General features: G+C 41.5%; 60 protein-coding genes and 2 pseudogenes (2 of these 62 cut by a window edge). 29 read left to right on the top strand and 33 right to left on the bottom strand.

Annotation, left to right across the window (positions count from 1 at the left end; all coding sequences use genetic code 11):
• Nucleotides 1-226 carry the 3' end of an alcohol dehydrogenase catalytic domain-containing protein gene (locus tag KN1_RS05055; protein WP_221289721.1) on the top strand. The gene continues 770 nt to the left of window position 1, outside the view, so the window shows 226 of its 996 coding nt (coding positions 771-996); the start codon falls outside the window, past its left edge; the stop codon is at nt 224-226.
• A gap of 93 nt (nt 227-319) precedes the next feature.
• Nucleotides 320-502 (top strand): hypothetical protein, encoded by a 183-nt coding sequence (locus tag KN1_RS05050; RefSeq protein ID WP_221289717.1) that lies wholly within the window; start codon nt 320-322, stop codon nt 500-502.
• A 719-nt stretch (nt 503-1,221) separates the two neighbouring features.
• Here the strand turns inward: KN1_RS05050 and KN1_RS05045 are convergent.
• Both KN1_RS05045 and KN1_RS05040 read right to left on the bottom strand, forming a co-directional pair.
• Nucleotides 1,222-2,469, bottom strand: a complete 1,248-nt coding sequence (locus KN1_RS05045; protein WP_221289715.1) for a DUF5305 domain-containing protein — start codon at nt 2,467-2,469, stop codon at nt 1,222-1,224.
• Nucleotides 2,470-2,677: 208 nt separating this feature from the next.
• A complete protein-coding gene (locus tag KN1_RS05040) occupies nt 2,678-3,004 on the bottom strand; it encodes a hypothetical protein (protein WP_221289714.1) in 327 nt (108 codons plus the stop codon).
• Nucleotides 3,005-3,246: 242 nt separating this feature from the next.
• On the opposite strand from KN1_RS05040, the gene KN1_RS05035 reads away from it, so the two are divergent.
• The 5 genes and pseudogenes from KN1_RS05035 to KN1_RS05015 all read left to right on the top strand — a co-directional run bounded on the left by KN1_RS05035 (nt 3,247) and on the right by KN1_RS05015 (nt 7,119).
• Nucleotides 3,247-3,810 (top strand): hypothetical protein, encoded by a 564-nt coding sequence (locus tag KN1_RS05035; RefSeq protein WP_221289713.1) that lies wholly within the window; start codon nt 3,247-3,249, stop codon nt 3,808-3,810.
• A gap of 129 nt (nt 3,811-3,939) precedes the next feature.
• Nucleotides 3,940-4,977, top strand: a complete 1,038-nt coding sequence (locus KN1_RS05030; RefSeq protein WP_221289712.1) for a signal peptidase I — start codon at nt 3,940-3,942, stop codon at nt 4,975-4,977.
• A gap of 234 nt (nt 4,978-5,211) precedes the next feature.
• Nucleotides 5,212-6,192: pseudogene (locus tag KN1_RS05025) on the top strand (IS1 family transposase).
• Between the two features lie 49 nt (nt 6,193-6,241).
• Nucleotides 6,242-6,547, top strand: a complete 306-nt coding sequence (locus KN1_RS05020; protein ID WP_221289711.1) for a winged helix-turn-helix domain-containing protein — start codon at nt 6,242-6,244, stop codon at nt 6,545-6,547.
• A complete protein-coding gene (locus KN1_RS05015; protein WP_221289710.1) occupies nt 6,544-7,119 on the top strand; it encodes a hypothetical protein in 576 nt (191 codons plus the stop codon). Before KN1_RS05020 ends, KN1_RS05015 begins: the two co-directional genes overlap by 4 nt.
• Before the next feature lie 947 nt (nt 7,120-8,066).
• Here KN1_RS05015 and KN1_RS05010 read toward each other — a convergent pair.
• From KN1_RS05010 to KN1_RS05000, 3 genes are all read right to left on the bottom strand, one after another.
• Nucleotides 8,067-9,437 carry a hypothetical protein gene (locus tag KN1_RS05010; protein ID WP_221289709.1) on the bottom strand — a complete coding sequence of 457 codons (1,371 nt, stop codon included), beginning with the start codon at nt 9,435-9,437 and terminating at the stop codon, nt 8,067-8,069.
• A 209-nt stretch (nt 9,438-9,646) separates the two neighbouring features.
• Nucleotides 9,647-10,609, bottom strand: coding sequence for a hypothetical protein (locus tag KN1_RS05005; protein ID WP_221289708.1), 963 nt, complete (start codon nt 10,607-10,609; stop codon nt 9,647-9,649).
• 229 nt (nt 10,610-10,838) lie between these two features.
• On the bottom strand, nt 10,839-11,483 hold the full coding sequence (locus tag KN1_RS05000) for a thiaminase II/PqqC family protein (protein WP_221289707.1): 645 nt from the start codon (nt 11,481-11,483) through the stop codon (nt 10,839-10,841).
• A 370-nt stretch (nt 11,484-11,853) separates the two neighbouring features.
• Here KN1_RS05000 and KN1_RS04995 point away from each other — a divergent pair, with 370 nt between their 5' ends.
• Together KN1_RS04995 and KN1_RS04990 are read left to right on the top strand one after the other, a co-directional pair.
• Nucleotides 11,854-12,261: a HEPN domain-containing protein gene (locus KN1_RS04995; protein ID WP_221289706.1), complete on the top strand. Its 408-nt coding sequence runs from the start codon at nt 11,854-11,856 to the stop codon at nt 12,259-12,261.
• Nucleotides 12,224-12,598, top strand: coding sequence for a nucleotidyltransferase domain-containing protein (locus KN1_RS04990; RefSeq protein ID WP_221289705.1), 375 nt, complete (start codon nt 12,224-12,226; stop codon nt 12,596-12,598). The genes KN1_RS04995 and KN1_RS04990 overlap by 38 nt, the downstream gene beginning before the upstream one ends.
• A 254-nt stretch (nt 12,599-12,852) precedes the next feature.
• Here KN1_RS04990 and KN1_RS14920 read toward each other — a convergent pair whose 3' ends face one another.
• Nucleotides 12,853-12,975, bottom strand: coding sequence for a hypothetical protein (locus KN1_RS14920; RefSeq protein ID WP_258712566.1), 123 nt, complete (start codon nt 12,973-12,975; stop codon nt 12,853-12,855).
• Nucleotides 12,976-13,123: 148 nt separating this feature from the next.
• Between KN1_RS14920 and KN1_RS04985 the strand changes: the two genes are divergently transcribed.
• Together KN1_RS04985 and KN1_RS04980 are read left to right on the top strand one after the other, a co-directional pair.
• Nucleotides 13,124-13,507, top strand: a complete 384-nt coding sequence (locus tag KN1_RS04985) for a PaREP1 family protein (RefSeq protein ID WP_221289704.1) — start codon at nt 13,124-13,126, stop codon at nt 13,505-13,507.
• Entirely contained in the window at nt 13,464-13,826 is a 363-nt protein-coding gene (locus tag KN1_RS04980; RefSeq protein ID WP_221289703.1) for a PaREP1 family protein, read from the top strand. The genes KN1_RS04985 and KN1_RS04980 overlap by 44 nt, the downstream gene beginning before the upstream one ends.
• Before the next feature lie 576 nt (nt 13,827-14,402).
• Here the strand turns inward: KN1_RS04980 and KN1_RS04975 are convergent.
• The 4 genes from KN1_RS04975 to KN1_RS04960 form a co-directional block, all read right to left on the bottom strand.
• Nucleotides 14,403-14,771: a type II toxin-antitoxin system VapC family toxin gene (locus KN1_RS04975; RefSeq protein ID WP_221289702.1), complete on the bottom strand. Its 369-nt coding sequence runs from the start codon at nt 14,769-14,771 to the stop codon at nt 14,403-14,405.
• Between the two features lie 22 nt (nt 14,772-14,793).
• Complete coding sequence (gene vapB, locus KN1_RS04970) at nt 14,794-15,009, bottom strand: type II toxin-antitoxin system VapB family antitoxin (RefSeq protein WP_221289701.1); 216 nt, start codon at nt 15,007-15,009, stop codon at nt 14,794-14,796.
• A 537-nt stretch (nt 15,010-15,546) separates the two neighbouring features.
• The gene (locus KN1_RS04965; protein ID WP_221289700.1) at nt 15,547-15,888 is read right to left on the bottom strand and encodes a DUF2173 family protein; all 342 of its coding nucleotides are present in this window, start codon (nt 15,886-15,888) and stop codon (nt 15,547-15,549) included.
• A 475-nt stretch (nt 15,889-16,363) separates the two neighbouring features.
• The gene (locus KN1_RS04960; protein ID WP_221289699.1) at nt 16,364-17,428 is read right to left on the bottom strand and encodes a glycosyltransferase family 4 protein; all 1,065 of its coding nucleotides are present in this window, start codon (nt 17,426-17,428) and stop codon (nt 16,364-16,366) included.
• A 221-nt stretch (nt 17,429-17,649) separates the two neighbouring features.
• Here KN1_RS04960 and KN1_RS04955 point away from each other — a divergent pair, with 221 nt between their 5' ends.
• On the top strand, nt 17,650-18,399 hold the full coding sequence (locus tag KN1_RS04955; RefSeq protein ID WP_221289698.1) for an FkbM family methyltransferase: 750 nt from the start codon (nt 17,650-17,652) through the stop codon (nt 18,397-18,399).
• Between the two features lie 17 nt (nt 18,400-18,416).
• Here KN1_RS04955 and KN1_RS04950 read toward each other — a convergent pair whose 3' ends face one another.
• From KN1_RS04950 to KN1_RS04940, 3 genes are read right to left on the bottom strand one after another with little or no spacing between them, the layout of a single operon-like run.
• Nucleotides 18,417-19,376 (bottom strand): dTDP-glucose 4,6-dehydratase, encoded by a 960-nt coding sequence (locus tag KN1_RS04950; RefSeq protein ID WP_221289697.1) that lies wholly within the window; start codon nt 19,374-19,376, stop codon nt 18,417-18,419.
• Nucleotides 19,373-20,407, bottom strand: coding sequence for a glucose-1-phosphate thymidylyltransferase (locus KN1_RS04945; protein ID WP_221289696.1), 1,035 nt, complete (start codon nt 20,405-20,407; stop codon nt 19,373-19,375). Before KN1_RS04945 ends, KN1_RS04950 begins: the two co-directional genes overlap by 4 nt.
• Before the next feature lie 3 nt (nt 20,408-20,410).
• Nucleotides 20,411-21,235: an SDR family oxidoreductase gene (locus KN1_RS04940; protein WP_221289695.1), complete on the bottom strand. Its 825-nt coding sequence runs from the start codon at nt 21,233-21,235 to the stop codon at nt 20,411-20,413.
• Between the two features lie 396 nt (nt 21,236-21,631).
• On the opposite strand from KN1_RS04940, the gene rfbC reads away from it, so the two are divergent.
• Entirely contained in the window at nt 21,632-22,162 is a 531-nt protein-coding gene (gene rfbC / locus KN1_RS04935; RefSeq protein WP_221289694.1) for a dTDP-4-dehydrorhamnose 3,5-epimerase, read from the top strand.
• A gap of 176 nt (nt 22,163-22,338) precedes the next feature.
• Here the strand turns inward: rfbC and KN1_RS04930 are convergent, their stop codons facing one another.
• On the bottom strand, nt 22,339-24,111 hold the full coding sequence (locus KN1_RS04930; protein WP_221289693.1) for a chloride channel protein: 1,773 nt from the start codon (nt 24,109-24,111) through the stop codon (nt 22,339-22,341).
• Between the two features lie 518 nt (nt 24,112-24,629).
• Here KN1_RS04930 and wrbA point away from each other — a divergent pair.
• The gene (gene wrbA / locus KN1_RS04925; RefSeq protein WP_221289692.1) at nt 24,630-25,223 is read left to right on the top strand and encodes an NAD(P)H:quinone oxidoreductase; all 594 of its coding nucleotides are present in this window, start codon (nt 24,630-24,632) and stop codon (nt 25,221-25,223) included.
• Between the two features lie 180 nt (nt 25,224-25,403).
• Here wrbA and KN1_RS04920 read toward each other — a convergent pair whose 3' ends face one another.
• Genes KN1_RS04920 through KN1_RS04910 form a run of 3 tightly spaced genes read right to left on the bottom strand, consistent with a single transcriptional unit; the run spans nt 25,404 to nt 26,907 of the window.
• Nucleotides 25,404-26,159 (bottom strand): P-loop NTPase, encoded by a 756-nt coding sequence (locus KN1_RS04920; protein ID WP_221289691.1) that lies wholly within the window; start codon nt 26,157-26,159, stop codon nt 25,404-25,406.
• Nucleotides 26,134-26,571: a hydrogenase/urease maturation nickel metallochaperone HypA gene (locus KN1_RS04915; protein WP_221289690.1), complete on the bottom strand. Its 438-nt coding sequence runs from the start codon at nt 26,569-26,571 to the stop codon at nt 26,134-26,136. The genes KN1_RS04920 and KN1_RS04915 overlap by 26 nt, the downstream gene beginning before the upstream one ends.
• Nucleotides 26,572-26,613: 42 nt before the next feature.
• Nucleotides 26,614-26,907, bottom strand: a complete 294-nt coding sequence (locus KN1_RS04910) for a hypothetical protein (RefSeq protein ID WP_221289689.1) — start codon at nt 26,905-26,907, stop codon at nt 26,614-26,616.
• A gap of 1,122 nt (nt 26,908-28,029) precedes the next feature.
• On the opposite strand from KN1_RS04910, the gene KN1_RS04905 reads away from it, so the two are divergent.
• Entirely contained in the window at nt 28,030-29,097 is a 1,068-nt protein-coding gene (locus tag KN1_RS04905; protein WP_221289688.1) for a hypothetical protein, read from the top strand.
• A 293-nt stretch (nt 29,098-29,390) separates the two neighbouring features.
• Here KN1_RS04905 and KN1_RS04900 read toward each other — a convergent pair whose 3' ends face one another.
• Nucleotides 29,391-29,657: a hypothetical protein gene (locus tag KN1_RS04900; protein ID WP_221289687.1), complete on the bottom strand. Its 267-nt coding sequence runs from the start codon at nt 29,655-29,657 to the stop codon at nt 29,391-29,393.
• 545 nt (nt 29,658-30,202) lie between these two features.
• Here KN1_RS04900 and KN1_RS04895 point away from each other — a divergent pair.
• From KN1_RS04895 to KN1_RS04880, 4 genes are all read left to right on the top strand, one after another.
• The gene (locus KN1_RS04895) at nt 30,203-30,841 is read left to right on the top strand and encodes a molybdopterin-dependent oxidoreductase (RefSeq protein WP_221289686.1); all 639 of its coding nucleotides are present in this window, start codon (nt 30,203-30,205) and stop codon (nt 30,839-30,841) included.
• Entirely contained in the window at nt 30,825-31,298 is a 474-nt protein-coding gene (locus tag KN1_RS04890) for a hypothetical protein (RefSeq protein WP_225905785.1), read from the top strand. The genes KN1_RS04895 and KN1_RS04890 overlap by 17 nt, the downstream gene beginning before the upstream one ends.
• A gap of 340 nt (nt 31,299-31,638) precedes the next feature.
• The gene (locus tag KN1_RS04885; RefSeq protein ID WP_221289685.1) at nt 31,639-32,184 is read left to right on the top strand and encodes a hypothetical protein; all 546 of its coding nucleotides are present in this window, start codon (nt 31,639-31,641) and stop codon (nt 32,182-32,184) included.
• A gap of 361 nt (nt 32,185-32,545) precedes the next feature.
• Entirely contained in the window at nt 32,546-33,697 is a 1,152-nt protein-coding gene (locus KN1_RS04880) for an MFS transporter (RefSeq protein ID WP_221289684.1), read from the top strand.
• Nucleotides 33,698-33,745: 48 nt separating this feature from the next.
• On the opposite strand, the gene KN1_RS04875 is transcribed toward KN1_RS04880, so the two are convergent.
• Complete coding sequence (locus tag KN1_RS04875) at nt 33,746-34,684, bottom strand: TRM11 family SAM-dependent methyltransferase (protein ID WP_221289683.1); 939 nt, start codon at nt 34,682-34,684, stop codon at nt 33,746-33,748.
• Nucleotides 34,685-35,102: 418 nt separating this feature from the next.
• Nucleotides 35,103-38,033, bottom strand: coding sequence for a thermopsin (locus tag KN1_RS04870; RefSeq protein ID WP_221289682.1), 2,931 nt, complete (start codon nt 38,031-38,033; stop codon nt 35,103-35,105).
• 533 nt (nt 38,034-38,566) lie between these two features.
• Here KN1_RS04870 and KN1_RS04865 point away from each other — a divergent pair.
• Complete coding sequence (locus KN1_RS04865; RefSeq protein ID WP_221289681.1) at nt 38,567-39,649, top strand: hypothetical protein; 1,083 nt, start codon at nt 38,567-38,569, stop codon at nt 39,647-39,649.
• 333 nt (nt 39,650-39,982) lie between these two features.
• Here KN1_RS04865 and KN1_RS04860 read toward each other — a convergent pair whose 3' ends face one another.
• The 3 genes from KN1_RS04860 to KN1_RS14670 form a co-directional block, all read right to left on the bottom strand.
• Nucleotides 39,983-40,900, bottom strand: a complete 918-nt coding sequence (locus KN1_RS04860; protein WP_221289680.1) for a hypothetical protein — start codon at nt 40,898-40,900, stop codon at nt 39,983-39,985.
• 171 nt (nt 40,901-41,071) lie between these two features.
• Nucleotides 41,072-42,388 (bottom strand): hypothetical protein, encoded by a 1,317-nt coding sequence (locus tag KN1_RS04855; RefSeq protein ID WP_221289679.1) that lies wholly within the window; start codon nt 42,386-42,388, stop codon nt 41,072-41,074.
• 6 nt (nt 42,389-42,394) lie between these two features.
• Nucleotides 42,395-42,931, bottom strand: a complete 537-nt coding sequence (locus tag KN1_RS14670; RefSeq protein ID WP_225905784.1) for a hypothetical protein — start codon at nt 42,929-42,931, stop codon at nt 42,395-42,397.
• A gap of 62 nt (nt 42,932-42,993) precedes the next feature.
• On the opposite strand from KN1_RS14670, the pseudogene KN1_RS04845 reads away from it, so the two are divergent.
• The 4 genes and pseudogenes from KN1_RS04845 to KN1_RS04830 all read left to right on the top strand — a co-directional run.
• Nucleotides 42,994-43,443, top strand: a pseudogene (locus KN1_RS04845) (DNA/RNA nuclease SfsA); the annotation flags it as partial.
• A 59-nt stretch (nt 43,444-43,502) separates the two neighbouring features.
• Nucleotides 43,503-44,144, top strand: coding sequence for an IS607 family transposase (locus tag KN1_RS04840; RefSeq protein ID WP_221289677.1), 642 nt, complete (start codon nt 43,503-43,505; stop codon nt 44,142-44,144).
• Nucleotides 44,116-45,354 (top strand): RNA-guided endonuclease InsQ/TnpB family protein, encoded by a 1,239-nt coding sequence (locus KN1_RS04835; RefSeq protein ID WP_221289676.1) that lies wholly within the window; start codon nt 44,116-44,118, stop codon nt 45,352-45,354. The genes KN1_RS04840 and KN1_RS04835 overlap by 29 nt, the downstream gene beginning before the upstream one ends.
• Before the next feature lie 22 nt (nt 45,355-45,376).
• Entirely contained in the window at nt 45,377-45,568 is a 192-nt protein-coding gene (locus KN1_RS04830; protein ID WP_221290557.1) for a DNA/RNA nuclease SfsA, read from the top strand.
• 330 nt (nt 45,569-45,898) lie between these two features.
• Here the strand turns inward: KN1_RS04830 and KN1_RS04825 are convergent, their stop codons facing one another.
• From KN1_RS04825 to KN1_RS04800, 6 genes are all read right to left on the bottom strand, one after another.
• Nucleotides 45,899-46,978, bottom strand: coding sequence for an MFS transporter (locus KN1_RS04825; RefSeq protein WP_221289675.1), 1,080 nt, complete (start codon nt 46,976-46,978; stop codon nt 45,899-45,901).
• Nucleotides 46,979-47,087: 109 nt separating this feature from the next.
• The gene (locus tag KN1_RS04820; protein WP_221289674.1) at nt 47,088-48,926 is read right to left on the bottom strand and encodes an AMP-binding protein; all 1,839 of its coding nucleotides are present in this window, start codon (nt 48,924-48,926) and stop codon (nt 47,088-47,090) included.
• Nucleotides 48,923-49,351 carry a Zn-ribbon domain-containing OB-fold protein gene (locus tag KN1_RS04815; protein WP_221289673.1) on the bottom strand — a complete coding sequence of 143 codons (429 nt, stop codon included), beginning with the start codon at nt 49,349-49,351 and terminating at the stop codon, nt 48,923-48,925. Before KN1_RS04815 ends, KN1_RS04820 begins: the two co-directional genes overlap by 4 nt.
• Nucleotides 49,348-49,845, bottom strand: coding sequence for a Zn-ribbon domain-containing OB-fold protein (locus KN1_RS04810; protein ID WP_221289672.1), 498 nt, complete (start codon nt 49,843-49,845; stop codon nt 49,348-49,350). Before KN1_RS04810 ends, KN1_RS04815 begins: the two co-directional genes overlap by 4 nt.
• A 10-nt stretch (nt 49,846-49,855) precedes the next feature.
• Nucleotides 49,856-51,031 carry a thiolase domain-containing protein gene (locus tag KN1_RS04805; protein ID WP_221289671.1) on the bottom strand — a complete coding sequence of 392 codons (1,176 nt, stop codon included), beginning with the start codon at nt 51,029-51,031 and terminating at the stop codon, nt 49,856-49,858.
• Nucleotides 51,031-52,146, bottom strand: coding sequence for a thiolase domain-containing protein (locus tag KN1_RS04800; RefSeq protein WP_221289670.1), 1,116 nt, complete (start codon nt 52,144-52,146; stop codon nt 51,031-51,033). The genes KN1_RS04805 and KN1_RS04800 overlap by 1 nt, the downstream gene beginning before the upstream one ends.
• 188 nt (nt 52,147-52,334) lie before the next feature.
• On the opposite strand from KN1_RS04800, the gene KN1_RS04795 reads away from it, so the two are divergent.
• The 3 genes from KN1_RS04795 (at nt 52,335) to KN1_RS04785 (ending at nt 53,750) form a co-directional block, all read left to right on the top strand.
• Nucleotides 52,335-52,478 carry a hypothetical protein gene (locus KN1_RS04795; protein WP_221289669.1) on the top strand — a complete coding sequence of 48 codons (144 nt, stop codon included), beginning with the start codon at nt 52,335-52,337 and terminating at the stop codon, nt 52,476-52,478.
• Nucleotides 52,479-52,631: 153 nt separating this feature from the next.
• The gene (locus KN1_RS04790; RefSeq protein ID WP_221289668.1) at nt 52,632-52,964 is read left to right on the top strand and encodes a hypothetical protein; all 333 of its coding nucleotides are present in this window, start codon (nt 52,632-52,634) and stop codon (nt 52,962-52,964) included.
• Nucleotides 52,965-53,588: 624 nt separating this feature from the next.
• On the top strand, nt 53,589-53,750 hold the full coding sequence (locus KN1_RS04785) for a hypothetical protein (RefSeq protein ID WP_221289667.1): 162 nt from the start codon (nt 53,589-53,591) through the stop codon (nt 53,748-53,750).
• Between the two features lie 38 nt (nt 53,751-53,788).
• On the opposite strand, the gene KN1_RS04780 is transcribed toward KN1_RS04785, so the two are convergent.
• Nucleotides 53,789-53,989, bottom strand: coding sequence for a hypothetical protein (locus KN1_RS04780; RefSeq protein WP_221289666.1), 201 nt, complete (start codon nt 53,987-53,989; stop codon nt 53,789-53,791).
• A 211-nt stretch (nt 53,990-54,200) separates the two neighbouring features.
• Between KN1_RS04780 and KN1_RS04775 the strand changes: the two genes are divergently transcribed.
• Nucleotides 54,201-54,704 carry a PaREP1 family protein gene (locus tag KN1_RS04775; RefSeq protein ID WP_221289665.1) on the top strand — a complete coding sequence of 168 codons (504 nt, stop codon included), beginning with the start codon at nt 54,201-54,203 and terminating at the stop codon, nt 54,702-54,704.
• Between the two features lie 392 nt (nt 54,705-55,096).
• Nucleotides 55,097-55,903 carry a methyltransferase domain-containing protein gene (locus KN1_RS04770; RefSeq protein WP_221289664.1) on the top strand — a complete coding sequence of 269 codons (807 nt, stop codon included), beginning with the start codon at nt 55,097-55,099 and terminating at the stop codon, nt 55,901-55,903.
• Between the two features lie 404 nt (nt 55,904-56,307).
• Here the strand turns inward: KN1_RS04770 and KN1_RS04765 are convergent, their stop codons facing one another.
• From KN1_RS04765 to KN1_RS04755, 3 genes are all read right to left on the bottom strand, one after another.
• Nucleotides 56,308-56,445, bottom strand: a complete 138-nt coding sequence (locus KN1_RS04765) for a hypothetical protein (RefSeq protein ID WP_221289663.1) — start codon at nt 56,443-56,445, stop codon at nt 56,308-56,310.
• A 7-nt stretch (nt 56,446-56,452) separates the two neighbouring features.
• Nucleotides 56,453-56,605 carry a hypothetical protein gene (locus KN1_RS04760; protein WP_221289662.1) on the bottom strand — a complete coding sequence of 51 codons (153 nt, stop codon included), beginning with the start codon at nt 56,603-56,605 and terminating at the stop codon, nt 56,453-56,455.
• 222 nt (nt 56,606-56,827) lie between these two features.
• A protein-coding gene (locus tag KN1_RS04755; RefSeq protein ID WP_221289661.1) for a YncE family protein crosses the window boundary here: on the bottom strand, nt 56,828-57,671 show its 3' portion. The gene runs 494 nt beyond the window's last position; 844 of the gene's 1,338 nt are visible here — the last part of the coding sequence; its start codon lies beyond the right edge, outside the window; its stop codon occupies nt 56,828-56,830.

Below are 57,671 nucleotides of genomic sequence, written 5' to 3'. Positions count from 1 at the left end.
AACGGGCTCCGGAGTTACATTAGAGCTCTCCCGTATATACGGGGCTCATGCAAGGATTATCGGGACTACTGGGGGGAACAGAAAGGAGATAACCGAAATAATGCAGGGCCGTAAAGACTGCAAGGTAAAGGTATGGAAAACGTATTCGCTTGAACAGGGGCAGGAAGCACTGAAAGCGTTATTTGACCCTTCAAGGGACGGAAGGATACTAATAAAAATAAGTTAGGTCTCCTTCTGCTTTTTGTCCCTTTTAAAAAAATTAAAGATATATGTGATTTTTCTTGTTGCTTTTTATGTCTTCTACTTAGAAATTGGGCTTTTGTCATGTGATCTTACAAGCCCAGCTATTAGGGCTTTGGGCCCTAACTCTCTAATACTTAGTCAAGTCCTAAAGGGCAAAGCCCTCATCTCATTGCTTACTAATGTGTCCCATTTGCATGAAGACGCACTCTTACTCTTTATAGTCCTTTTCGCCATACTCGCAAAGAGATTAAAGGGATGACCTAACCTTGTAGTGAGTACGCAAGTGAGTTATGCCGTCTGGCTATATTCAGTTTAGGTGAAAGCTAAACCACCTTATATATAACGTATTGACCCCAGCCCGAATAATATAGATTCCACTGGGTGGGGGTGTTAATTGCCCGAGAGTAAAAGCCCTCGATGTAAAGCTTGACCCACGTTCAATTCATATTGGAGACCCCAACAGTTATATATTGTAATAAACATTTACGTAAATACTTGTATTAATCTTATGTCAAATACTTAAAACTTCTATTCTTAATTATAAAGTATGCAATATTACACGTCTAATTAGTAAAATATATCAGCATAAAGGTTTTACGTAAAATACTACTTGTTGTAGTAAACGCGAAGCTTTCTGTATTAAAACCTTTCTGTCGAAAAACAGGCTTAGCCCACACTTGTGAAAGACAAGCACTCATCTTATCTCTAGTTATGTTTTATTCGGGCTTAGAGCCCCACATTTTTCAATAGATGCTAATAGTGCTTACCCTTTCTATAGAATTATACGTAAGTAGTATTTAGATAATATGTATTGTTATTCCCTCTTTACTTTATATAAATTCTATGTAAATCACTTTACTATTTTTATGGATATGGAATTAAAAGTTTACAAACATAACCCGACTTTTTGGGAATTTGGAAACTATTATCAGATTTTTTATTAGATGTCTAAATTAGATTTAAAAATCATATAATGAGTTATTCACTAACAGTGTAAACATAACCTACGTCATTATCTACGATCCAAATTTGTAGTATGCCCTTATCCTTATACACCAAGACAGGTTTGACGGCTGTTACAGAAAACTTAATAATATCATTAATGTCTTTTACCTCTACGACCTTTTTCGCCTCAGGCTTAGAATTAACTTCTATAGTTAATTTATTAACCTTTTTTAGCTTTGAAAGTACCTTATCCATCTCAGATGGTGTCTTGGGTCTTGTAAACCCGAAGATAAAAAATAAAGCAGACGCTGGTATTATTAGATAAGCCAGATCTAACGGGCTATATTTCTCGGGAGAGTCTGCATAGACTGTCATGTTTAACGTAGTGTTGTAAGCTGAGAAGGACAGAATACCGTTGTTGTTATTAATGACTACAAATGGGTACAATGTATAGTTTTTAGTTTTAATCGTGAAGTTTATAATCACTGCATACTGTGAGGAGTAAAGACCGTATTTTACGAGTAGGTTATTAATAGTGTTATATAAGCTAGAGATGTTTAGCGAGACGATACCTTTTGATATCCCCTCATTATAGACCCATGTCCCCACTGTGGTGTTGACTATGATCGAGTAATCGGCTTCTTCAGCCGAACTGCTGGGATATACGTAAAAATGGACACAATATTGTTGAACCAAGCTTAGGGGATATGACGCTTGGGACACGTTAATCAGGTTATAGGGTACTCTTAGGTACTGTGGAATGTCCAACGAACCTGAAGTGGGTATTTGGAACGCATTTCCGTCATAGTTTATCGGAAAATATGTCGTTATATTTTCATGGGTAATCTTTATCAGGACTGAATAAGACCCCGGTATGTACGAAGATAAGTTATTAATTACACGTGCTATTTCACTCACATTCAGTGTTAAGTATGAGGAGTTGCTGACCCCGCTGTAAAGGGTTGTATTGTACACTCCCTCGTCGGATATTATTACCGCGTAGCTAAAATTACGTAAGCTCGTTAAGTTCAAGACTATCTCTTTCGCTAAATATGTCGGTACCGTTGAAATCCCTTTTAACTTAGAGATCCCTAATAGTTTAGAATAGTTCTCGTTCAGTATAACACAAGGTATAACATTAAAGTCCTTTTGTGTTTTCTTTAACATATATACCGTAATGTTTTGCCCTTTGATAAAAGGGTTAGGTTTTATTAGTGCTGACGTGAAGAAATCGACATAAGCTAAAGTCTCATAACCTTGGAATAGTTTTTGGGAGTTCATAGAAGATTCATAAGATTCATAATTAATGTATAGGGTGATGATCAATGATAAAATTAAAATGATGATGATGCTGGTACGTAATCTGTGGCTAATATTAATGGGCATCAAATAGTTAATTCCGAAAACCGGAATATTAAGCTTTCACCAAGAGGTAATATACCTTATTGATTAGTAGAAGATTGATTAGTAGAAGGTCTTCTCAGGGACTTCAGGTCATAGAGGTATTTACGATACTATTTACATATATTATCATTTTAAAGTTTCCATAATAATTAGTGACGTAAATTATTGAAGAGTATTTTACGATGGTGACGTTTTGAAAAGGAGGAACTGTCTCTAATACGTTTGTTGAATTGATAATTAGTGGAAACGGATATGGGTTGTAGAACATTAATCTTCCTTCCCCCCTTATGACTATATTAGCCACATAGGCTCTGGCGTAAATAGTCTCCGATGATACAAATGTCTGTGAGAGAACGACTCCTATGAGAAGGGCCAAGCATATCCCTATCATGAACCATGAGATAGGTTTCATACTAGTATGAATATACACAAACTATATTTAAAATCTTTATTTATAATTAATTCCCGTAAATTGAATATTTTAAAATATAGTTAGAGAGGTAGTACTCACCTAGATAAAATATTCTTTCCAAAATAACAAATATCTCAAATCTATTTTGACTATTATCTATTAGTAAAATAGCTATTTTATAAGAAAATAATAAAGAGATAATACTTATAAACTACTATAACATAATAAATAATTGAAGACAAATGAGGGGCGAAATAAAAGCACTGGGACTAGGAATAATGGCTGGCATAATATTGCTAAGCTTAATAGTATCGATGGACTTCGTATATGTAGCGCCAAGAACAGCAGTAGCTTACGTGACTACTGATAACTTGGCTAATATAGCCTTAATACCTAATGATAACCATTTACAAAGCCCGCAGGGGTATTTCGCCTTTATCAATAAGCAAGGAAATCTACAGATAAACTTCGGCAATGTAGCGCCTAATAGCGCAGAGGAATTAAGTGATGTGTTCTACATAAGGAATAACTTAAACCAGCCCGTTCAAATCACTATAACTATAACACCAGGAGATCCCAGTACATATTACATGGTAGCTTATACAAACGTAAGTAGTGATCCGCCTCCAATGCCTCCGCCTCCACCACCTCCACCATCACCTCCACCATCACCTTCGATAACTTTACCCCCCGGAGGTACTATAGCAGTATCGCTGGTGCTAGTTACTGGACCAGTACCTCCAGGTACAACACTAGCGTTCACTATAACCGTGACTGCTGCATATAATGTAGGTTCTGGACAGTAAATGACTTGAAAACAAAAAACCTCATGGCTAAAGGTTAAGGTATATTATTTTTTTAAATACTTTGGTTTAATGGAATTCATGTGTTTTTTTGACTCAAAACCCGGTTATTAATCTAACCAGTGATTCCTTATGATCAAGGAAATAGCAATTTATTCAATACTTTCCCTAATTTTGTTTTCCTTAGCTTTCAGCTTAATATCCCAATATTTTTTAGGTCTTCCTTATGGATGGAATATAGAAGCTACAGACTCAATGGTCCCTGTACTGAATCCAGGCTGTCTCGTCTTTATCACACCTCTAATGGGGCAGCCTCATGTAGGGGAGATAGTAGCTTATAAACCTCCTTTTTGCTCTCACTATATCGTCCACGAGATCATCAAAGTACTACCGGACGGCTATATAACTAAGGGAGTTCATAACCCGACACCAGACCCGTGGGTGGTTAAAAGGTCATGGATAAAGGGGTGCGTACCTCTAATTCTAAACAGACCTATCAGTATACCCTATTTAGGTTACGCTATTACCACTGTTAACACAATAAATGGAAAGGCGTCTCTTTTAGTCTCCCTTTTCATCATATACGGGGTCTCCGAAACGCTAAGCAGGAGGAGTTTGAAGATCCGGAGGAATACATTACACACAGTGAGCTATAAGACGGTCTTTATGGGTTTATTTATCCTCTTTTTCCTTGCCTCCTTTGTGGTGCTTTCCTCTAATACGGTTCTGACTTACGCTCAATGGACTTCCGTAAACGCGTCATCGTCATTAAATAGTAGGGAGATAGGTACATCGTTCAGACTTGGTGTCTTACCTTCTAATTCCTTAGTGTCTCTTGAATTACCGGTGAAATTGAGGAGTTTTCCGATTAAATTGCCTTTAGCTGTCCTTTTCTACTCTAACAATCCTAACCTCAGGCTTCTAGGTCCCGATACTATTTCGGGTTCATCCAATGTAACATTCGTAGTAAATACTGGAAAACCGGGGTTTTACACAAGTAGAGTAGGTTTTCTTCTAATGCCTAGAATACTACCGCATAATATTATGGAACCGCTATTCGCTACATCACCTCTTCTGTTTATATCCTTTATGTCATTGTTTATATCATGCGTACTAGAATTTATTGTATATTTAGTATACAAAATTCTCGGTAGATACTATATTTTATAAATTCTTTTAATAATTTACTTACTAGATTATATATATTATTGAAAGAAATATGAAAATTTATAAATTTGCTATCCATAGAGTATTATGACATGATGGGAGTGTTCTCAAACAGTCACCAAATTCGATAAGGATTTGTAAAAATAATAGAGTATTTATAAAAACTATCCTTTCTATTACTACTTGCTGGAAAGAGCTAGAAGTAATGAGAGCAAACATTACTGTAGAAACACTTATGTGCAAGGGTCACGAGATTTATGGGGATCCACACGATGGACCTCGTAACCCTTGCACAATTAATACTCTTAGTTTTAAGGGATTTAAATTTTAAGCCGAGAAAACACGAGCCGGAAGACCTCGCTTACACAATAGCAGCATACTCGGAGTACAAGTCACCAAGTTAGGGATACCGCCATCAACACTATACTACTACACTAAAAAACTCGGGGTAAAGAGGAGGAGAGAAGAAAGGCCACCTTGCCCCTCGTGCAAATCAAACAGAGTAGTAAAGGACGATCAGCTAGAGGAAAAACAAAATACAAGTGCAAAACTTGCGGGAAGACGTCCTACCAAGCGACAAACCACAAGATGGGTAAAGAACAAAAGGAGAGAGTACTGAAAGAATACACGAATAGGATGAGCATGAGGGGGATAGCGAGGGTCGAAGGGAAACCGTTAACGACAATATACAGCTTTATAAGGAGGAAAGGGGTAGAAGCGTATGCCTACCTACTACTCTTGCAAGAACGACTAGAGGGTTTCACGGCAAAAGCTACAGTGCTTGACGAGAGTTGGACTTACGTGTGGGCCAGACATGGGCAAAAGAGGGAAGACTTGTGGATATGGAACGCGTTGGCAGATGGTGTACCCTTCTTTATCACGGGTGATAGGGATTACATGACTTTCAGCTTCCTCCAGGACCCCCTACCCGAGAGTAGGGTGTACTACACTGACGGTTATTCAGTTTATCAAGTACTTAACAACCACGTTGTGGGTAAGGAGTATACTTACACTGTGGAGAGTTATCATTCTTACTGTAGGGCCCACCTGGCTAGGTTGGCAAGGGATACGAGGGCTGTTAACAGGGACGTGGGGATAGTCGAGTATAGTCTAGCCTTGTTGAACGTGATGTACCCGGTAGTTTACTCGAGGGAGAAGACTCCGTTAAACGGGGCTTACTTGGAGGGGATACACTATATTAGGAGTAAACTGATATAATATTACAAACACTTCTCGAATTTCATGACTGTTTGAGAACACTCCCGACATGATAATCTTTAACAAGAAAAAGAGGGACGTGTTTGAGATATATTTAGATATTCTAAGTGCGTGTAAAAGGTCCTATAACGGGATAAGTAAAACAAGGCTGATGTATGCTGCTAATCTGACATTTGAAGTGGCCAACAAGTATATCCCTATCTTAGAGGAGAAAAACCTCATTACAAAGAGGGACAATCTGTACTTCATTACCAAGAAAGGTGAGGACGTTTTAAATACACTTCAGCTATTCAGGGAGAAGAAGTACGAGCTGAGGGAAATAGTTTCTAGGTTGAAGGAGGAGTTAAAAGATTGAATTTTATAGTTTTTTACCTCATATTAGCTGTGGGACTCTCCCTACTCTCAGCTTCGTTTTACCTCTCAACCAGAATGGACAAGCTGAGTGAGCTTTTGTTAACTAAGGTTAAGAATGAGCTCTCATTGAGGTTTATCGAGGAGTCGGAGAACTTTATTGTCAATGGAGAACTAACTAACCTAATCCAGGAGATCCTAATTTACTTTGAGAACTTTAAGTCGATAGGAATAGATGATTTGAGCAATAAGATTTTTGAAAGATCAGACAAAATTAAGAATGAGATTGAATATATTTTGTATATTATAATGTTTATTAACAGGATTTATACTTATTCTCAAGAATTGAAGAGGAATTCCGCTCTAACCAAGATTTTATCTATTTTGGTAGTTATATTAGGGATAGTAAATGGAATAATCGTTCAATTGGGGTACAGCTTTATCATCCCAGTAATATTAATATCTACTTCGATAAGTATTTTGATAGGAATTTTGTTCGAGATCTTTGGTACATGGTATAGGATAAATAAGTCAGTGGAAAAACTAACTAGGCATTTAGAAAATAATAAAAACTAAATACCTTAAGAGCAGCTCACGTTTCCTAATTGTCAACATAGATAGCCCTTAATCTTTGTAAATCACCCCGAGAGAACTAGAATTTTACATAAAATTCTTAAGCCTGGTGCGTTTTTACCAACCAAAACATATAGTATATACTTTCGAGCGCATACTGTGATCATTAAGTTACAAATTATAGATAAGAGCAATCTTGACTTAGAGTGAGGGTCTTTCACAGCTCATTTACGATCTTTATTTTTCTAACTACGATTGGATTGAAACAATTATGTACATTGAGCAATATTAATACATAATACGTGTAAAAGCGTAAGGTGACAAGTTTATAATTTACTTTATGCGGAATGGTCTTTCATACACTGTATTATTTGTTCACGAATTGTATAAATTTAAGACAGATAATTATAATTTGTAGAGGATCCGTGAAACTCCCTACGCTAATAAAGATAATACTAATACAAGAAGGCTAGTAGGACGGACAATATGGATACTGTAATTTTAATTATATAGAACATTTGATCTATACGTGTTATTTGGCAACGAATTATACTAATTCGAGAAAAATGCTTCAATTCACAATGAATGCTTTAGTGAGACCCAACTTTCCGATAAGACTTTATTTTCTAGTATATTCTACATAAAAATTAGATTTTAAAATTTATTAAAAATCATGATAGTAAGTATTACACTAACATTTACGTTTATACTTATACTTTTTTTATACTTAATATTTAGAAAATTAGCACTTTAATTAAAAAATATTTAATATTAGTCGTTTATTCAATAAAAACTATTAGACATAAGAGTTTTACGTGAAATACTATCTGACCCTGTATCTAGGTGGGTAAAGTGCTAGACCTTAATAGATTATGTTGTATTTAAATAAAGAGAGAGTTATATGAACTTCTTTCACAGACTGTATTACTAACGGAGGCAAAACGGTGGGGTTATATTATCCCATTGGCCTTTAACTCTTCATAGACCTCTAGGGCGTCTTTCCGTATTAAATGATTAGGTGCCTCTACAATCATGTCCCTTAACTCGTCTTTCCAGTCCGCCACTTCTTCAGCGGTGATAAGGCCCTTGTTCATATTCTTGGCCAGAAACTTCCATGCGGCAAGACGGACCTCATAGTCTTTACTGGACAGCAGGTCAAAGAAATATCTCTTTGCCCTTAACACGTCATTAAACTCTATTATGGAGTTTTCGAGGAGTGTGTTAACGTTCTCCCAAGCACGGAGGCGGGTCCACCCCTTATCGTATTTAAGTAGGTCTATAAAGAAGTCCTTATCACCCTCTGTTATGACACTGTACTCTATCAAGGGTGGTAGTAAGCCCCACGCTTTCGGACAAGTCTTGCCTAACTTAAGGAGCCTGAGGAAGTATTTTTTATTCTCTATTAAGTCATCTAAGTTAAGTACCCCTCTGCTGACCACCTTAACGGCGACCTCCCAAGCATCCAGTCTAAGGAATTTACTCTTGGATCTCATAAGGCCAAGTAAGTACTCTTTTAATCCCTTTATTTCTTCCAAATCTAACACTCCCTCGTTAAGGAGAACGTCTAAGTTCTCCCAAGCGTGTAATCGTACTGACTCACTGTCGGAAGTTAGGAGTGAATAGAAAGGTCTGTCCTCGTCCTTAGTTATGATACCCCTATCGATAAGGTCCTTTACGGTTTCCCAAGCGTAACCTGACACCCAACCGCCCGAAAGCAACTGGAAGAAGTAACCCTTATACTGCCTGACTTGGTCTGGGGAGATAATGCCCTTGTCTACCAGCCCTATAACGGAGTTCCACGCTGCTAAACTTATTTCCTCGTCATCAGTCATCAGCAACTGGAAGAACGCGTCCTTAACTCCGATAACCTCTTCAGGTTTCAGTATTTTTCTGTCGAGCAAGACCGTGACGTATTCCCACGCATAAGAACTTACGTCTTCGTCATAAGATTTTAATAAGGAGATGAACTTTTCTGCGTCCTCTCTAGTTATTACGCCTTTAGTGGCTAACCCATCCACGAGGTCCCATACTTCGGAAAATACCCAACTAGCGTACTTAAGGAGCTTAAAAAAGTACATCTTCAGCCCCTTTACTTCGTCAATATCTAAAATTTTCTTGTCGAGTAGGGCTTCCACGTTTTCCCAAGCCCACGAAAGGGCCCTCATATCCTTAGCTGAAAGTAGGCTATAGTAGCAAATAGCGCTGTGTTTTACTTTTTCTGCTTCTAATTTGCCCTTATTTATAAGGTCAATAGCTGTCTTCCAAGCTTCCACCTTGTCTTTGTCATCGTCTCCGCACAAACTGGAGAGACGGAACTCCATATCCTATTATCTCCGTTTTATCCCATAAGAGTAAAGTATTATATGACTTTCTCTCCATCAGGTGGACACGTTTTCTTGCCACCGGGCTTCTTAACTCCCTACATTATACAGACTATACAAGACCCTATTTTAGCACACTAAACCTTATTTAAATAACGGGGTCTGTGTGCGTCCACGGCTCGTCGCTTGCGACAATTATAAAAATAGCCCTATAACCTCTTGTCAATTAACGACATTAATGACTTAACGGTGTTGCTCGTATACCAGAAACTCCTTATTATATCGTAATTCTTTTCTATGAAGCCCCGTAATTCTTCATGGTCTCCCTTTACCCTCTCCAGCATTTCATCAAACGTGACCGTGTTGTCCTTTGCGTATTCCGTCACTAGTTCTGAGATAGTCATCGCTAATGCCCTATAGTCGACCCTGACCTTCATTGCCCTAGCCTCGTCCACCAGCTGGCTGACAAAGGGTTTATACTTAAAAGCTAACATGTTAAAGTTACGCGCTTTCTTGTAGGGGAGGGACCCGTCGTCATAGACCTTCACCACGACACCTTCCTTGCCCTTTAGCCACGACAAGACCTTTGAGGTGTCTATGTCTTTCACGTCCCTGACTTCGATGTACTCTACGGGGTGAGGTGTAGGGATCTCATAGGGCAGGAGGTAGCGTTCCCCTTTTAGGACATCAAACACCGAGAAGTTAAGGGGCTCCCTCTCTACATTAAACGGTGAGTATTCCTTACCGTATATCTCCATCTTTATTACGGTCCCGTCCTCTCTAGCCTTTTCTATAACCTTAATTAAGTCTCCCCTATATTTTACAAAGACGCCGAACAGTAACCTCAAGTCTTGTATCTCCAGCCCCGTACCGTTTTTGTGAGCTAAATGGACTGTGTGGTCTACCTTCATGACTATCTGTGTCCCGTCGTGTTTGGGCTCAATAAAGGTCTTAAACCTCAAAGTGTTTTCATTTATTATGTCGTATAAAGAGGTTATGTTTTCCACGTTATATTCGTATTCTTTTCGTACTAGGTTTGAGTCGTAACCTTTAAAGGTATTGACGAAGTCTTTGAAGTCCTCTTCACTAGGGGTCACACTTAGTTTTTGCCTGCAGTACGAGAATAAGTCCCTCTTTACCTCGTCTAAGTTTTCGTTATTTAACAGCCCCATATAAGGTATTATACTTAATTAATAAAAAACGGTTAACCGAAAGTTAAAAGCCGTAGCTGAGCTTAATGTAGGAAAGCAATAAAACCGCAGGGGAGGGTCGCTATTTTATTCCTTAGCGGCGGGGAACCCTTATCTCAGCCATACTGGTGGAAAGCCCTCCTCAACACTACTATACTTGACGTCATTGACCTCAACTCACACCATTTCGCAATCCCAGCCGACCTGGGTACTAAATGAGCTCGTAAAATGGAGTCTCTTCTCGGCGTAACGAATACTCCCAGAACATTATCTCAAACCTCACACTGGCTGAAAACGGTATCAATAAGTCCTCACTGAACTCATAAGAGTCTAAGGCCCCTAAGATCGCCTCTACTCTCCTCTTATACTCGTCAGAGGCGTAGAACTCGGCCCACTTTGAGAAGAGCTGGTTCGGGGAGTCTGCGACGTACTTCCCTACTTCGTAGTAACCCCACATACAAGGTGCCCATGCAGAGAGGAATTCCTTCCAGCCCTTTGTAGAGTAGTAATATAAGTGGCGTGTATAAGCGTAGTTTGCTAGGTTATATCCCGTGTTGGTTATTTCCTCATGTGTAATACCCAGCTTGTCCAGGAGGTAATTGTGTACTTCCATACCCTTATCCCTAGTATTGAGGATAGTCGAGAGGATTTGAGTAGCCTGGCTGGACGGTGCAAAAGAGGAAGCCCTCATTAAGCCCCTTAACATGACTTCCACGTACTTCGAGTCTTGTATTAAGTAGTAACGAAAGGACTCTTGAGGGAGTGTACCTTCTTTCATCTGCTTCACGAACTCGTGTTTAACGTATTTTTCCCAGAGTCCACCTACCCTTTCCTTTAATATTTGAGAAGTTTTCATGACCGTATCTTATTATAAAATAGGCGGTATAAATAACATTATTTAGTGCCTTTGTAATTGACATCAATCTCTGATAAACTGTAAAGTTAAGGACTCCATTAAAGAAGGGCATGTAGTTGGGTCTATTGCTGGACAAAGGATTACAGAAGAGAACGGGGTAAACGTTTTGAGAATAGTTAGGAGTTTCGACTCTTGTTTTGCCTATCACGTTTACAAGATGGGGAAAAGGTAGTATACTTGGTCAGTTGATACAGGGCAACAGTGCCGTTAGTGTAGTGCCAAAAAATTACTAAGCGAGAGAATTGACTTTGCCCTTTGTTCCATGACCGAGTATAACAATAAATAATTGGAAGGGGGATTCTACTCATAAATGCAAAGATACAATGACTGGCTGAGGCAAGCTGAAAGGAACTTAAAGTCCGCCGAGGTCAATATGCAATATGGACTTTATGAAGAAACGTGTTATGAGTCACAACAGACTGCAGAGAAGGCAGTAAAAGCACTATTAAACTTTTACCACCTCGAGGCGAGAGGCCAGTCTATTACTATTCTCCTCCGTAATGCAAATGTCCAAGTACCTAAAGATATAGAAGAATGCGGGCAGGAGCTGGACAAGCATTATATCCCCTCTAGATATCCGGATGTTTATGATGAAGGGCCCCCAGAAGATTATTATAACGAGAGTACGGCTAGGAGGTGTTTCGAGTGTGGTAAAAAGATCCTCGAATGGGTGAAAGGGGTTGTTCGAGGAACTGTGCGAAAGATATTCAAGGTTTAACCCGAAGGTGATCATACTCTTCGGGTCTTATTCAAGGGGGGATTACACTAACGAAAGTGATATTGACGTATTAATAGTATCAGACGCCTTTCCTAAAGACCCGAGAGAGGGTTTTGCAATGACTTTTGACCCAGACGACCCTAAGGTGATGCCGGTAGCCATGAACACTGAAGTGTTCCTGAAGAAATTGAGGGACGGCTCGACTTTCATCCTCGAAATCATAGAGGACGGGAACATATTATGCGGTGACGGACATTTTATTAAAGAGATGAAGGAGACCTTCAGTGAGGTAAGGAAGAGGTTTAGGAGGGTAGGAAAAGTGTGGACGTGGGACTAGATAACGGGTGGTAGAATAATGCTGTGTAACTTTTAATCATTTTAATTTATACTCGGTCAGTTTATAAAGGACAACAGGAGCTTTAGCCTAAAGTATACGCATCCGCTATATATACAACGAAGGACTTGCCCTTTAGTGTATTACTGAGTATATTATCATCATCATTATTATTAATAACGATAATATATTCATTATTTCAATAACCGAAACAGTTTAGGAGGGTAGCGGAAAAGTTTAGTTAGAAGTGAAATTTTCTATCTATCCAGATGAAAGTGAATATCTACATTACTCGACTTCAAGGCTGTGCTAGCTGGAGCTACAGCCTCAATAGAGAAAATTAGGGGGATCCATGAGATAAAGGCTTTCTCTTTAAGCATAGTCCCCTTTCCGGTACTTTCGTTATTCAAACGGCGTTAAACTACCGGAACCAGCACGGCTAAACCGTGTGTAAGGAGCCACGGGCAGTATAATGTAACAGTTAATTTGCCTTAAAATTTTTTTAGACTAGGGATATAATATAAAGTAATGTCCAGTACTAGTATTCTTTCCGCAGCAGATATATTACTTAGGGAAGCTGATGAGTTACTAGATAAGGGGGATGTTGTTCAAGCAAGTGAGAAATATTACAAAGCCGCAGAGGAAGCGATAAAGCTAATGGTGAAAGAACTAAACCTGAAAGAAATACTAGAAAAAGTAAGAGAAGAGGGTTATTGGAGTTTAGGGATCTTACACGACGCTGTCCTTCAAATATCTCAGAAGTTAGGTGACGAGAAGGTAGTAGAACTATGGAAATCAGCAGTTGTAATACTTACTGCTAACCTAACAAAAGATATTTTAGCCGTGGAGGCAGAAAAAGTGAGAGAGCTTGTCGAGCTCTCAGATAAGGTCGTTGATCTCAAACTGGATTAGGGAAGCTGATGAGTTACTAGATAAGGGGGATGTTGTTCAAGCAAGTGAGAAATATTACAAAGCCGCAGAGGAAGCGATAAAGCTAATGGTGAAAGAACTAAACCTGAAAGAAATACTAGAAAAAGTAAAGAAAAGTGGTAGGTGGTCATCTGCTTTACTCTTCGAAGGGGCTAAGGCAATTTCACCTGAAATGTATTCAATATGGGTCGATGCGTGGTACCTCCATATTTACGGTTTCCATGAGATGAGGATTGGTTATGAAGAAGCGAAAAAGATGTCTCAAAAAGTCCACGAAATATTAAATATTATAACAAAGTGAGTTAACCGTTGCGGTAAGTCATAGTGGCGTTATTAAACTACAAATTATGCATGAGAGAAATACTGCCCGCCAGAGTTATATAAGAAAAGGGCTTAAAATACCTTAAGTACTGTGAAGAGACCTTATAACTCAGTAACGACACTATGCCCGTTCTTACTACTTGGAATATAAACTTAATACATTCACTAAGCGGAAGGATTAGAACATATCCCTCAGTACACGGACAAGTATCTAAGGCATAACTGACTATGCGGTTTATGTAAAGTGTTATATTATACTCAGTAAAGCACTAAAGGGCAAACTGCTTCGTCATATTTACGGCGATGGCGTATAGTTTAGGCTAAATCTCCTGTTGTCCTTTACAAACTGACCGAGCAAATACCCGCAGTTAATAAAGGACGATAGTGCCATTAGTATAGCGCTGAAAAATCTGCTAAATAAGGAAACGGGCCTTGCCTTTTAGTCCCTGACTAAGTATAATCAAATGCAAACTAACAGAGTGGGTTCAAGGACTTAAAACCTACAATCTCAGTTTATAGCCACACTTTGTACTTAGGGGTCACCCGCGTAAACCGGTCAACTGCTCGGTAACTTCACCGCCTCTATACCTAGTCTCTCTGCAAGCTTGACCTGCTTCTGGTCTAGTGAGACCAGCTTATATCCCAGTTCTTGGGCTAAGACTAAGTAGAGGGCGGAATAGGCACTGATGTTGTGGGATATGGCGAGTTTAAAGCCCCTACTCAAATAGTATTTACTCTCATACACGTCCATGGAGCTCGAAAACTCGTTCAAGGCCATGAGCAGTTTTTCTGACACCTCTTCGTTCACTACTCTCCTCTTCTTTGCGTTAGTTATAGCGTTTAATGTCTCGGCTATGGCTAAGTCCAGTGTAGCGGAGTTAGGTATGTATTCCGCTAACTTTTCCCAGTCTTTACCTTTCAACACTATATGGGAAAGGACTGTAGCGTCAACTACTGTTCCGATTTCTCACCACCTCCTTATCACCCGCGTATGACAGTTCCAAAGACCTGAGTATTTCAATACCTTTTTTCGCGTGTTCCAGCCTTTCTAACTCCCTTATCTTCTCGTTTACGAAATCGGATATCACCTTATTCCAGTTGACGTTATACTTCATCATCTTCTGCTTTAACTCTTTAGGTATCCTTATAGGTTGGCCCTGCATAAGTTGGATAACGACGTAAGAGTAAAATATTTTTAACATAATGACCTAAGGTAATATTCCCTACCAGCCACAGTCACGGATTACAGTTTAAACCGGTTGTAGGGTCCGGTCGAACCCGAGCTTAAAATGACCTACGGTTTTACGCGCGTAAGAAACCTAGTCGTATAATACCATATGTGGTTTTTTGTACTCGTGTCATATGACATCCTAATATAGAGTGTTTACACAGACTAAGTATGCACAGCTCGTAACAAACCTAATTATATATTGTCCAACTCTCTATACCCGTTACCTTCTCGCCCCTCTGCATAAAATTATTACTGTGACGTATATTAAGGGCGATTTACGTTTCCCCTACAATTTCTACGTGTTATAATTTGCCCACAATCGACTATAGATAGAGGATATTTCAATTCACAAAGGACACCTTAGTGACCCATAAACCCGTTTCAAGGGTTATGGAAAGTGCAAAGGAGATGTGAATGAGTAGGACACTTTTAGGGATAAAAAGGTTGGAAGGGAGAAAAAAGAGGTTTTTTAAGACCTGACCGTTTCTCCTAACTCCTTAAATATAGCGTTGAAGTCTGCTTCAGAGAGCTTCACGAACACACCGTAGTGGTCCATAACACATACAGCATAATCACCAGCAGCTACTGCCCAACCGTGGAGGGGAGACCACTTCATTTTAGTCAGGGCAGAAAAGCCGTCAGCCTGCATTTCAGCTGTTAAAGTGTTTGCTGCACACATTTTAGCTACCATTTCAGCTATTTCTTTAGGTATATCCCCTTTGTACGCCAGTAGTTTTCCGTCTGCTGAAAAATGACCGGCTGCTATTGCTCCCTTTATTTTCATTAGCCTTTCGAGTTTTGCTTCGCTCATATTTATCCACTTTATCTTATATCAATCATAAATATAAGATTTTTGCATAACTATGTTTAATTTCAAGGAAATCCAAATTTCGATCTTTCATTTTCTACCGTTCACGAGTGGTATTTATTCATTAGGTAGAGAATTAGGTTAAATACCTTAAACAGAAAAGTTTTTTAAGTATATTAGCTAAATTTCTTCTAAATATAATTAATTGAATAAATACTTGGAAAAGGTGGTAATTGAGTACAGCGATAAACCCTACTACCTCAAATCCCTAAACGGGTCGGGAAAGTTGTCATCCCTGACATGTCCCTGAAACCTCATCTACAAAATAAGTGCCTAAACTGGATTACAGTACTCCCAGTATGGTTAAAGCTTCCAGTCAGCAAATCACTAAACAGCCCGCGACTTCTACACCAACTGCCCAAAGCACCGTGTTTGCTTAGACTAGAAGGCCTTACGGCTGAGGGATAAACTGCAGACGTCATATTTTTTCCATAATTTCCGTTAACCTCTCACCGTGCCTATACCAAGAGTACTCCTTTGCAGTTTCCCATGCAGAGTTGACCATCTTCCCCCTCAATACTCCGTCACTTAACACTTCGTTCACCCTTTGGGCTGCCTCGTCCACGTCTTTCACTACGAACCCGTTCTCATAGTCTTTTATGAACTCTTTCCCTCCCAGACCTTCGTTCACTATTACCGGCGTCCCGTGGGCTAACGCCTCTAATACGCCCATCCCAGGCCCCCTCTCGTTAAAACCGAAGCGTATAAAGAGCGACGCTTTCCTATAGAGGGAGTTGAGTTCCCCTTCACTTATCTTCCCTGTGACCGCGACTTCAGGGTAGTCTTTCATGAACTTCTCCATAGTATCTTTCCTGGCCCAAGACCCTGCCATTATTAATTTTCCCTTAATTTTCCTCGCCAGTTCGCCGTAGAGTTCCGGCCTCCTGCCCGCGTCCCACATGGACACGGCTAGCACTATGTCTTCCCTTTCCCTTTCTATGTCCTTGTCCGGATAACACCCCGGGTAGAGTACTTCAGCGTTAATACCGAACCCCTTTAGCGTATCAGCGTTCCACATGGAGTTGGTCATAACGACTTTAGCTTTCTTCAGTACCTCCCACTCCACCTTCCTCGGTAAGGAGTATTTAAGGCCCTTCAGGGGTAGGGAGGTCTCGTGCAGGTATAAAGCGTAGTCTTCACCGTAAAACAGTTTTCTAAGGTAACCTGATATACCGGCGAACTGGTCGTGGTAAAGTGCTTTACCTTTTACGAGTCGTACAGCCTTAAGGATGAGGTCGAGGTCTACGGTAGCTTCGTCCCCCCTTTGTGGGGCGTATAGTTTTGTAAGCCTCCTAAAGAGGGGAGTGAAGGACCCCTTTTCGCCTTTTCTCCTCAGAAAGGAGACATCAACGCCTTTTAGGTCATAGTCGTTAAAGCTCTCCCTGAGGACGAGGAGTTTAGACTTGGTCACCCTGCTCTGCTCTACAGCGATCCTCGCGACCCCGCCGTTCCATAAGACCCTTAAGACGATAGTAAAACCCATGTAGTTACAAATCGAATAAAGTATTTTGGGATAAAAGGTTAATTTAATCCCTAGAATTCACGGTAGTGTTAGAATACCTCAATGCTATTACGACGATATACGACTATAAAACCTTGTGGTTTTCTGCATACTAAGTCCTCCACAAAGGTAAATTTACGCTATAAAACTTAGTCTTATCCACTTTAATACTTATAAACTAACACGGAGTAATATTATTAACAATGTCAAGTAAAATATTAGAGTATACTAGGGTCAGACCTCTTAGTGTTAGCGATTCGTACAAGATGTTCAAGTACTTTTTTACTCGTAAAAGGACAATGAGGGAAGACGACGAAAATTATGTGAGGGTAAAGTATAATGGGATGGTCTGGAACTTAAGGTATTCAATGCTGGATTATGATTTAGGGATTTTATTAGGAACTCATGAATACTCTGTACTTAGATGGATAAATTTTAAGGACTTGAAGACTTTTGTCGATGCCGGAGCATATATAGGCACTTACACGTTGAGGGCAGGTAAGGCGGGAGCCTATGTCTATTCTTTTGAACCTAACCCGTTCAGCTATAGATTATTGAAAAAGAACGTTACAGACAATAACCTAACCGAGAGAGTACAGCTATATAACATGGCATTATTTGATAAATCCGCGGAAATGAATTTCAGCGTAAGCTCAGTAGGTTCATCACTATTCGGTAGTAACGGGACGTTAATTAAGGTAAAGACTATTACCCTAGACTCATTAGAGATATCTAACGTAGATTTGCTTAAAATAGACGTCGAGGATGCGGAAATTAACGTCATTAGGGGAGCTACTAAGACTCTAGAGAATACAAGGGAAATCCTGATAGAGGTGAGAAAACAAAGGATAAATCTCATAGAAGGAATCTTGAAAGAAAAGGGGTTTAAGGAGTTAAAGAGAACAGATACTAGCCCTACGACTACTTATATCCTATATAATAAGGTCAAGTAATAGGTGCGGGAGTTCACTTAACTCCTAGAAGCTACCCAAGGCTCGTCCTCGACGAAGAACTTATCACCTATTAAGGGCTCCCACCACCACTTGTTATTCAAATACCACTCGTAAGTCTTCCTTAACCCTTCTTTTATTGGGGTAACTTCGTATTTGAGGCTCGTAGTCATACAGTACCTCCTATCATGACCCGGTCTATCTGAGACAAACTTTATCTTAACTTCTTTACCCATGACTTCTCCTAACATCCTCATAACGTCTAATACGTTATACCTCTGCCCCCCGGGGATATTATATGCCTCTCCTCTCCACTTAGCCCTCTCCATGACCTCGTATATTATCCTCGCGGTGTCCTCGACATAGATCCAGTCTCTCTCAGCCTTGCCGTCACCGTAGACCGGTACGTGCATACCCAATAAAGTCCTTATTATAGCCTTAGGGATTAACTTCTCAGGGAACTGTCTCGGCCCGTAATTATTAGAGGGCCTGACTAGTATCGCCTTTATGCCGTAAGTCCTGACATAGGCTTTTACGAAGAGGTCCGCTGACGCTTTAGAAGCGCTATACGGAGAGGAAGGCCTTAAAGGCGACTCCTCGTCCCCGCACTCTTCACCGTAAACCTCGTCTGTCGAAATGTGGACGTAATTGAAGCCGAACTTTCTCGAAGCTTCCAACAGGTTGACCGTCCCTAAGACGTTAGTAGTAATGAAGTCTTGGGGCTTATAAATCGACCTATCTACATGCGTCTCAGCTGCAAAATTTATTACTACCTCCGGTGAATACCCCTTAATGATCTCGTGGATCTCATCACTTCTCACATCAGCTCTTATAAACTCGTGGTCTGTACCACGTAGGTTCTCCTCTCTACCGGCATAAGTAAGTAAGTCAACGACTAATGGCTTAATTGCCCTTTTGTTAAGCTCCCTTACGAATGCAGAGCCTATAAAACCTGCTCCTCCTATTACCACTATTTTCATAATATCACCGAAGAGTTTTCACCTATAATTAACTTTTGCCACCTTCCTCCTTTCTCTACATTTGCGTTATTACCAACTAGTGAGTCCATCAACGATACGCCCTTAATCCTAACTCTGTCTAGGATCACACTGTATTCTATTTCGCTGTCAACAATTTCACTAGAATCACCTACAGAAGTGAAAGGACCTATGTACGAGTTGACGACCTTACTGTCCTTACCTATGTATGTAGGCCCCCTTACGACAGAGTTCTTTATCACAGCCCCTTTCTCCACTATTACTCTCCCGTCAATGGTTGAATTTTCGACTTCTCCTTCTATCTTTCTCTCAGCGTGTCTGTCAAGGAGAAAAGCGTTAGCCTCGAGTATGTCCCTAGGGGTCCCGGTGTCTTTCCACCAGCCTTGTACTACCTCGTAGTTTACTTCCCTCCCCCTATCTATTAACCCCTGGATCGCGTCAGTTATTTCCAGCTCACCCCTCCAGCTGGGCTTGAGCCCTTCTATTACATCAAAGATCTCCCTTGTAAAACCGTAGACACCTACCAGTGCTAGGTCCGATATTGGCTCCTTAGGTTTCTCAACGAGCTTTACCACTTTTCCTTCCTCTATTACCGCCACACCGAACCTGTTGGGGTTTTCGACTTTCGCTAAAAGTATAGATGCTGAACCCTTAAAGGACGAGAATTTTTCTAAGTCATAGGGTACGACGTTATCCCCGAGGTAGACGAGGAATTTATCTGAAACTACGTCCTTTACTTTATATACAGCGTCCGCTAGTCCCCTAGCTTTTCCCTGATATACATAAGTTATTTTCACCCCGAATCTGCTCCCGTCTCCGTAATAATCTACGACCCTCGTAGGTGTGTTATCGCCCAGTATAATTACCACGTCCTTTATCCCTGCGTCCCTTATCTGCTCTAAGACCCACTGCGAGACAGGTTTTCCGGCTACTTTTATGAGCTGTTTAGGGCCGGTATGTGTTAGGGGCCTGAGCCTGGTACCCTGCCCACCGTGAAGGATTACAGCCTCCATTTTTCACACCACCATCCCTTCGATATCGAGGGTGTAAAAGTCTGTAGAGAGGAGCTTCCTAGCCTTAGAGGAGTCCAGGGACGAGTCGTAAGGCCTTTTAGCTACCCACCCCTTTACTTCTTCCACTTCCCTGATCTCCCCGGGTAAATTAAATTTCTCTTTTATTTTCAGGGCTAGTTCATAGCGCGAGATCCTTTCGCTTGCCACGTGGAGTACACCGGTCTTCTTGAGGTTTATTAACTCCTCAATAGCTAGGGCTAATTTCCTCGCTGAAATAGGGGAGTAATACCCCTTATAGGCTGAGACCGCCTTTCCTTCTTTTAACGTCTTGTACACGTAGACGGGAAAACCTTTATTCCTGAACACACCGGACGTCCTCACTACCAGGCTATCGTCGTAGGACATCGCGAAGGCCTCACCGAGGAGCTTACTTAAGCCATAGTAGTTAACCGGGTTAGGTATGTCTTCTTCCCTGTACAGCCCCTTATTTCCGTCAAAGACATAGTCTGTGCTAACGTGTAATAAATAGGCGTCAATGACCTTACTTGCCCTTACAATATGCCTTACAGCCTCAGCGTTTACCTTGTATGCTTTCTCTTTTTCTATCTCGCACTTGTCCACTTCTGTCATTGCAGCAGTGTTAATAATTACTTCAGGCTTCTTCTTTATTATAAAGTCTTCCAGGTGGGGAAAGTCTGTCAAGTCTATCTTATAGCCGTCTGGTACTTCTGATGAATTATAAAGTCTTATGACCTCGTTCTTTTGCGAAAGTAATTTAGAAAGTTCAACTCCTAATTGACCTGAGGCCCCTGTAAGTAATATTCGCATTGAGTTTATTATTCAATAGAAATTATAAATCTTTTTCAAGAATGGATGATGATAAAATAGAAAATTACTTATGATAGAATAATTAATAGAGTGTAAAATAAAATTGTATATAAGGAAATTAAAGAAAATAGCGAGAACGTTAAAATCGGATCAGGACTTCATCCTCTAGGCTAAACCTTAAGGCAAATGTTTAGGGTACTTTTTGTTATCCCTAGAGTTTTTACCGTAACGGTTTAAAGCCACGTAACATAACAAGGGTAAACATTAATTAAGCGAACAAGTAACACTTCGGTAACATGTGTTCATAACTACTACATCATAAAAACACTTGGAATATAGTTGAGCTCCTCAATAGCTATAATTCATTTTTTATAATACTTCATATATTTGTAATTAATGCCTTTCGAATTTGAAGATATAGGGATGGGAGTAATCCGTATTAAACCTAAGGTATTCCCTGATAGGAGGGGCTTCTTCCTTGAAATATTTAAGTCCAGTGACTTCGCAAGGTTTGGTATCCCGACCCCTCTACAAGCCAATATGTCTTATTCTATTAGAGGAGTAGTGAGGGGGTTACACTACCAGATAACACCAAAAGAGCAAGGTAAAATCGTGTTCGTCCCCAGAGGGAAGATCATAGACGTAGCAGTAGACGTCAGAAGGTCTTCTAGTACTTTCGGTAAGTACACTAGCGCAGAGCTAAGTGGAGAGAACCACCACATGTTGTGGATCCCACCCGGCTTTGCTCACGGCTTCCAAGCTCTTGAAGACTCCATAGTAGTCTATTTTATAACGCATAACGATTATTCCCCAGAACATGAAAGGTGCGTAAACTATAAGCTGATAGATTGGCCTATAAAAGAGGTCATAATGAGCGATAAAGACTTACAATGCCCACCCCTTGAAAAAGCAGAAGTGTTTAGATGAAGTTTAATGAGCTACCTTAGAGACGTCCCCATATTTCTAAGTTGAAAACCCGTTATGAGCTAATGATCCAAGTGTGTATAATTAGTTGGAATAAGGGTTTGTTCCAGCAAACCCCTTATGAGTAGACCTGAGCAGACGTCTGGTTCCTCTGTATAGTATCTTTGCATAGAGAGAATTTATGTCGTCCTATTAGAAGAGTCTTGTTTTAGTTTACTGGCGTTTTTTTCATATGCCTTTAGTAAGTTATCTATAGTTAATACACCCAAGTACTTCCCGTCCTTTACCACGCATGCCCATCTGCTCCTAAGCCTAGCCATTATGTCCCAACAATCTTCTAAAGTAGATTCCGGTCTAACATACGGTGCCCCTCTGACTACGTATTTACCTATACTCTCATCTATGCTTGCCTTTTCTAAGTCCCTTAAGTACACTACTCCTATAAAAGTGTTGTTACCGTCTACTACGGGTAAACTCATGAAACTGTTCCCGAGCATCTTAGATATAGCTGTGCCCACATTATCATCTATATTTACCTTAATGTCGGAGAGCTGAGCGTCGCCCACTTTCACCATTTTCAGCAACGGTATTTCATACTCAAGTTTATGTGCTGGGGAGTCCCTTCTGGTAGGGACTTGGGCTTGATAGATCGTATAATTCCCTGAAACTAAGTATGAAAGGGCTACGGCTATCATGGTCCCGGGTAGGAGCTGTAAACTACCTGTCATTTCGGTGACCATTACTATTACCGATAGCGGTACTTTCCCTGCAGCACCGAAAAACGACGCCATACCTATTATAACGAATGGCGCTATCGTAGGGACTACGTTAGGGAATAGATAGTGAAAGATGAGGCCTAAGTCAGCTCCGACAAAAGCCCCGATAAAGAGCCCCGGTGCGAATACCCCTCCGCTACCTCCTGAGCCTATGGAGAAGGAGGTAGCCAAAATCTTGAGTATAGGGAGTAGGGCAAGGAGTAACAGGGCGGGTATAAGGGGGGAGTAAAATACATTGATCTTTTCATACTCTGCTAAGTTTATCCATCCATAACCGGTCCCCATTACTTCAGGTGCTATTAACGCTATACACCCCATTATCAACGCTCCGATCACGGGCTTGAAATAGTTACTGATCTTTAGCTTTTTAAAAATGGAGTTCACACCGTAAAATGACTTTACATAGAGTATTGCCAAGAGTCCGCTAACTATTCCTAGTACCGCGTATAACGGTAGTCTGAGGGGGTCGAACACTTCTGAGTAATATCCGAAGACCGGTGTAAAGCCGTATATTGAGCCGAATATTACATAACCTACTGCTGAAGCTATCAAAGAAGGATATAATATCTCAGGTTCAAGGTCTCTCCTATAAAGTATTTCGGCAGATAGTAAGGCTCCGCCTATGGGTGTTTTAAAGATGGTCCCAATTCCTGCCCCGATACCTACAGCTACCATTTTTCGTCTGTCCTCTGGGGGGAGCTTTAATAGGTCGGCTAAGATAGACCCTATTCCTGCTGAGAACTGCGCAGTAGGCCCTTCTCTCCCTGCACTCCCTCCGGAGCCTATGGTTATTGCTGAAGCTATGATCTTCACCGGCACTACTACCCACCTTATTTTTCCTTGGTAGTAGTGGTAAGCCCTTATCGCAGCGTCTGTACCGTGACCTTCAGCCTCAGGTGCGAACGTGTAGACTATGAGCCCGGAAAGTAGCCCACCTATAGCAACTGATACGGGTATTAGGTAGTAGTCCCCGGGGTGAAAAACAAAGGAGGAGACCTTTCCCCCTTCTCCTATAGGCTCCGGGTAAGAGATACCTATAAACTTACGGATAAATATAAATTCAAACAAGTGTAGTAAAGTATAAAATACAGTAGCGGCCATACCGGCTATTATACCCGCTATAATACCTAGAATAAACCACTTTTCAAAATAGCCCAACCTCTGAAGAACGTTCACAAAGTAATTTAACAGCCTTAACCCTTAATAAATCTTGTTAATTTCCAAATTATAATTATCATAGTGAGAGTGCTGACATTAGGGTTTAGATTTTTAATTGATGAAAATCTCCATAGAGGGAAAAGAAAAGGTCTTATGCGTCCTAATGTTAATAGAGAAATATAAATACCCTAGTAACGATACTACGCTCTAACACCTATTACGAAAAAGCCGTTAGTTCACCTGAGGTGGAAGATCAAGGCTTTTGACCCAATACGCTTGACGGTTTTGCCAGCAACATTGCTTTTTAAACTGGTTAAGTTCAATCGGGTTTAAAACCTAATGGACGAGCAAATGCCCTGCCCGCTTAAGTAGTTTGGATATTATAATATTACTTAACTCAGCCAAGTGCTAAAACCCGAGTTTATCGTCACATACAAGTATATACCTTAAGTTAAAGCTACTGTTGCTCTTTTTACACTGGCAGGGTATAAATACGGTGGATCAAGTTTTAAATTAACTTCGATTCCTTTAATGATATGGACGTAAAAATACTTGTCTTGTTCTACGGTTATGGGTCAATAGTAGAATTAGCTAAGGAGATATTGAAGGGAGCGGAAGAGGAAGGAGCTGAAACAAGGCTTAGAAAGGTAAGGGAGACCATTTATCCTGAATTAATAGAAAAGTTCCATGTCCCACTTGATAACACAAAGGATATACCTGAAGTGAGCCTAGAAGACCTTAAATGGGCTGACGGGATAGCCATAGGTTCTCCCACAAGATACGGAAATATGGCAGGGGGCATGAAGACGTTCTTAGATACCACAGCACCCTTGTGGAGAGCGGGGGACCTTTACGGTAAACCTGTAACCTTCTTCACTGAAGCGTCTACAATACACGGAGGACATGAAACTACAATACTAACTATGTCCACTTATGCGTATCACTTCGGGATGATAATAGTCCCCCTCGGATACGCTATAACGGAGATTTCGTCCACTGTTACTGGAGGAAGCCCATACGGTGCTACACACCTAAGCTCTAAAAAGGAACTGGATGAAAACGAAATAAAAATTGCAAGGTTTCAAGGAAAGAGGTTGGCTCAAGTGGCCAAGAAGCTTAAAAATTCATGAAAAATATCTTATCTAATAAATCTTATAACAGTATTTCATGTCCTAATTTTACATTAAAATTAAATGTTTTTTAATATATATAATCTTGCGATATAAAGAGTAGTAGACTGTTCTGAATTGTTCTAATTGACAATTGTAAACGAACTATTTCATCGAGGGATATCACTACGACATCCCCCTTTATGAGCTACTATATGGGGGAAACCCTACTAAATTTTCTACCTCTTTTATCTTACTCCTGACCACCCCGTTGTATTCGTGAATCCTACCTATATAGTCCTCTATTTCCGGGTCTATAGGCGCTTCGACCAAGCTTAGCCCATATTTCTCGCTTACGTTTTTAACATAATCCATCCCGCCGAAAGGCCGCGCTTTTTTCCCGTTACAGTCGAAATACGCCATGTTTACTACTAAGACCGGTCTCTTCCCCCTCTCCTTTAGGTACCTCAAAAGGTACTCTACGACTTTGACGGAAACCTTAGAAGGTATGGTAACTACAATAGGTGTAAAGTCTGTCAAATGCTCTAACAGGAGAACTTCGTCTCCTAACCCCGGGGGTAGGTCGAACACTATTATCTCCCCTACGTCTGAATACGCGATAAGTGACTGCATTACGTCCCTAGTGTTTGAACCGGGCAGTACTACGTATCGGTCCTTGACTATTCCCCCTAAACTTATTACACCTAACTTACCGAACGAAAACGGTACTATCCCCTTCTTGTTAACCTCGTGGACTTTCCCTTCTAAACCAAATAGCTTCGTAGAAGCCATAGTATGTATGTCTAGGTCAATTAGCGTTGTCTGCCTGGAGGAAGAAAAAGAGAGTGAGAGTAAGGCGGATATAATACTCTTTCCTACTCCTCCCTTTGCACTCATTACTGCTATAACTCTCTTGTTGGAGAGCTTAGTCCTAGCCAGAGCTTCCAGCGGTTCCATTTACTTCTACCTCTTCAATTGTTATGTCTTGAGGACTTACTTCCACGTCGTTTGACCCACATTTGGGACACTTTATGAAGGCCGGTGCTAGGCCCGGCACCAGGTGTAAAGGGTATTCTTCACCGAATTCCTCCCTTACCTCGTTTAGTTCTCCTAAGACCTGGTTCAGGTTAAATGTGTTACCGCAGTTTCTACACTTAAATAATGGGTCTTTATATACGACTTCCAACGAACTCTTCTCCAGTACAGTCCCACGTTTCAGTGTGTCATAAGCCTCCTTAAGGATATCTAGTTCTAAAAAAGTAAAGGACGGTATTGCGACTTTTACTTTTCTTACGGAGTCAAGGTTGTTTTCTTTAGCCCATTCTATGACGCTCCTTAAAATTCCCTCAGCTACAGACCACTCATGCATATAATAATATTTGTAGGGCGTAATTAAAAAGCAGATAATTCCTTACTCCTTAACGCAGAGTATGAACTTTTCCTCATCTAGTGATGAGTCCGTGAAGAGGTAGATCGGTATCCTATTACTACCCATTATAGGTGATATCCTTTTGACTACCTCATTCTCTCTGCTCCCAACTACCACAATTACAGCGTGGTAATCTTGAAGCAATGTTTTTAGGAACGCTTCTGGGTTTGTAATGAGTTTCGTACTTAGTTTCCAACACTTTGAATAACCTATTTTATTCATCATCGAAACTGTATATTGGCTTAAATTTCCTACATAATTATTTAGGTTTTCCATTAATATAATGAGTTGTCTTTACTAGTATAAAAATGTATATTATTTTTTACTCTATTACCATAGTTTGATAGAATTTTTATGTTAGCTGAAAGATATACTATAACTAATTGTTTTGAATCCCACGGTATTATATGAATAATTGTTATATTGATAACTGATAAGAATATAAATTAATAAAAAGTGATTTTTTTATGTCGTTAGTAATTTTAAAATTTTTTATTACGTAAAACTCGATACTTACTGTGTATACTCTGTTCAGTATTTATAGATTATGAGACTCTTAATGGCATGATCTTCTACCTAACACATTAAGGGTCTTTGAGCGGTTTTAGGTGCCCGTGTCACAGTCAAATGAGTAAAAGCGTATTTAGAAAACTTTACATTCTAAATTATATCGCTTATACTATCCTAAGACAGATAATGAGAACTGAAGTCTTAACCAGATTAGTTTTTCTAAGGGTACACACGATTTTACCGCAAAATTTTACTTTTGAACCCACTAACATATTCACTGCAAATTGAAATATCGTCTCTCGAATTAGTATATTTCGCGGGCTAATAGTAAAGTGTATGCGAAATTATTCTAGTTAAATTATAAATCATTCATCCTTTACTTTTACACATACTATGTATTAATATTACTACACTATATATATTATATTTAATTAATATATAGCTATTATTTAACTATACTTAGACAAATGGAAATCGCAAAAGAAACACGAATCGCCACTGCCTTTTCGCAATGGAGGTAGAGAATAAAGTGGAGTTAAAATTAAGTTAAAATTAATAATATCAGAATTTTTTTAACTTTCCTTTTTAATTAATAATTGAAATAAATAATCAATAAGAGGTATCTACTACCTAAGGATAATTTTACGTCAGTTTAAGGTTCTTATCAAACTCACTTTAAGGAGATATCTAAAAAAGAATGAGGAAAATTATTTTAATTCTTAGCTAGATAACAAGGGACAAGTTACTGCCCTCCTATCCCGTATATGTACCCCCCACTAATTACGTTGCTCTTTATAAGCTAATTAATTAGGTTTTCAGACGAGGAGTTCTCGTTCCCCCAATCTTTTAGGTAAATCTTTATTTCTAACCTGTACCAAGGATTTCTTGATGTCAAGACAAGACACGTTGAGGAGATTAATACTGTTTACTTTCATAGGCTCAACAACAGCCCCCGGGATCCTTTCTACTCTACACTTATCATTATTCGTAGTATTACCGTCGATCTTACTTTCCCTATCCATAGTTATTATTACATATTACTCAGTGAGGCGAGCATGGGGACAACAAGGACTTTACCTCTACACTAAAGAGTTAGGGCCTGTCGCTTCTAAGGCCTTCTTGTTCACATGGTTGATAAGCTACTACTTATATGTAATCTACACCTCTATCTATATCCCTTACTACGTCTTGAACTTAGACGGGACCTTACCTATAATACTCTCTGTTATAATCCCGGTTTCCGTGTTTTCTCTCGTTACGTTTACCGATCCCCTTTACGCGTTCCCCTTAATATACTCTTTCCAGATATTGTTCTCGTTACCGTTGGGTTGGAAAGTCGGGTTGGGGACTACTCCTCCCCTTACTTCACTGTTTATTAACATATTGTCCTCTTCTCTTCTCTTAGTATGTATAACTTTATCCACGTTTGCTAAGGGAGATAAATCCAAAGACTCTCCATTTATCTTATACTCATTCCTTATTTCTTCTATAATTTTACTCTATGGCACGTTTCTGATCCCGTCTCCATATACCGTGATCGCCTCCACGTGGGGTAACTACGGCCTGATCTTAGCTGAGTTGACTGCAATTAATAACTTGCTAAGACCTATGGCTAGCACCAAGAAGATGTTTTTCCTTAATTTTGCTATAATTCCACTCACTCTCCTAGGAAACCTTAACTATTCACTTTTTTACAATACGCTCTTGGTCCCTTCCGTAACGTTTCTATACTTTAGCCTACTTATCTTTGCTCTCTCGACCTTGAAAATTATTAAGGGAATACCTAAGGTCTTCTCACTGGTCTCCGCTTTCCTCTTCGCATTTGGAGAATATAATGTGTTGAGAGGTACTACAGGCATTTTATTCGATGAAGCTTTAATAGCTTTCCTTATAGGTGTATTGTTTATCCCCTCTGTGTACATTTTGTCCCATGCTTCCAGAAGGAAAGTAAAGTGAAGGGTTAATGTATCCCCTTTTTAGCTTACTATTTGATCTAGTTGAATTATATAACTTTATTTTATTATTATTATTAGTCATGTTTATATTGAGTATCAAATGGACAGCTGTTATTTTACTTTATGACATTAATATAAATATTTTAACTCTATACCCGGTCAGTTAATAAAGGGCAGTGCTGTTAGTGTAGGGCCAAAAAACCTCTAAAAAAGAGAATCTGCCTTATCCTTTAGTCCCTGACAAAGCTTGAAAAAGTAATGAATTAACTTCCTATCCGACGGTCACCTTATGAATCACCCTCCCCACGGATAACCTCCGGGGCTTGACGAAGAGGACGAGCTAGTCGTAGAGCTTCCCATCCCATTACTTGTTGAACTTGTACTAGAACCACCTGCACTGCTGGAACTTCCCATAGAACCGTAGTTCATGCCATTTGATGATGAACTGGAAACGGTTGCGCTTCCTGATCCCGGGTGTACAATAGCAACTATTATGATCACTACTGCAATTATTGCAATTACACCGCCTATTGCTCCTAATATTGGTTTACTTAGTTTCATTTCAGTAGCTAGTAATCTTTAATTATTTATATTAATTTTCCCAAATTTTCTTGATTTATAGAACTTTCTAAAGAATTCCAAATTCGTTTAGCCCTCACTTGACTAATTTAGTTATGGATGAAGGGGAGGTGAAGCTAGTCCAGATCCTTTTTGTAGTAATAACTTATGGCGATCTTATGTTTACTCTGACCTTTAAAGCCCTAACTACATGTCTACTCTCACAGTTTTATTGATATGCACAATCGTCGGTGTGTTGAATATACTCATTGTGCTGTCATTAAGGTATAAATTTATTAATTAATAAAAATCTCTAGGAGGAGAAGATGCTAAGAAAATGTTTTATGCGTCCTAACGTTAACGGAGATAATGTAAATATCCTAGTGACGACATTACACTACACTCAATCAGTCTTCAAAAAGGCAGGGGCCTTTTCTTTGATATACCTTGGCATGTGTGGTTATGGAAAGTAGGGTTTGGCCCTCTATGTGTAACTGAATGTAAAAATCTGGTAAAAACTTATTTCTCCAATTAGCGTCCTTTCTCACATGCCTTCGTTGGCTAGCAGGAGGAACTTTTTAAAAGCGATGGTAGTAGCCACATCGTTAATTGCGTTATGGAAACTCGGGAGTAACGGAGTCTTATCTCCCCACACTAACAAGTCTCTCACCCCATTTACCTCATGGTACGTAGTCCAGTACAGTGATTATACTCCCTCACTGTCTCTAAGTAACTATGTATTGACTGTAGATGGCCAAGTCAACAACCCCCTCCAATTGACTTATCAGGACTTAACACAGATGCCTTCCATCTCCCTGAGGGATACGATCCAATGTGTTTCCGACTCGTATTTCCTAAAAGCTGATGTTGAATGGACCGGGGTACCCCTGAAGCACGTTTTAAATATGGCCGAGGTAAAACCTAACGCTATTAAAGTAGTGACTTTTGGTGCTGATGGTTATACGGCTGACCTACCCTTGTATAAGGCTATGGAAGAGGATACTTTAATAGTTTATAAGGTTGACGGGAAGCCTTTACCGGGACCCCACGGTTACCCGGTTAGGTTGGCAGTCCCAAGGTGGTGGGGATACTGTTATACCAAATGGTTGGTCAGGATCCACGTTACAGATAAGGACTATTTAGGTTATTGGGAATCCCGGGGGTATCCAGATGTCGCTAAGAAATAGGATAATGTTACTCACGGGCACTGTACTGGCTTCCGTTTCACCTTATTTTACTCCCTTGGTAGTCCCGGGCGTAGTGTTGGTAGCCTTGTCAAGAAAGGCTTTCAGCCCAAATTTCAAGGATTCTATTTATACACCTTCTTTCCAGAGGTTTACGGCTTGGTTCCTATTAGTCCTCGCAACATTAGAGGGGGTAACGGGTTTTGGGGCAGGTCCGCAAACGTCGACTGTGATATCCGCCTTGACTTTTGGTCTCCTGAACAGAGGGAATAGCCTGCAACTCCACATAATACTAATCGGGCCTTTAACGTTCTTCTTTATACTTCACTCTGCTTCCGGTATAGGGTCTATGTTATTAAGGAGAGGAGTAAGAAATTGGGTTATATATGAAGTCGTGATACCTATACTTACAATTGGTGCATATATACTAGCTTTGTATCTCTACACACTTCTATTATAATCGATTTTTAGTAAAAGAGATAATAATTGCAAATTACTAGCTTTTCTTTTGATTCTGGTAGTTTATTAGACCGTTATAACCCTTAATTTAACTCATTATTATTTTTATACCAATTCATTATTATACATCTAATATTAAAATACCGTTCTGTAGTAATTTATCCCGTAAAAAACGCTTATTAATATCTCGAGGAAAAGAAAATATCGTGGGTTACACATTAAATGTCGTTCATCAAGATTTGAGTAGGGGACAATCAAGGTCATTAAATTTACCAATAATAGTGTATGCGTTTCGTGAAAGGTTATCAAACATTAATTCATTAAAGCCATCTAAAAGAGATATGGAGTTCCTAGAGAATATTACAAATCAATATGAAGTTAATATGGCTTTACTTGAAAGCTCTAAGAATTTTGTCATTTCTAAAGGCAAAGCGGAAGAGCTACTAACAATGCTCAAAGAAATTAAAAAACTTAATGACATATCGCTTTCAGAAATAATTCGGTTAAAGATGAATCTGTTGAGAAGTAGCGGTAAATTGAGGAGAAAGGAGATTGAAATAACTGTTTCTCTATGTGATAAAATAATAAGTACCCTACATGAAATTAGGAGTAAGTTATCTGAAGTTATAACAAAGGTTGAAAAAGTAACAGTGTTTAGTGAAGTAATATCCATACTGGAGGAAATATTAATGTTATACACTAACTTGTTTTTTGATATAATAGAAAATCTCTACGTGCTGATTAATGAAATAAACAAAGAACTCTACGGTTACAGTAGAATTAGAGAAAAATTAAGATTAAGTAATGATATAAGAAAAATAATAAAAAACCTAGAACCGCCATACCAACTCCTGACACAAAAAATAGTTAGAATCTTATCTAATTAAGTTACCTTTTTATTATTAATTACGTTATTAAAAATTAAATGGCAAAAATGAAATTATCAGACTCTTGCATAAATACCCTAGGAATTGCTAGTGTAAAGGTTCTTATCTAGAATAATATACTTCCTTCTCTAAACCATTAACTTACTGAACAAGAGAATTATTCCGTATCAAACCGTCATTTAAGTAATAGCAGCCCAAATTTTTCCTAAAACTTATACCCACAGTATATGAAGGAAAACTACCTAACCCTGGTTGAACCCATAACTTACAGATCGACAATAAGGCCTTTGTTTACCTAATCTTTAGGGCCTAGACTGTATGGCTTGAAACTTTTTATTTAACGATATATCTAAAGTATAATATGAAGAGACCCTTACCGATAATTCCGGCCCTCATTATAATCGCTATTACTTTCTCTTTAAGGGCTTCAAATAATATGTTGATCACTACCGTACCTCTAATAGCTGAATATTACTTTCACTTCCCGAGCATCCTGATAGGGATAATCTCTTCATTAGCAGCGATCTTCTCATTCATATCAAGCGGTTTTTTAAACTCGAGACTAAAGAGTACCAAGAGGAGAAAAGCGTTCATAATATCCTCGGTTGCTTACGCCGTAACTTTTCCTCTCTTTTTCTTCGCCGATTCCCTCAACATCTGGTTTTTAGCCCCGGTTTTAGGTTTCGCAATGGGCCTCTTAATGCCAAATATAATGACTTATGCGAGCCTCTTTAAAGACCAAAGGCTGCGAGAAAGGATGCTTTCCCTCTACACCTTAGCTCTAAGTACTTCCCTTATAATAGGGCCGTTGATAGAGTCCGCAATATTACTAAGGTTCTCCTTATTTCAAGCATTCTTACCTTTCTCAGTCTTCGCTATCCTTGTCGCTATTATCTCACCGCTAATTAAGTTCCCCCAAGAGGGTACTGAGAAAGAGGACGGGAGGGTGAGGGTCTGGGAAAAAGACGAGTTTAAACTGTCCGTGTCTTTGAACCTAATGTACGGTATCCCTTTCGGTATGTTAACGACTTTCGGTGGGATATATGCAGTTGAACAGTTTAAAGCCTCCTATTCTCTGGCTACCGCACTGTTCGGTGTCTTTTTCGCTACATCGTTTTTGGGTAGGCTAATCCTGACTATATCACCTCCCAAAAACATTTGGGCCCCGGTGTGGATCTCAACGTCTTTAACCTTAACGGGCCTCTTAATGGTCTTCCTAGCTCCTAATTTATCTGTTTACATACTGGCATTGATAGTCCTCGGGATACCGCACGGTTTAACTTACCCGGTATCACTGATTTCCTTATCGAGGGGGTTCCCTGTGGAGGAAAGGAGCGTGGCTAACAGTTACTTTTCAGCTATTATGATGGGGTTCAGCTCTTTCATACCCATTATCATCTCTTCTGTAGTCAACTTCTTCGGTATCAGGAACTCTTTTGCAATATTAACTGTCATATCTTTAGGGTTCTCCTTATTCATATTGAGGATATTCTTAAGGGAAAGGGTTATGTAACAGAAAGGAACTAGGAGGAAGCCTTTTGACCCTTGTGTAAATTAGCGGTCACGTTAGCCCCAGCTTATCGAGAAAAGCCCTTGAACTGTATTTGTACTTACCCAACTCTTTTTCTGAGACTACTTTATCAAATATGAACATCTTCTCGTGGTATATCAGGAGGAAGTCCCTCTTGGCTTTTATCCACACTTCTCTGGTAGTCTTCATCTTGTGCTGGATCTTTATGACCTCCTCCCTGAGCACGAAACCCAAATTTAAGAAACTCATCAATGCATAAGCCGTTATAGGGACGTAATGTTTCCTTATTCTGGTGTCACCTAACAGTACGGCAAACTGTTTTCCGTCTTTCAGCACCCTGAAGACCTCTCTGCCTACGTCGCTCAACGCCTTAATATAGTCTTCAAGCTTATTCCCGTTTGATAGGTCACCTTCTACACCGCTCATATAGTCTATTATGTTAAAATAAGGTGGGTGAGTGACCACTAGGTCTATTGAACTATCTTCCACTCCTTTTAAGTCCCTTGCGTCGCCCAAGTAGAGTTCTACTTTAGCCTTTCTGAGACTTTCACAGTCTTTACACTCCTCCAAGTATTTCTCTAGCCAATAGACCCGGTGAAACGCGAGCATTACGGCATTAATGTTGATGTCAACACCTATACAGTCCCTACCTAATAATATCGCCTCAACACAAGTAGTACCGCTACCTACCATCGGGTCTAAGACTAGGTCACCGGGCTTGGTGTATTTTAGTATTACGGCCCTCGGTATTTGCGGTGCAAAATTTCCCCTATAATCTCCCTTATGGGTAGCCCAACTCCCTCTTTCCGGGAAGCTCCATACAGTCGTGGAGACATCAGTTAGTTCCCCGTCCTCCGGTACCAGCCGTGTAACTTTTATGGGCTCCAACTTTATTTTACTATCGCCAAAGGCGACTTCACCATGGGCTTTGACAAAGTCGAGGTAATCTTGAAGCGTGATCCTCTTCATGTGAAGATCGTATGTTATACCCCCTTTTAATACATTTCACATAAAAAGAGGCGACGTTAACGGCCCTGAGACGGAAGGTAATCCCGAGTACCATTTTACGTAAATCCCTGAGTCGACGTGTTTCATACTCTGTCAGGGACTAAAGGCCAACATCAGTTCCCTCATCTAGAGAATTTTTTGACCCTACACTAATAGCAACGTCCCCCTTTATCAACCGACCTGGTATACTAGTTTAGATTATGTGTTGTTTATTCTTCATGACTAGGAGTTAGTGACTTACCAGGGTTTAACGTAAGGTTAAACGTAAGTATTCTCGTAAGTGTTGAGGGTAATAATACTCAGCTGTCACGATTTTCGATAAATACTATACGTGCGACCCTTTTTCCCAATAAACTCTACGGGAGTGCCATGTGGCTACTTAATGTTTTTTCACCCTCTTGATTAAATACCACAAAACTGGTATTATAACCAGTACTGATGAGGCCCTCCCAATCAGCGGGTAATTAATGTACTCCACTAAATGCTCCTCCACAAAGCCCCTTACCGTGATAGCTGACCCGACGGGTACCGTAAAATTACCTACGAATTTACCTACTTCATAGAACGGGATGTGGGCGTTCAGGGTAAGCTTATAGCCGTAAGGGTACCAAGCAGACACGTTGTCTACCACCACTAGGAACTCCTTTTCAGTCTCTATTACCACGGTCTCCGGGGAGCTCACATTAAATGTCTCGGGGCTGATCTCAGTTATTATGCACTTCTCGAAGGGCGACATATAAAAAGAGTAGTTCAGTATAGTCACTCTGGAACCAGAGTCAAGCCACAGCCCTCCCAACGCCTCTTGTGGGCTACCGTTAACGTCCAATTTCACCGGGATAGGGGATATGAGGGTTATAAAATATTGGGTAACCGACCTTACCTTTACTGTTACTGGGGACTCAACTACAAAATCTTTAGGAGTAATATTTAACGGAACCTCCCTAGTTAGGTAATTAAGGTAGTGGGAGATGTTCTCCACGTGTATCGTATCTCCTGAACCATACCAGCCCGTCGTTAGTGTAATATTAGAGCCATTAACCAACGCGTAAAGCGGGATGTCACTCTCTACCGTGACAAGGTACTGTTTCACGTAATTAACGTCAATATTGACGGGAGAATTTACCCTAATGACTGGAGGTGAAACTGATAATATTACATACCTTTCCCCGCTCTTCGGGTAGTAAGTAATGTTCTCTACTTCTATTACGTCACTCGCGTTATACCATCCAGATACCAAGGTGGTATTACTGCCGTTGATTAACGCGTAAAGTGGAAAAGGTAATTCTTTTACATTAACGAAGAACTGGTTATAGTAATAGGTGTTAATTACCTCTCCGGGCTTACTGATAACCCCCGAGTAGTTAAAAGATATCCACCTCTCTCCATTTCCTGACCCGGGCAGACATTCCGGATAGGAGTATTTTGAATAGGCGTCAGCCCATACTAAGCCGGGGGCTGTGTCGTTTAAGTGCCCCAGATAGCAATACTGTATATAAGGGATACCGTATCCTTTATCACCTTTTACAGTAAAGGTAAAGTTAACGAGGAACTGCATAAAATATTCGATGGACAAGGTAGTGGTGAAGTTTACTATGCCCTCAGTGGAGTTGGGGGTGACCCACCTCACATCTCCCTCATCTATAACCCTCTCTACGTTATATACCGTCCCATTGGGTACTACCGTACTTACGGGTAGTTGTAGATTAACAGAGCTACCGTTAGGGAACTTAAGTACTACATACGGTCTGGGCATGTCCCCTTTACTCTCATATGTTAAGTTAAACGTGTATTTGTCGGAGATTACCACCACTTTTACGAACACTACCTTCCATATACCCGGGAGCAAAGTAACGTTAATTATAACGTCGTAGACAGCTGGAGTCAAATTCTTAGCCGAGACCGTTATGGGGAGTGATAGAGAACCGTTAACCGACACCGACAGGGGATAAGATATAGACAGGTTACCGTTAGACGTGACAGAGAGCCTTACTACTCCTTCAGCGGTTATGTTCACGGGGAATTCCACCTCTGTACCCGTATTTGGCACCATGACCGTTCCCTCTGCCTTGACGCTGAATTGTGTTATAGACACAGTGTAAATACCGGGACTGCTTATGACCACGTTAGCTTCTCCCGCCACCCCTGAGCTATTAGACACTATGATCCCGAACTCACCTTGGACTATAGTGAGGACGGCTTCACCACCCCTAAAAGGTACAGAATACACAGAGTAATTAGGCGAGTTTAGGGAGTGTTCAGGTAACACTGTTATATTACCTTGTACTATATTAGTATGTATTACAAGGGTAGAGACTTGGTCGTCCTCCCATAACTGGGTAAGGACTTGCTTCCCGGACGTGATTAAAACTTCGGGCTCCCCGTTGGCAGATGTGTAAAATGAGGTCTTAACCCCCCAAGCTGTCTCTCCCGTATCACTACCGAAATTAAACGCGTTCCTGACCTCTTGGAAATTATGTCCGTTCCAGTACTCCAGCCTGAGAGTTAAATAGGAACTTGTAACATCTACACAAGACCCGTCCCCGGGACCGGCAATTACAAACTCCGCGTCATAATACTCCTTATTACCTGTGTAATTGTAACCGTCTATAAGGAAATAGACATTAGTAGAACCGGGTGCGTTCGTTAGGGTCACTTCGTCATACTTTTGCCACCCATAACCGTCATTATACCAGAAGCAGACCACCGGTTCCCCCTTTAAATTAGTGGTGACGTTCGAGAGTAACATTATTTCAGCGGGCAAAGACACGGTTACATTAGACCCGGGGGTCTCAGCATAATCGTAATAAAAGGTAATATAGTGGTTACGTATATCCGCTGCACTAATGTTACCCGAACCTTTTACTCCGGTTACGTTAGCGTGTAAAGACGTGAAATTCCATAGGTTGTCGACGAAGACGACATTACGGGTCTTCGTGTCGTAAAGCAGTACGTTCTGGACCCAAATCGCGTATTGTTTACCGTCGTGTTGGTAACTTATAACAGCGTTGAGTTGAAACGTGATCGAGTTTGGGGCATAGGACGCGGTGGAACTGGCCTTAAGGCTGTAGATCTTCACCACACCCATGAGCTGGGTAGTGTTCCTAATAAAAGGACCGTTTGGTGATATCCCGTAGTCCGCTATACCTATAGGGGCCTTTACAGACTCGCCTAACCTGCTAAGGAGGCACTCTGAAGGAGTACCTCCGTAAAACTGGTAATGTGGAGAGAATGGCGTTTCATAACTGGGTATATTAAGAGAGGGTATAATTGAGAAGAGGAACACCAAAATTGTTATTATTTCCCTTAGCACATAATAATCCATGAAATTTTATTAATAAAAGTTTTCCAATTTCCACCAGTACAAAAGAATAGAAGAAATAGTCATTTAATATTTAGATTAGAAGATCAGACTGATATTTCAGTACTAGTATTAGATAGTATTTTTGTTTGTTAAGGCAAAGGGTCAGTGACTATAACTGTAATAATTTTAATGAATGTATAGGTAAGATTACAATGAATTAAAAATGTATGAAACCTCAAAAAATATTATTCATATCTTTATCCTAAGACTTTGTGCTCCTTATTCAGTCTACCTCTCTTATTTTTTCATAGACTATCTTTGTAGCAAACTCTTTGGCATCAATATAATTTCTTTTATCTTCTTTATATACCTCCCTTATTATCTGTCTTTGCATGGGATAATATTTCTGTTTCCGTTTTAATAAATATTACGTCCCGTAAAACTAAGGCGGTAATACCAATTGCTCGGATAAAAATTAGGTTAGACCGAGAGGGACTTAACACGCAATAAAAAATATAAAAATGTTTTTCAACATCAAAATTATGTTAGCCTTAGAAGAACTTTATGAAATACTTAATGGTAAAAAAATGGTTTACATTTATTCTAATTTCGCAAACGAAGGCATGTACTCAGCATTCATCGGCCTGATGGACAAGATACGTGAGGGTAACTGCAGTTCTTCCCTCCTGTCAGAGTACATAATCGTGACTTGCCCTAAAAAAGGGAGCAGCTACGTTATAGGCGTGGATAATAACAAGGCCTTTGTACTAAGATCCCATGCCATACTAAGTTTAAATTCAAGCGAAGAGGCAATAAGACAGACTCTCGGTTTTGATAAACACATATGGGAGTTGAATTACTCTTTGCCTAATAATTTTAAGAACTTGAGGGTAAGAGTCCAAGGTGAGGTGATATTTGATTACATTGCCTTCAACAACGAAGAACAGTTAAAGACTGACCTAGAGAAGGAGATCAAGAAAAGAATAGAGAAGACCGCATTGGAAAAGTTGGGTAGAATTCTAGAGGAAATGTTAGATTTGAACGTAGAGGTAAATGATAACACCACCATCACTATAACGTCACCTAGCGAAGAAGACATTAAAGACCTTGAATCATTGTTAGGTAACTCTATTGCTCACATAAAGGAGGCAGGAAACTGGAAAGTCCTAATTTTCAAAGACCCGTTCATTACCCTAAACGAGGAGACTGTATCTGAGGTTGTCAGAAACTCCGTAAGACCTGAAGGGTTAGAAGTAAGATACGGAGAACACCAGATATATCTTGTCAACTTGTTCCCGCCAAATACAGAAATTAAAATGAAAGTTGTTGTAGGGACTATACCGGTGAAGGTCAAGTTTCCCCTACTTACTATAGCGGATATAGTACCGCGTGACCCATTTGAAATTCCGTTCCGTAATATACCTTCGAACAGAAATGGATATAGGTATTACCTTATTAGTTCCCAAAAAGTTAAGATTAACCACCCTGAACACGGAGAGGTCGAAATTAGTATAGACAAGCCTATTAAACTCGCTATTAGGGAGATAAACGCTGAAAGAGAACTAGATTACGTAAGCATCGATGAAGATGCTCCGAGGAGGAGAACACGCCGTACTGCACTTTAGTCCATTTGCTACTTCAGGCTTTAATCTCCACCAACTCCAATTTTTATGAGCGTATACGTAGCTTAGCCCTTAATCAATAAGCTAAAGATGACCTATCACGGACCTGCTTCGAACCCGACATCACGAGGCCTACGCCCTTATGTTTCTAAAACATCTTGAGCGTGACATACTGTTACTAACCAATTCACTATGACAGACTGTTACGGTATACTTCATACAATTAGGTACTGAGGTCATTATGACCAATCAAAGTTTAAAGGGCAAGGCGACTTAAACAGTGAGTGTATTAACGAGAAGACCTCAGCCCTTAAATACCTGACAAAGTATAATCACTTATTTTAGCCTTGAGACTCCATACCTTATTGTGTGAAGTGTAAAACTGTCCTTTATTAAATAGAGGAAGGAAAGGAAAGCTAAAGCCCAAATTAGACCTGCGAGTGCTAAGCTAACGTCTCTAGAGAGATAAGAAGCGAAGGAAAGGAGTACGGGTACCCAGACCAAGCCGTAATTGTACCTGCTGGTGGAGTAAACAATGCAAGAGAAGAATAAAGGTGACATCACTCCCACAAAGAACGAGTGAAATACGTCCCCTAAGAGCAAGCTCATGAGGGGTGAGACGGAGACGGAAAATAATGTGATATATGCACTCAAGTTACCCTTTCCGACAGTAAACCTAAAGATAGCTAAGAGGTAGATTATACCTATAACGTAATATAACCAGTGAAACACCGCGGTGAGGAGTACCGTTGCCAAGAGGGGGATCTGTTTTACCCCGAATAACGGTCTGGTACGCAAATTCGAGGTAAACACCCCTATATTGACACCCAAGGTATAGGTGAGTAGGGGTATTATCATCACCCAGAGGTCCTGATGTAGGAGCCAAGCTATTACAGACAGAGGGGGTGAGGATAGGACTAAAATGTTTACAGGGGACTTACCACCGTATCTCTTAACGTCGATTAGTGCCCATACCTCGGTAAGTGATAGTGTTAAAGACGCAAAAATTTGGAAATAGTACATGGGGACTGCTAGGAGGACTAGGGTCAATATTTGTAGCGGGAAATATTTTGTAGCGGGGAAAAAGAGCCTCTGCACCATGCCGAAGAAGAGGGAATACGCACCGAGTAACATAAAGTAAGGGTGCAACGAGACGTCAAAGCGGAGTGAAAGTCCGCCTAAGGCCCAATAGACTATTGAGAGGATTATAAAGGGTACGTTAACACCCCAAGGCTTTACCTCCTTAACTCCCATGTATAAAGAAGTCGATTTCGTAGCTTTAAACGTAAACACTAATACATTAGGTTAAAAACCGTGTGTTTCTGCCCTTACAGCATGTCGCCTTTGTCCATCCTAAGCAGTGATCGCCTATTATTTGAGGGACTTCTCGATAACGTCTGCCTTAACTTAGGCCTAAATAACGCTTCAACCCAATTCCCGCAAAATCTCCTCTACTAGTTTATTCCGTCTATCTACGTCGCCGTTCACTACTTTATTAATGGTTTCGAGGTCCACCGGGACGACTTTAAACCCCGGTAGGTCGACGTTAGTCACGTTGGTCACAAGGAACTTCTTGACCGGGTAGCCTTGGTACTTCTCATAGTCTATCAACTTCTTCATATTACTGATGTTATCCAGTGTCAAGTCATTGCTTATTTTCACATCACCTAAATATGCTATGTCATCTTTTATAAAGAAAATATCTACAGTTACGTGTTTTTCATTTATCCTCCTACCCGTCTTGTGGACATATTTAATGTTAAATTTGTCCTTTAGTTCCAGCAAACCGCTCCTAATAGCCACCTCTAACTTCCTGGACGCGTCCTGCGGGTCTGCGACTTCATCCCTCTGAGTTAACTTTTCCCTTACGCACTTGTCCTTATTAAATTCCTCGTCCTCACATTCTTCTAACGCCGACCTGACGGTAATCCTCGCTATATCGATGAGGGAGCTCACAGTATCTGATCGGCGGATCTGTTGGTCGGAGAAAAGTTCCTCAGCGTAATCGGGACAATAAGTAGACAGTATCTCCTTCTTGTCCTCTTCGGTAAGTATCAGCTCCCTCTTAAACTCGTTCAGCCGTCTAAGTAAAGCCTTGTCCTTTATTTCTGTAATGACTTCAGGGACTGCGGTAATTACTATAGGGACTCTCACTTCATTGATTAACTTGTGTAGTTCATATAGTACGCCCTGATCAGCCTTAAGCTCGTCTAACAATACCCCCGTTTTACCTAACCTGGACAGGTCGTTTATTAACGCGATGACCCCGTTTATGTCCCTATCGTACTGCATACAGTAAGCCCTCTCCGCATACCCCCATTCGTCATGCCACTTCCTTTTTTCGCAAAGGTGTTTTAACCAGTTGTTAAATTCCTTACTCAGAGAAGCCATGAAGGTATAACCTATGTCCTTTTTATGTCCTTCCAATACACTGTAAGCTTTACTCCTGATGAGCTCTACGAGGTTTGTGTTTTCGATGTAGTACCAGGCGGTCTTGGACAAGAGGCTGTTCCCTACCAAGTCTAAGTAGATTATAAAGTGGCCCTTCAGGTCCTTTTTTACAGCGTTAAGTACAGTGGTCTTACCCATCCCGGGCTTTCCCACTATCGTTATCACGACGTCCTTCCCTTCGTTAATTACGCCCTTTATTTCCTTTAGCGTAGCGACCCAAAGCCTACCTGCTAATTTCACGTTTTCGTCTTCATATTTAGCTACTGAATAATCAGCGAACTCACACGGCATAAATATTTACACCTTTTTCTTCCTTATTATACCGTAGACGGCCCCACTGTTTATTATCCCCTCCTTTCCGCCGGGGATTAACTCGTAGTTCTTCACGACGTAGTCCCTGAACTTAGCCATAAATTGCTCTAAGGTCAACCCGAGTTGCTCCCTTAGGTCTTTAATTTGTACATAGCCTAAATCGTCCTTCATCTCCTCGTATACCCTATCTAGGTCTTTGAAGTCTTTAGGCTTACCAAAGTACTCCTCTAATACTTCCCTCAACGCCCTCTTTACCCCTTCCATATCGCCCTTATCTCCCCCCTTGACCCCTTTCTCTTCCCCTACCGGTTTAGCCCCTTCTATGTTTAATACGTAGTACTTAGCCCTTCCTGCAGTCCTGGACACCTTTATAAACCCCTCTTTTATAAGTTCTTCAAGGATATCGTCCACCTTTTTTGACTTACCAGTGTGCTGGTACAGCCCGTTCCTTGTAAACTCGATATCGCCCCTCCCTTCTGTGATCTTCAGTATAGCATTTTTCACCTCATCTTTCGATACCATAAATATTTCTAGTAAGAGTAGAATATAAACTTTAAAAGGGGGACAATTACCCCACACGGTTGATGTTAGTCTACACTTTCCCTCCGTTGAAAGAAGAGGTAGTGGAGTCGAGACCTAACCGCTTCTTGGTGGTAACCAAGTCAGGGAGGTTATGTCACCTCCACGACCCGGGCAGGCTCAAAGAGCTCATTTACCGTGGAAATAAAGTCCTCATAAGGGAAACACAAGGCAAGAGGAAGACGAGTTGTCAGGTCACCGCGGCGTGGAGCGGTAAAGAGTGGGTGTTAACAGACTCGAGTATTCACAATGAGGTAGCGAGGAAGTTCCTCCCAGCTGGTGCCAAAGCGGAAGTCAAGATAGGGAAGAGCAGGGTAGACTTTATGTTCGATAATACGTTTGTGGAAGTGAAGGGGTGTACTCTTGTTAAGGACGGTAAGGCACTGTTCCCGGACGCCCCAACTAAAAGGGGGAAGAGACATTTAGAAGAGTTAATAGAGCTTAAGAAGGAGGGCTGAATCCTTTTTTATGTTAATAGAAATCTTTTTATGTTCATTTATTTCTAACTAAATTTGTGGAGAGACTACTGAGACCTAAGGAGGCTTGCCAACTGTTAGGAATTTCATACTCAACACTCTTGAGGTGGATAAGGGAAGGCAAGATTAGGGTGGTAACAACTGAGGGTGGGAAGTATAGGATACCTTACAGCGAGGTTAAGAAATACCTAGAGAGGAGGGAGGAGAGTAGGGCAGTAATTTATGCTAGGGTGTCATCAGCTGATCAAAAGGAGGACTTGGAGAGGCAAATAAACTACTTAACAAACTACGCAACGGCAAAGGGATATAAGGTAGTTGAAGTGTTGAAGGACATTGCTAGTGGGTTAAATACGCAGAGGAAGGGACTGCTAAAGCTGTTCAAATTGGTAGAGAGCAGAAGTATAGACGTCGTGTTAATAACATACAAGGACAGACTTACTAGGTTCGGGTTCGAATACTTGGAGGAGTTCTTCTCAGCAATGGGGGTAAGAATTGAGGTAGTTTTTGGTGAAGAGCCTAAGGACGCAACACAGGAACTCGTAGAAGACCTGATCTCTATCATAACCTCATTTGCAGGAAAAATTTACGGAATGAGAAGCCATAAGAAGACACTGTTTATTCAGGGCGTAAAAAAGGTCATCGGTGAGTTAAATGCAGAGGACGGTAAAGCTGAGGGTTAAAGTGAGTTACGAGACCTACAAGAAGCTGAAAGAGGTTGAGGAGGAGTACACGGAGATATTAGGTGATGCGATAGAGTACGGGTTGTGGAACAACACTACCTCGTTCACTAAGATCAAAGCGGGTATATACAAAGCGGAGAGGGAGAGACATAAGGGCTTACCGTCACATTACATCTACACGGCTTGTGAAGACGCCAGTGAAAGGTTGGACAGCTTTGAGAAAATGAAAAAGAGGGGTAGGGCTTATACCGATAAGCCGACGATAAGGAGGGTCACAGTACACTTAGATGACCACGTGTGGAAGTTCAGCCTTGATAAAATAACGATAGTTACAAAACACGGTAGGGTTTCCCTATCCCCGCTCTTCCCTAAAATATTCTGGAGGTACTACAATAGTGGTTGGAGTGTTGCAAGTGAGGCTAGGTTTAAGCTCTTAAAGGGTAACGTAATAGAACTCTACATCGTCTTTAAGAAGGATGAACCAAAGCCATACACTCCTCAGGGCTACATTCCAGTGGACTTAAATGAAAACGCTATATCACTCCTAGTTCACGGGAAACCAGTACTTTTAGAGACTATGACGAAGAAGACCACTCTCGGTTATGAGTATAGGAGGAGGAAAATTACTACTGGTAAGTCTACTAAGGACAGGGAAACTAGGAGGAAGTTAAGGAAGTTAAGGGAGAGGGATAAGAAGGTGGACGTCAGGAGGAAGTTGGCTAGGCTGGTCGTTATGGAGGCTTTTGAAAGCAGGAGTGTTATAATCTTGGAGGACTTACCTAAGAGAGCTCCAGAGCACATGGTTAAGGACGTGAGGGACTCTCAACTTAGGTTGAGAATTTACCGTTCCGCATTTTCTTCCATGAAGAACGCTATTATCGAGAAGGCTAGGGAGTTCGGTGTTCCAGTGATTTTGGTCAACCCAGCATATACTTCTTCCACATGCCCAGTACACGGCTGTAATGTTCTCTACCCACCCAATGGGAGCACTGCTCTAAGGGTGGGTAGGTGTGAGAAAGGAGGTGAGCTGTGGCACAGGGACGTAGTAGCTCTGTATAACCTCTTGAAGAGAGCTGGACATGTGAGCCCCGTGCCGTTGGGCTCGAAGGAGCCCCATGACCCGCCTACCGTAAAATTAGGTAGGTGGCTGAGGGCTAAGCCCCTACACTCGATCATGAATGAAGATAAAATGATTGAAATGAGAGTGTAGGGACAAACGGTACTCTGCACTCCTGCTGGTCTTAGTTTTTAGGAGTGATGCAGTCTGCTTTTCTCCTAATTTCGATACAGACAAGTGTTTTTCAATGACTTTCATCAGGGCTTTAAGAGAAGGGGTCAGGGTCGAGGTAAAAACGTTTTACTTAGAGGACGAAAAGTTATATTATAAAGGAGATATACCGCTTTGCCAAGGAATTACAAGATAGTTTTTGTAGGCTTTTCAGCTCCTTGAAAGGTTTCTAAGGTAGGGACCTTATACGCTGGGTCGCGTATCTTGGTCCTCGTAGGGGTAATAGAGTACTTATATCATGTCGTCTTTTATAGGACAAGACGTCCTCCATAAGGCCTTATATTAACTTAGAGGTACCGTATACTCTTTGGGCATGTATAACAGAGGGTGAGGAGACCGGAAGGAAATTAGCCTGGACGTTCCTGGTAGCGTTGTTTAATTATTTTCTCTCTTTCAAACATTTCATTAAAAACGGTAACACCTACTTTAAGGGTTTTTTATAGGCTACAAAGGCATGAAGACCCCCTTATAGCTTGATGTCCTTGAAGAAAAAATAGAATAAAACAGTAGATAAGGAGTAAAGTGAAGCGGTGACGAAAAACGGGATATTTAGCCCCCCTAAAGTGAATAAATAACCCGTCATGGTAGGGCCTATCGACCTCGGGATCGCGTCGAGTAGTTGTAAAAAGCTGTCGACCCTACTCCTTTCCTCTTCTTTGACCACGGAAAATATCAATGAATACATCAGGGGGGAAGTTAAGTTCATTAACGTGTTCCTTATAACGTAAAGAGTCCCTGCTTCTATTAGGGATGTGGAAAAGGGTATCAGGACGAGGACGATAATCGCGATGACATGAGTAATAAATATTGCTCTCACCCTACCCACAGTCTTGGAGAGTAGAGGGGCGCCCAGAGTCCCCGTGGCTAATGTTATCTCCGATAAGGCATAGATGGGGGATAGTGTAGACGCCTCTACACCGAACCTTAAATTGAACCATAAGGACATCATAGGGAGTAAGATCCCTGCACCTAAGCCTACTATAGCTTCGGTGGACAGCTTCCCCAAGAGCTTGAACGACGTTATCCTTAAGCTTATTTTGCCTGTCCCCTTATACGATTCTGGTACCGGGATCAGGAGGAGTAACGAGAACAGGATAACAGAGCCGTCTAGTATTATTATTTGTCTGTAACTCGTGAAGAGAGGTAGGAGGGAACCTAAGACAGAAAAGAGGATATTAAGGGAAGACCTATAACTCAGTGCCTTATCGAGGTCCTTACTTTTCTCCGCGATTAGCACCGAGATAAGCCCGTATCCTTGGTTTACAAACAAATATGAAAAAGGTGTGAAAAGGAGGAACAGATACGCTATTACGCTAACTCCCCGAGATATATAGATAAACTTTTTCCTCCCGTATGCGTCACCCAAGGTAGACCAGAACAGGGACAGGAGCGTGCCGACTATAATAGAAGAAGAGATGATTTCTCCGATAAGGAGTGGGTTTAAGCCTAATGACTTGAAGTATAGGGGTATGATAAGCACATTAGACCCCCATGCTATACCCCCTATAGAAGAGGAAAGGACTAACAGCAGTTCCTCCTTTTTCATCTCAATGTTCATCTCCTGAATGCGGGAGTCACATCAACCGTGTACGTTTTTAAAACTTATCCTTTGGTAGTTGATAAAAGCGTTACGGGGGGGGGGGGAGTCTCTTACCCTACGTAGTAGAAGAGTTACTAACTATTTTCCTTATCTCCTCCAGGGAATTAGGGTTTTCTAGGGAGCTGGTGTCCCCCAGAGGCTTATTCAAGACTACGGCCCTTATAAGCCTCCTCATTATCTTAGCGTTTCGGGTCTTTGGTAGCTCCTTAACCAATATGATGCCCTTTGGGGCAAGAGCTTTTCCCAACATCTGTTGGGTGTAACGGAGTAGTCCTTCTTTGTCGACACCTTGTTTTGCTACCACAAAACACAGTATTTCTTCGCCCTTAAGTTCGCTCGGGACACCGACACAAGCACTCTCTACCACATTTGCGTAGGAGTTAATGACCTGCTCTACTTCAGCTGGGCCTATCCTTTTACCCGCTACCTTTATTGTATCATCACTCCTACCTACTATGAAGTAGTACCCCTCTTGGTCATAATATGCTAAATCACCGTGGACCCAAACACCTTTCCACCTGCTCCAGTAGGTGTTCATATACCTCTCCCTATCCTTCCAAAAACCCCTCGTCATCCCAGGCCAGACGCTTAAGATAACCAATTCGCCCTCGACGTTGGGTCGGGCTGGTCTTCCCTCCTCGTCAAATACTGAAGCCTTTATACCGGGAGAAAAACCGTTAAACGAAGACGCCCTAATCTCCTTAATCACGTAATTACCCAAAATACCCCCGGATATTTCGGTTCCCCCGGAGTAGTTTATTACGGGGCCCTTGACAGACTCATAAAGCCATTTCCAACTCTCCAGGTCTATCGGCTCACCCGTATTCCCGGCGATTCTAACTCCTATCCTCCCCTTTTCCACTTCACTCTTCATGAGCCTGACCAGACTGGCGGAGAGCCCTAAGATGTCGACCTTATAGTCCTCGATAAATTTCGTGAGCGTGCTGTAGTTTACATAACCTTCTATCATACCTATCTTCCCGTTAAGCAATAAGCCCCCCGTTATCATCCATGGGCCCATCATCCAACCTAAATCGGTAACCCACATTAAAGTCTCTCCTTTTTTCATATCGAACTGGAAGTAGATATCAGCACTGGCTTTTACGGGAAAGCCGTCATGGGTGTGGACGCATCCTTTAGGCTTTCCTGTAGTACCGCTCGTGTAAATTATCATGAAGGGATCTTCTGAGTCTGTTATTTCCAGTCCGTCCCCTCCCGTCCTCAATACTTCCTTGAAGGTCGTGAAATCGCCTTTAGTCCCACCCCTCTCAAAGACTACCAGCTTTGTGTCTAAGCCCTCAAGGTTCTTCAACATGTTTATATCATTACCCTTCCTTATAGTGTAGTCGGTCGTGAAAATAACTTTCATCCCGCTGTCCTCTGCCCTGACCTTTATCGGTTCCTTACCGAACCCGGAAAAGAGGGGTACTGCGATCATCCCCGCCCTAGCTATCCCTAGGTATATTGAGACGGTCTCCGGGATCATAGGTAGGTATATCCCCACGGTGTCCCCTTTTTTCAGCCCCGTCTTCTTAAGCCAAGAGCTTATACTCTTAGCTTGGCTCAATACCTGAGAGTAAGTGACCTTCTGCCCTTCACCCTTTTCATCCATCCATTTGATGAAGACTTCTGAGGAATCGGGGATCTGCCCACCGACGTTTACCTTCCCGTTAACGAACCACTTTGCCCATTCCTTACCTCCCGAGAGGTCAAGGACTCTGTCATACTCCTTGTAGAAACGGAGGCCTATAAGTTTTACAAAAGAGTCCCAAAAAATTTCGGGCTTTTCATGAGTGAACTCCACAAAGTCCTCCAGAGCGTTTAAGTTGTTCTCCACCATGTATTTGTATACATTACTTTCCTCCACCCAACTCCTATCAGGCTTCCAGCTCACTTAACTCTCACCTTAAGCGGGACGTCGTAAGCTATGACCTCTACCTCACCGCCTAATTTCGGCTCCCCTTCTATGAACGCTAACAGCCCTCCCTTAGCGTTTTCAAACCTGACGAGGCCTATGACCTGCGGGGACTCTAATTTATTACCTTCACTGTCCTTGTAGATAATTGTGAACGAATCTAGGTACGCCCTGCCCTTGACCTCAACCGTTGACGTTTCCACAAAACAGTCTTCACAGTAAAGTGTTGCAGGTACGTATGTCTTTCCGCACTTAGGACACTTGGAGCCTATTATCTTCCCCTCCTTTAGTCCTTTAAAGAACTCCTCTCCGGCATAGCCCACAGTGTAGACATATTCCTCGGCCTCCATTACGTCCTTCCACGATAGTAATTTATCTTCCCTCCCGACTTTGTCCCAGCTCATTCTACCACCCTGAAGCACTCAATATCGTTTATACTACCTACCCTATCTTCCTTCCATAAAGCCCTTACTTTCTTTCCTAAGACTACCATATCCTTGACGTCTTCATACTCTACACAGATACGGTGGAAAAGACCCGGGAATACCCAGTCCCTATCTGTTGACGGGAATAGCCTTATAACCCCTACTATCTCCGGTTTCTCTATCCTCTCCCTCGTCCACGATATAAAGCTCGCTACTGCAGTCTCTACTATCCCCTCGTCCTTTACCTCTACCCATTCGTCCGTAGGTCTAAAACAGTCATCGCAGTACATCCTAGGCGGGACATATACCCTGTTACATTTATTACATTTCCTCCCGATTATCTTCTTCTCCTTTAACCCCAACAAGAACCTACTGTAGGCTTGACCTGCAGTGTACGCGTATTTTGCGTTAGGCTTATACTTAACTGTGTATACTCTACTTAATTCCTCTTCTTTCAGATAGTGTACCTCCATTTTTCCCACCTTAATTCCTCATGACCACTACTGTCGAGGCCTGCATAAGGTCACCCCATGCTTGGGCCAACCCAGTGTGGACTGGCTTCTTAACTTGCATTTTACCTGCCGTCCCTTTCAGTTGCCAGTAAATGCTTATGGCCTTCATCAGCCCGGCAGCAGCTATCGGGTTACCGACTCCCAGAAGCCCTCCAGAAGGAGAACTCGGGATATCCCCGTCCATGTCAAATACCCCTTCCTTTAACATCTTCACCGCTTCACCCCTTTTGGCTACCATTAAGCCCTCTATGTGGTGGAGTTCTTTGTAGTCAAATGGGTCGTAAGGCTCAATAACGTCTAGCTCCTTATTTGGCCTCTCTATCCCCGCCATCTTATAAGCCATCCTGGCCGCGTGTTCTAAGTACCTCGGGTAAGCTAGTTCCCTCCCTGTCCACTCCGTGTTGTCCAGGGTCCACCCCACGCCTTCTATCCACACCGGGGTGTCAGTGTACCTCCTGGCTATGTCCTCACTGGTGATGACCATTGCTGCGGCCCCGTCGCTTACAGGGCTGACGTCCAAGAGGTTTACAGGCCATACCAATACCTCGCTCTTCAAGACGTCATCTACAGTTATGTTTGCGGGGGCCTGCGCGTAGGGGTTATTTATTGCGTTCCTTTTATTCTTTACTGAGACCAGAGCTATGTCTTCCTTTTTCACCTTGTTGACGTACATATACCTATGCATCTCCATCGCGAAGATCCAGATCAAGTTCGGGTTTAGGGGCTTCTCGGTTATGGGGTCCCAGATATACCTGAACACTGACTGGGGGTGGGGCCTAGCAGGGCTCATCTTCTCTTCCGCTACTGCTAACACGCTCTGGCACAGCCCACTGGCGACATGGTACCAAGCTGAGATCGGTACCATAACTCCGGTCGCCCCTCCTACAAAGACCCTGCTGACCATTTTCCTTACCCCACCAGAACCGTGAGCTAGGTATTCCCCTTTCATGTGGACACCGTCAAACGCGTCTGGTGCACTACCTATAACTACACAGTCTATATCTTTTAGTTCGAGGCCGGCCTCATCTAACGCCTTCCTCGCGGCCACCCAAGACATCTCTCTAGGCGTCTCGACTATCCTCCTCTTGAACAGAGTCAGCCCAGCTCCTATTACAGCTACCCTCCTATAGAACAAATTTGTTTTCATTACCTGCTCACCACCAAGACCCCACCGGTAAACGTGGGGACTCCTCTCCAACTGGAAACTACTGACTTAGAAGATCCTTCCCTTAAAAAATACACAGCGTCTACGACTAATGATAACCCGCTTGCCTCCAGTGCCCTCCCTGTAGCTAAGTGCCCCCCTAATGGGTTAACGGGTATTTTCCCACCTATGTGGAAAACTCCTTCTCTCAAGTCCCTAACTGGGTCTTCGCTCAGCCCTAAGGCTGCCACATGTTGTAGTTCTTTATAGCTATAAGTGTCGTCTACGAAGGCTGAGTCAAATTGGTTTTTAGGGGAGTGGATCTTCGCCATTTTATAGGCACTGTCTGCCGCTATTTTAGTGTATAATGCGTCACCTAAGGACGAGAACTCCATAGACGAATCGGAGGCGAAGTACGCACCTTCTATCCATACCGGTGTGTCTGTAAACTTTCTCGCTACGTCTTCGCTCGCGAGAACCAGGACGACAGCCCCGTCCACATAATTACTTATGTCGAGGTCAGATAGGGGGTAAACACTATACTCTCTACTCAGTACATCAGAAATCGAAAGCTTCGACGCGAAGGAAGCCCTCGGGTTCTTCAAGCCGTTACCTTTATTTTTAACGACTACTCTCGCTAAGTCCTCCCTTGTCGCGTTATATTTTTTCATAAACTTCACCGCGTCTAGACCAGCTAAAAAGTGGGGGTTCTTTGCCTTTATCCTCCCGTAAATAGGGTCGTAGGCGAACTCGGTTATGCTGTCCATTGTGAGTATATCACTGGGCTTCGCGTGGGCTTCCACTACCGTAACATCAGCTAACCCGGACGTTATGTGCATTATCCCGTGGACTACCCCTTGTAGCCCGTCACCTGATACCGTCATAGTAGGCCTCATTGCCCCACCTATCGGGTCGGGAGCGAATTCATCGGATATTGATATCCCTTCCCAAAAGTCCTCCTGACATGATATGAAGGTGTCTACATCGGTTCTCGGGTTTATCCCGCCAGCATCTTCATAAGCCCTTACTGCAGCCTCGTACATCATCTCCCTGAAAGACGCTTCTCTTACTGAGGGCCTAAAGCCGTACCAACCTATACCAATTATAGCAACTTTCATAAAAAACACAACATAAGATTCTTGTAAAAGATATTAAAGCTTTTTGAGGAAAAATATAAATTGTTTAAGCATACTATTTTCAATAACGTCTTTACCGTGTCAACGGTTAAATAAAGCCGTAAAGGCTTTCCGACGCCTACGTTCGGACTCCTTACGCGTCTTTACGAGCTAAGAAGACGCTTTTCTCTATGGACAACAAGAGTGGTCAACTCGACGTGAAATGCCTCGGGGCCCTGAAGGCACAGCGGTATAACGGTTCCTCCAGTACCGCTAAGCCCGACGCGGTTACAAGGTTTTTGTCATCGACATGGTTAGGAAACCTCACGTCTTAGCAAGGGGCTGTCGCCTTTGCTTATAACCCTCTTTAATAACTGCCCAGATTCCTCAGGCGGGCTATAATATAGCGAGTTTTTGATTAAAAATTAATGGGTAATAATTTTACTGAGACAAAATTTTTAAGCTACACGTAATAGTTTTTACTCACCATGACAAAGACCTTGTTTTTAATAATGTCAGACGACGTTAAATTCGACTTAGCTATGAGGATGGCTTATAACTCGTACAAGAGCAAGCGATTCGATGACATGAAGATAATTTATTTCGGACCGAGCCAGAAAAGGTTAGTGCAACTCGAAGGTGAACTGAAGGACATGTTCCAAGAACTTCTCCAAAATAAGGTCATAGACTCGGCGTGTATAGGTGTAGCCCAGAACATGAATATAAAACCTCACTTAGAAAACATGGGAATATCACTTATGCCCGCCGGAGAGAGAGTAGGCTATTACGTCAACCAAGGGTATGAAGTCATTACGTTTTGAGAGACTGTTGACGGCTAACAAGTAGTGGAATAAACCTACTGCAACTCCTGAAAAGCAATCGCCATTTTTTATGCGGTTTTTCTCCTTTTTCTGCTCCCTGTGTTATGGTAATTATTATCTTTCAGGGGTTGATCCAAAGTTACTTTAGAGTAAAGGGGACTGGGGGTTAAAGAAGGAATTTTTATCGGGATGGGTTTTAGAGGTGATTGACGTACGGGAACGATACTCTTCAGGGTATAAGAATTAATCGTGTCCACGATGTCGTTATTAACCTATAAGTAGTATTTATCATGAAAAATCGTGACAGTTGAGATTTACTTTTAATATTCACATTAATACTCCTGCTCCGTGTTTATGCTATGCATCACATCCTAACTGTTCGATTAGGAAATGTTAACGTTATAGACTTATCTAATAAAAACGTATCGTATGTAAGGATCTTACGTAAACCGCTGCTCGCTTTACCCGAGACCCTTTTTATTCCTAAGTTTTTTAATTCCTAATGTTACAGCCCTAAACGCTAATACCCCTGAGTTCATAACACTTGTACCCGTAAATGTGCCTAATGAGAGGCCTTACAACTCAACTTTCAATTATATAGAACTACAATTCCTTTAGGAGGTCTTGGTACACAAAGGTGGTATCACGAGGTATGTAGAAAGGCAAGTCACAGCATTGGTCCTCATCCCCCACCAATACTACGACGTCTCTGGGAGCTCTGATATGTTTACCGCGATTCCCGAACAAGACGAGATCCTACCTGGAATTGCATTTGAGTTAGACTGATTTTTCTCGCATCCGTAAAGGTATTGAATGGCTTTGGGCTAACTTTGAAAGGATGCACAAAGCAAAGAGGAAATGATGTGCATCGGCCACTTACGTACTTCCCTTATCCTATCTGCTACCTCTGGCTCTCTCTTCCTTTTCTCCTTTTTTACCAGATCCCTAAAAACTCCCTCATTGACTTTCCGTGGTCTACCGGCTCCTCTAACTCTCTTTAACTTTTCGTCTACCCTTATTGACATAACTACAATCGCTACGTCGTACTCCTTTTTTTACTTCCCCCCGCCTTGAAGGGCTAGGCTTTCAATCTTATGTGAACATTTAAAGTCTACCGCGACGTAGGCGCTTCAGGGGACTCGACGCGTGTAATTTTACAGACCTCTTAGGGAATGCGACTTTCGTCCCCTTGACTCAGGTCAAGTTAAAATACTTGAGTGAGATAATATTGTTTTTATGGGAGAGGGAGCAGTACCTCAAGTTAAGGACCTCCAAGGCTACATTAACTTTAGGCTAGAGGAGGCTATCGTAGAGCTAAACCTCGCAGTGGAGCTCCTTAAAAGGGGTTATAGCAGGAACGCTTCTCAAAAGGCGTTTATGGCGTGGAAGGCAATAATCAGTGTCTTAGTCTCAATAAACCTAGACAAAATGCCGAGGAATGAGAAGGAGAAGGAGTGGTATACCAAGGCGGGGTTCTTGGCTCCCACTACCGGCCTTAACGGCATAGCTAGGAGGCTAGAAGAGCTAGGATATAAAGACGTCGTCGGTACTAACTCCTTAGCGTTAAAACTGCACAGATATGCGTATAACGGGTTATACAGAGGGGCGAGCGATTATGCTGATAGGGAAGACGCAATAGACGACTTGAAAGTATTGATAAAGAGGATAGCGGAAACCCTCGCCGAATTAGGGAGGAGTAAGGAGGCTAAGGAGGTATTGGACAAGTTAATGAGGTTATAAGTAGAGGCAGAACCTTTCACGACTCTCTTGGAAACTCTATTTGTCTGGATAGAATGAGGTTATCACATTAAATAGGCATGACGGTATTAATACGTGACACTGTATAAAAAAGCGTATTATAATGAGGTTATATACTTAGTCAGGCGCTAAAGGGCAAGTCCTTCATCATATTCATAGTGAATGTATATACTTCAGGCTAAAGCTCCTGTTGTCCTTTACGAACTGACCAAGTATAATTTAGTCTATACAGAACGATTCTACGTATACTGGACCATATATACACTGAATTATACTAATTCAAAGGAGAATATTATAATTCGCAAAGGACGCGTGGAAGGCACTATTTAACGGAGAAAATATTTATTTTTGAGTTAGTTAACTAAAGTTTTCTAATGGCGTCTGATACTGGAAAAGAGTTATCTGAAATCCTTGAGCTAATAGAATGGCAAGAAGATATGGACAGTGATATAGGCAAGAGGAGGTTTGAAGAGGCTATAAAGCTTTTCAGACGTCTAGATTTCCCTGCAAAAGATTATACAGTCCTAGAAGTAGCCGGGGGGACGGGTATAGGTGGTATTGCACTGGCTAAGTCGTTGATGGATAATAATTTTAAGGTGAGCAGGTTAGTCATTACAGACTTAAGGGAAAAGGCGTTAGAGAAAGCAAAGGAGTTCTCGAGGAAAGAATTGGGTCTGGAAGCTGAGACCCGTGTCCTAGACGCGAGAGAGGTCCATAAGTTAGGGGTTAAGGCAGATGTAATTTTGATGTACGGTAATTCTCACCCACACTTTTCAACTTTAGATATGGTTAAGTTCCTCTCTTCCGCGTCTCTAAGCCTGAAAGAAGACGGGGTCTTATTAATCCAAGGCGTGAACACGTTCTTGTCCGTCATTAATAGGGGGTATAAGCAAGTTTTAGTAGAAAAGGTAACCGATAATAAGGTAGTGGTTTCAATACATGCAGGTTATGACGAGATTAAAGGAAAAGTTAGGAGAGTTTACATAGATTTAGTTAGCGGAAACAGAGTTGTCATAGACTTGAAGTTCTGGGATTTTGCGGAAATAATAGGGCTATGTAAAGTTTTCTTTAAAGAAGCTTCTTTAGAAAAAACTGATCCGTACAGAGGGATTGTAATTTGCAAATATCCTAGGGGTAGTATCATAATGAGCGAGGTGCTGTCTTCGGTAGTAGACCCTTAGTCAAGGCTGCTATAGTCCTCGCTGAAGAGGCGTAACAAGTGTGTCACTCAGACCCGGGATTAACGAGAAGGCAATAACTTTCCCTTGCAGAGAGGGTATAGTCGGGTAAATTACGCTAACCCAAAAGGAACTAAGACCACGGAGATGACGAAAGCCGCTAAGAGGAATCCTCCGGTCGCCACACTTAACATGAGCTGTGACTCGGGAAGACTCTATAATATTCTCGCCTGGCATCATGACCTGCCCCGTGTTCGGGCAAGCACTAACCTTGACTTTGTGAAGTTTTAGTTTAATAACTGTAATTCGTAGACTCCCAAACCCGTGGAAGCCCCTTTATGCACGTGTGAAGTTAACGTTTTCGAGACGTTAGCGAAGTACGTGACCATGTAGTCCCGCACTTTATTTTACTGTTTATCTTTTACAAGCGTCCCCTTTCGGTTAACAATAGTCCCCGCTACCAGCAAAGCCTTTTTGGCAATGTACTTAGCGGTCTTATAGAACTCCTCGTTTAAGTTAAGTCCCCCGTAGCCTATTTTTATCACGTTGAACTTATGCACCTTTAAGAGGGACTGCGTAGGGTCGTAGACTGCTCTCGGGTCTTAAAGGGAGGAATTGTTCAGGCATGACAGCATGCCATTCTCTAGCTCGAAGGTGCACTGGCCGGGGCTCCACTATATCCCCCTTCCACTTCAGCACATCCATACCGTCACCCCGTTGACTACTAAGACGGTCTTCAGGCCCGTTAAGCCCGTGACCGGGCGTACAAGGGATTCATAATATTAGTCCTTTTCCGCGGACTTTTTTACACCGTTAATGAAAAGAGAACGCCCACATCCAGTCTCTATCAATTTCACATATTAGCGGGGCATAAGGTTATTCCTTACTTTTTCCTTTAAAAAACTTTAACTTGTTTAATCAGTTACCTTAAAGTATTACGCGCATTACGATATTAGGCAACGGGCTCGACCCAACTGCTCTTAGAACAGTGGGCACTTGTTCTAATACGGTGACCATATCTTCCGTGGACATGGTAACTTTACTTGTCCCAATAACGGTGACTGTATTGGAATTATGGTTAGTCACGTATAAGTAGCCGTTACTGGGGTCAAAGGCGATCTCGCATGACGTAGTCCCTATCGCTATGCCCTCTATTACTTCATTGGTTGAGGGATTAATGACATAAACTTCACTACCAGCCACGTATATGTACCCGTTACTGGGGTCGTAGGTAATACCAAAGGCACAATTAATCCCGGTTATACTAGCTATGACTTTGTTTACAGAGGGGTTAATTACGGAGACCGTATTTGATCCAAAGTCTACCACATATAGGTACCCATTACTGGGGTCGTAGACAATTCCCGCTGGCTCGCTACCCACTCTTATTTCCCCTATGACTTGGTCTGTGGAAGGGTTAATGATAGATACGTCATTGGAGCCGAAGTTTGTCACGTATATGTAACCGTTAATGGGGTCATAAGTTAGTCTTACCGGACACACTCCCACATGTATGTTTATTATGACTTGGTCTGTGGAAGGGTTAATGACGGAAACGGTGTTAGACCCCCTATTAGTCACATATAAGTACCCGTTACTGGGGTCGTATATTATACCGGTCGGCGAATTACCTACCTTTATTTTGCCTATAACTTGGTTTATAGAGGGGTTAACTACTAGGACTGAGTTATCATAAAACTCCGTAACGTATAGGTAACCGTTAGAGGAGTCATAAGCGATACACCTCACAAATGGAGTTAGGGGGATATTT

This window comes from Stygiolobus caldivivus, from assembly GCF_019704315.1.
In the GTDB taxonomy this organism is placed as follows: Archaea; Thermoproteota; Thermoprotei_A; order Sulfolobales; family Sulfolobaceae; genus Stygiolobus; species Stygiolobus caldivivus.
This window is presented reverse-complemented; position numbering and strand designations above follow the sequence as displayed.

Coding starts and splice junctions, on each gene's coding strand:
- KN1_RS05045 (WP_221289715.1), bottom strand. CDS start 2,469: ATGAACTCCCAAAAACTATTCCAAGGTTATGAGACTTTAGCTTATGTC.
- KN1_RS05040 (WP_221289714.1), bottom strand. CDS start 3,004: ATGAAACCTATCTCATGGTTCATGATAGGGATATGCTTGGCCCTTCTC.
- KN1_RS05035 (WP_221289713.1), top strand. CDS start 3,247: ATGAGGGGCGAAATAAAAGCACTGGGACTAGGAATAATGGCTGGCATA.
- KN1_RS05030 (WP_221289712.1), top strand. CDS start 3,940: ATGATCAAGGAAATAGCAATTTATTCAATACTTTCCCTAATTTTGTTT.
- KN1_RS05020 (WP_221289711.1), top strand. CDS start 6,242: ATGATAATCTTTAACAAGAAAAAGAGGGACGTGTTTGAGATATATTTA.
- KN1_RS05010 (WP_221289709.1), bottom strand. CDS start 9,437: ATGGAGTTCCGTCTCTCCAGTTTGTGCGGAGACGATGACAAAGACAAG.
- KN1_RS05005 (WP_221289708.1), bottom strand. CDS start 10,609: ATGGGGCTGTTAAATAACGAAAACTTAGACGAGGTAAAGAGGGACTTA.
- KN1_RS05000 (WP_221289707.1), bottom strand. CDS start 11,483: ATGAAAACTTCTCAAATATTAAAGGAAAGGGTAGGTGGACTCTGGGAA.
- KN1_RS04995 (WP_221289706.1), top strand. CDS start 11,854: ATGCAAAGATACAATGACTGGCTGAGGCAAGCTGAAAGGAACTTAAAG.
- KN1_RS14920 (WP_258712566.1), bottom strand. CDS start 12,975: ATGCTTAAAGAGAAAGCCTTTATCTCATGGATCCCCCTAATTTTCTCT.
- KN1_RS04985 (WP_221289704.1), top strand. CDS start 13,124: ATGTCCAGTACTAGTATTCTTTCCGCAGCAGATATATTACTTAGGGAA.
- vapB (WP_221289701.1), bottom strand. CDS start 15,009: ATGCAGGGCCAACCTATAAGGATACCTAAAGAGTTAAAGCAGAAGATG.
- KN1_RS04965 (WP_221289700.1), bottom strand. CDS start 15,888: ATGAGCGAAGCAAAACTCGAAAGGCTAATGAAAATAAAGGGAGCAATA.
- KN1_RS04960 (WP_221289699.1), bottom strand. CDS start 17,428: ATGGGTTTTACTATCGTCTTAAGGGTCTTATGGAACGGCGGGGTCGCG.
- KN1_RS04955 (WP_221289698.1), top strand. CDS start 17,650: ATGTCAAGTAAAATATTAGAGTATACTAGGGTCAGACCTCTTAGTGTT.
- KN1_RS04950 (WP_221289697.1), bottom strand. CDS start 19,376: ATGAAAATAGTGGTAATAGGAGGAGCAGGTTTTATAGGCTCTGCATTC.
- KN1_RS04945 (WP_221289696.1), bottom strand. CDS start 20,407: ATGGAGGCTGTAATCCTTCACGGTGGGCAGGGTACCAGGCTCAGGCCC.
- KN1_RS04940 (WP_221289695.1), bottom strand. CDS start 21,235: ATGCGAATATTACTTACAGGGGCCTCAGGTCAATTAGGAGTTGAACTT.
- rfbC (WP_221289694.1), top strand. CDS start 21,632: ATGCCTTTCGAATTTGAAGATATAGGGATGGGAGTAATCCGTATTAAA.
- wrbA (WP_221289692.1), top strand. CDS start 24,630: ATGGACGTAAAAATACTTGTCTTGTTCTACGGTTATGGGTCAATAGTA.
- KN1_RS04920 (WP_221289691.1), bottom strand. CDS start 26,159: ATGGAACCGCTGGAAGCTCTGGCTAGGACTAAGCTCTCCAACAAGAGA.
- KN1_RS04915 (WP_221289690.1), bottom strand. CDS start 26,571: ATGCATGAGTGGTCTGTAGCTGAGGGAATTTTAAGGAGCGTCATAGAA.
- KN1_RS04910 (WP_221289689.1), bottom strand. CDS start 26,907: ATGGAAAACCTAAATAATTATGTAGGAAATTTAAGCCAATATACAGTT.
- KN1_RS04905 (WP_221289688.1), top strand. CDS start 28,030: ATGTCAAGACAAGACACGTTGAGGAGATTAATACTGTTTACTTTCATA.
- KN1_RS04900 (WP_221289687.1), bottom strand. CDS start 29,657: ATGAAACTAAGTAAACCAATATTAGGAGCAATAGGCGGTGTAATTGCA.
- KN1_RS04895 (WP_221289686.1), top strand. CDS start 30,203: ATGCCTTCGTTGGCTAGCAGGAGGAACTTTTTAAAAGCGATGGTAGTA.
- KN1_RS04890 (WP_225905785.1), top strand. CDS start 30,825: ATGTCGCTAAGAAATAGGATAATGTTACTCACGGGCACTGTACTGGCT.
- KN1_RS04885 (WP_221289685.1), top strand. CDS start 31,639: ATGGAGTTCCTAGAGAATATTACAAATCAATATGAAGTTAATATGGCT.
- KN1_RS04880 (WP_221289684.1), top strand. CDS start 32,546: ATGAAGAGACCCTTACCGATAATTCCGGCCCTCATTATAATCGCTATT.
- KN1_RS04875 (WP_221289683.1), bottom strand. CDS start 34,684: ATGAAGAGGATCACGCTTCAAGATTACCTCGACTTTGTCAAAGCCCAT.
- KN1_RS04865 (WP_221289681.1), top strand. CDS start 38,567: ATGTTAGCCTTAGAAGAACTTTATGAAATACTTAATGGTAAAAAAATG.
- KN1_RS04860 (WP_221289680.1), bottom strand. CDS start 40,900: ATGGGAGTTAAGGAGGTAAAGCCTTGGGGTGTTAACGTACCCTTTATA.
- KN1_RS04855 (WP_221289679.1), bottom strand. CDS start 42,388: ATGCCGTGTGAGTTCGCTGATTATTCAGTAGCTAAATATGAAGACGAA.
- KN1_RS14670 (WP_225905784.1), bottom strand. CDS start 42,931: ATGGTATCGAAAGATGAGGTGAAAAATGCTATACTGAAGATCACAGAA.
- KN1_RS04835 (WP_221289676.1), top strand. CDS start 44,116: ATGCAGAGGACGGTAAAGCTGAGGGTTAAAGTGAGTTACGAGACCTAC.
- KN1_RS04825 (WP_221289675.1), bottom strand. CDS start 46,978: ATGAAAAAGGAGGAACTGCTGTTAGTCCTTTCCTCTTCTATAGGGGGT.
- KN1_RS04815 (WP_221289673.1), bottom strand. CDS start 49,351: ATGAGCTGGGACAAAGTCGGGAGGGAAGATAAATTACTATCGTGGAAG.
- KN1_RS04810 (WP_221289672.1), bottom strand. CDS start 49,845: ATGGAGGTACACTATCTGAAAGAAGAGGAATTAAGTAGAGTATACACA.
- KN1_RS04805 (WP_221289671.1), bottom strand. CDS start 51,031: ATGAAAACAAATTTGTTCTATAGGAGGGTAGCTGTAATAGGAGCTGGG.
- KN1_RS04800 (WP_221289670.1), bottom strand. CDS start 52,146: ATGAAAGTTGCTATAATTGGTATAGGTTGGTACGGCTTTAGGCCCTCA.
- KN1_RS04795 (WP_221289669.1), top strand. CDS start 52,335: ATGGACAACAAGAGTGGTCAACTCGACGTGAAATGCCTCGGGGCCCTG.
- KN1_RS04790 (WP_221289668.1), top strand. CDS start 52,632: ATGACAAAGACCTTGTTTTTAATAATGTCAGACGACGTTAAATTCGAC.
- KN1_RS04780 (WP_221289666.1), bottom strand. CDS start 53,989: ATGTCAATAAGGGTAGACGAAAAGTTAAAGAGAGTTAGAGGAGCCGGT.
- KN1_RS04775 (WP_221289665.1), top strand. CDS start 54,201: ATGGGAGAGGGAGCAGTACCTCAAGTTAAGGACCTCCAAGGCTACATT.
- KN1_RS04770 (WP_221289664.1), top strand. CDS start 55,097: ATGGCGTCTGATACTGGAAAAGAGTTATCTGAAATCCTTGAGCTAATA.
- KN1_RS04760 (WP_221289662.1), bottom strand. CDS start 56,605: ATGGATGTGCTGAAGTGGAAGGGGGATATAGTGGAGCCCCGGCCAGTG.